Genomic DNA, 57,342 nt, shown 5'->3' on the forward strand with positions numbered 1-57,342 from the left:
CGACGACCCCACCCGCAAAACGGCCCGTTTTCGTCCCAACCCATCGGTCCCGTCGACGAACCGACCCACAGCGTCCCGACCCGTCGACGCCCTCGACGAACCCACCCGCGAAACAACCCATTTCCGTCCCAAACCGTCGGTGCAGTCGACGAACCCGCCCGCACAATATCTCCGCGCAGGTAAAAGGCGAGGGTGCACGGTTCCGGAGAACCGCACACCCTCGAGAAAAGTGAAATGTGGGGATTGGGATTACAGCACGCGACGGATGGAGTATCCGCCAACGAAGACGCTGAGGTTCGTGATCTGCGTGCCCTGCGCCGGATTGAGCGCGTTGACGACCAGACCACCGCCGATGTAGATCGCGGCGTGCATGCCGTTGGCGATGATGTCGCCCGGCTGCGCTTCCGCGAGGCTCGGCACCGCGGTGCCGACGCCGGCCTGCGCACCCGACGTGCGCGGCAGCGAGACGCCGAACTGGCCGAACACCCACTGCACGAAACCGGAGCAGTCCCAGCCCGCCGGCGTGTTGCCGCCCGGGACATACGGCGCTCCGACGTACTTCGTCGCGAAGTCGGCGAGGGCCTTGCCGTTCTTGCTTGCCGGCACGGCCACGCTCGGAGCCTCGGTCTGAGGCGCGGCCGGCGTCTCCTCGACGACCGGTTCACGTTCCTGGCTGCGGCTTGCGGCAGCAGCGGCCTCGGCCTGTTCACGCGCAGCGGCTTCGGCCTGCTGGCGTGCAGCCTCCTCCTCGGCCTTCTTGCGTGCTTCTTCCTCTTCCTTGGCCTTCTGTTCGGCCTCCTTCTCCGCAGTCGACTTGGTCTGAGGAACATTCATGCTCTCCAGGCCACCCCAGTTGGAGTCTTCGTCGACGTTCGTGGAGGTGGCTTCGGCGAAGAAGTTGGTCTTCGCCGTATTCACTTTGGGAAATGAGCGTGTCGAGACGACGTAATTCGAACTCGACGCTGCATCATCTGCGACAGCCGCAGGCGCACCCACAACGAACAGGGATGCGGCGAGTGCTGCAGCGGTAGTAATCGAAATAGAACGTTTCATCTTTTTCATCATCCTCTACGCTAGCACATGCTCGACGCGGCGATTACGGCACGATTTATCGAAACTTATTGCCGTCGCTTGCGACACGCCGAATGCAATCGTTATCTCAATCTTTGGTGGTATAGCGTGTTTTTTTCATCCCGCACGCCACGTCCGGCGCACATGCAACCGATGTCATCCCCACTGCGACGTCGACGGTGAGGACGACATCGGCGAAAACGGACGTCGATGTCAGTAATGGATATAGGTGAAGGTCTTCGCCTGATCGGCCGTGAACTCGCGCTGCGAGATGACGCCAAGGCCCTCGACGTTCGATTCGGAGATGCGAATCGACCCGTCCGGGTTGACGGCTTCGACGATCGCGACGTGGCCGTAGTAGCCGTGCGCACCCTCCTGACCGGGGGCGAACACGAGCACGTCGCCGACGGCGCGCGCCTGATTGTCGACCCAGTAGCCGAGCGCCTGCGCCGAGGCGCCCCAGCTGCGCGCGTCGCCGAAATGCGATCCGGTGCTCAGTCCGAGCTGATGGCGGCGTTCGTACGACCACCACGTGCACTGTCCCCACGGGTAGGCGTTGCCGACGTCGCCGGTCGCATGGTTCGCGTTGAAGCCTGCCGGAAGCTGTTCCTCGTCCTTGTCGACCAGCTTCGAGACCTTGTTGTTGTACGCCTTCGCGGTCGTCAGCGATGCCGCGTCCTTGACGGTGTTCGTCTCGCCGAGGTTCCAGCTGCCGGTGACGGCCGTCGATTCCTGACCGTCGATCACCTCGCGCACATCCGAACGGGATGCGCCGGCGTCGGTGACGCGCGAGATGTCCAGCGTCTGCGTCGTCTCCGCGCCGTCGGCGAGCGGCGGCAGCATCTCGTCGTCCGCCTTCATGAAGGCCATCGACGTGGCGGCGGTGCCGACGAGCGCCGCGAGCGACGCCGATGCGAGAATCGTGTTGCGTCGCTGCGCGGCGCGTGCGGATTCACGGATCGAGCGGCGAGTCAGAGGCGCCACCTCGTTCAGTTTGCGGGCAAGCGCCGGATCGAGACCGGCCACTTCGCCGCCAGCGGCTTTGCTGGCGTAGACCGATTCGGCGGAATGCGCACCGTGCTTCGTGGTAAACAGGGACTTCGTCAGGGCTATAGCGCCTACACCCTTGCGGGTCGCGTGGGCAGCATGCCTCATACGCAAATCACTCCTTATTCAACGTTGCTCGACTGCGTGCACTGGCGTGCGTGCGTTCGACTCACAAAAAATCAGGGTACATCATCGAAACGCCAAACCGTACCGCATCCGCGTTTTCCCGAATATCCCCGAGCCTGGGTCCACTTCGTCGAAACCTTGTCCGCAGTAGCGTTTTCACCTCGTCCCGCAGTGAACGACGACCCGTCAAATCTTCACATTTCGAAGCCCGTCCGCCACATGTCCTCCACATCCATATGTCATATATAGGCGTCTATCCATCCCCCAATACCATCCCAGCCCATCACCGTCCCATCCCATCGGCCAAGTCGACGAAACCACCCGCACAACAGCCCCTCCGCGTCCCGTTCCGTCGACCCGACCGACGAAACCACCCGCGGCGTCCCAATCCATCGGCCACACCGACAACCCCATCCGCACAACAGCCCCTCCGCGTCCCATTCCGTCGAACCGACCGACGAAACCACCCGCAGCAAAGCCCGGCCGGCGCATGCCGGCACCATCCGTCCCGACCGCCGGCGCTCATTCGCGCCGATGTCCGCGCCGCGGCCCGCACGCCGCCTTTTTCCCTTGCTGTGGCTACGCTGGAGGCATGGACACAATCACGATTCCGCAGTCAATGCTTCCCGAGGACACCCGTTTCGGTTCCGGCCCGAGCAAGATCCGCCCCGAGCAGATCGAAGCACTCGACCGTGCCGCGCTCACCGTGCTCGGCACCTCCCACCGTCAGGCCCCCGTCAAGGACATCGTCGGTTCGATCCGTGAAGGCCTCGCGTCCTTCTTCTCGATTCCCGACGGCTATGAGGTCGTGCTCGGCAACGGCGGCGCGAGCGCGTTCTGGGACGTCATCTGCGCATCGTTGATCACACGTCAGGCCGCGTGCGGCGTCTACGGCTCCTTCAGCGCGAAAATAGCCGCCTCGGTCGAGTCGGCGCCGTTCCTCGAACCGCCGATCCTGTTCGAAAGCGAACCGGGCACCTACTGCATCCCCGAACGCACCGAATACGTGGACACCTACTGCTGGGCGCAGAGCGAGACATCGACCGGTGTGCAGGCGCCCGTCTACCGCATCGAAGGCTCGCGCGAGCAGGGCGCACTCATCTGCATCGACGCGACGAGCGCCGCCGGCGCGATCCCGGTGGACATCGCGCAGACCGACGCCTACTACTTCTCCCCGCAGAAGGCCTTCGGCTCCGAAGGCGGCCTATGGATCTCCATCCTCTCCCCCGCCGCGATCGAGCGCGCCGAGGGCGTGCGCCGCGGCGCGAGCCTCGAGGGCGCGCGCCGCTGGATTCCGCCGTTCCTGTCGCTGACGTCGGCGATCGACAATTCGCGCAAGAACCAGACGCTCAACACGCCGGCGCTCGTGACGCTCGTGCTGCTCGACGAGCAGGTGCGCTGGCTCAACGAGAATGGCGGTCTGCCGTGGGCGTCGGCGCGCTGCCGTCGTTCGTCGGACATCGTCTACCACTGGGCCGAGCATTCCTCCTACGCGCGTCCCTTCGTCACCGATCCGGCCGCGCGCTCGCAGGCGGTCGTCACCGTCGATCTCGACGAGTCGGTGCCGGCGGCGAACGTCATCGCCGCGCTGCGCGACAACGGCATCGTCGACGTCTCCGGATACCGCAAGCTCGGGCGCAACCAGCTGCGCATCGGCGTCTTCCCGTCGGTCGAGCCCTCCGACGTCGAGGCGCTCACGCACTGCATCGACTACGTCGTCGAACGCCTCTAGTCCCGCCCCACAATCGCAGATGCCCCGCGAAACGCCGATGTTTCGCGGGGCATCTGCGATTGTGGGGTGCCTCAGAACGGCGTCGACGCCATCAGATACGACCCCGATTCGCCGCCGACGCGTGCCCAGCCGTCGGAGGCCGGGATGAACACGGCCTCCCCCTGCCGCAGCGTGCGCGAACCGGTTTCGGTCGTGCAGACGATCTCGCCCTGCGTGCACAGCAGCACGCGCGGGCCGGCGTGCGGCACGACGCCGCGACCGCGCATCTGCTGCACGAGCGCGTCGTAGCGCACGGCGAGACGGTCGACGATTGGCCACGGTTCGGCGGCGTCGACATGCCCGTAGGCGAGCACGTATTCGCTGACGCCGGGCTTGTAGAAGACGACGTCGCGCATGAGCAGCGTGCCGAGCCGGGAATCGGAGGGGTTGACGGGGCTCGACGGCCTGCAGTCGACGCATTGCAGCAGGTTGGCGATGTCCTTGTGCTTGACCGTCATGCCGGCGCGCAGCACGTTGTCCGAATTCGTCATGATCTCGGCGCCGGTACCATATATATAGGCGTGCGGCACGCCGGTCGGCAGGAACACCGACTCGCCCTCCTCGAGCCGCACCGGGTTCATCATCAGCAGCGCGAGCACGCTCGTGTCGCCGGGGAACGCGCGGGCGGCGCGCGTCGCGAAGTCGAAGGCCATCACGTTGCGCGCATGCGTCGCCTGCGCGGCTGCCTGACGCAGGTCGTCGAGCAGCTCCTGCGGGTCGCTCGCGGCGGCCGTGACCGCCGTATGGAACGCGCGGAAGACGCGTTTGCGCGATTCCGGCCAGACTGTCGCGGCGACCGGCATCATCATGTCGGCCTGCGCGAAGGAGTCGTCGCCGCGACGCCCGCCGGATGCGAAGGCCTGCACCATCCGCCGCGCGACCGGCGAGCGCAGCAGCTGCAGATTGCGCAGCGCGAACGCGTGCGGCGCGAAGCCGACCGACGCGAGGAACGGCTCGAGCGCGACGACCATCTCGCTTTTCGCGTTCATGTCCTTGAACGAACGTTCGGGCGCGTCGAGCGCGATGCCCTGCCGGTTCTCCATGTTGAAGCCCGCGCGCGCCTGGAAGTCGACCGGATGCACCTGCAGCGACAGCGGTTCGTCGGCGGCGATCGTCTTGAACAGGAACGGCAGCTCGGGGCCGAATTCGCTGACGCCGCGCGCGCCCACCATCGCGTCCGGATCGCGGGCGATCATCTCGGTGAGCGCGACCTGCCGCGTCGTGCCGTCGGCGTCCGGCACGTCGAGCATCGACGGCGACTGCGCATGTCCGCTGAACCACATCTCGGCGAGCGGTCCCTGCGCGTCGGCGCCGTCCAGATGGAACATCCGCTGCAGGCTGCCGCGCGACCCCCACGCGTAGCACTTGGGCACCGGATGGATCGTGTACACGCGCGCGTTCCTTTCTGCCGTCTGTCCGAACGCCCCCATTGTACGCGATGCGCCACGGAGCAGCCGTGCCAGCCGTCCCGGCCGAATCAGCCCAGAGGATGACGACGTCGTGTCCCCACCTGTATTAAGGTTGAGGGTTATGAAGTTTGCCCCGATCATCGATCCGCACGCCCGGCGTCCTATGCCGAAACCGGTGCAGGTGGACCTTCGCAAGGCATTCATCTTCGGCACCATCCTGTGGACGGTCGCACTCGTCGTATGCGGCTGCTGCTGGTATTTCGGCCATATCCGCTGGTTCCAGATGGCCACGTTCATCTGCGCGTTCGGCATGCTCATCGGCTTCGCGCTGCTCATCTGGGAGCACTTCGACCGTTCCGACTACCGCCGTCTCGGCCAGTGACGCGCCGAGAGCCGCGTCCCGTTCCCGTTTCGCCTACTCGCGTTCCGTCCGTTCCTGTTTCGCCATCGGCAGCACGAGGCTGAACGTGCTGCCCTGCCCCGGGCGGCTCCACACCTGCACGCTGCCGTGGTGCGTGAGCGCGACGTGCTTGACGATCGCCAATCCGAGGCCCGCGCCGTCGCCGGTGCGCCCGTTCTGGTTGTGCCCGCGGTAGAAGCGTTCGAAGATCCGCTGCTGTTCGTCCTCGGCGATGCCGCATCCCCTGTCGATGACGCGGATGACGACGTCGCGTCCGTCGCGGCTCGCGCGCACGTCGACGCTGACGGTCGCCCCACCGGGCGAGTATCGCAGCGCATTGTCGAGCAGTTTGCCGATCGCGGCGCGGATCTGCGCGCTTTCGCCGTGCACGACGAGCGTGTCGTCGCCGCGCACGGCGATACGCTGCCCATGTTCGGCGGCGAGCGGACGCGCGACGTCGACGGCCGCCTGCACTTCGGCGAGCACATGCAGCGTGTTGTCGGCGGTCGGCTCGATCTGCTCCTGCGCCTTGATGAGCAGCATCAGGTCGCCGATCATATGGTCGATGTAGCCGATCGTGCGGCGCACATTGCGCGCGTCGCGCGCGATCTGCCGTTCGTCGAGCCTTCCTCGCTCGAGCGTCGCCGCCAGATGCTTGAGTTCGTCGCTCGGCTGCACGAGGCGTTCCGAGACGTTCGTGATGAAGTCGTCGCGCACCTGCGCGAAGCGCACCGATTCGCTGACGTCGTCGAGCAGCACGACGACGAGTCCCTCCGAGATCCTGCCGACGGTGACGTTGAGCCAGTTCGGTCTGCTCACCGTCCTGATATGCGGACGTTCGGCGGCGGTGCCCGCGTCGTCGCCATCGTCGCCGTGGCCGTCGTCGCCGACGTCGGCGAAGCGGCGCGGCGTGCGCGTCATCAGTTCGAGCGTGCGGCGGCCGCCGTGTTCGCGCACGTCGCGGACCGCCTCGGCGATCGGCACCGACACGATCGCATCGTCGTCGACGACGCCGAGACGGTAGGCGTCCGGGTTCGCGCGCACGACCTCGTCCGTCTCGTCGACGACGACGGCCGCGGCCGGGATCATCGTCAGCAGCGCGGCCGTCGAATCCTGCAGGTCGTCGTCATCGTCGTCGTCATCGTCGTCGTCCCTGTTCTTCCTGTGCCTGCAGCGCAGGCGGGACAGCAGGTCGTCGACGCGCTCCGACAGCGGCACGCCGTCGCTCGCACGTGTGAACAGCGGCGTGAGCAGGTCGACGAGCAGGATCCCCAGTCCGATGAGCGCGCCGACCGCGAACAGCGCGAAGGCCGCGGCGATGATGGCGGACGTTTCGATATGCATACCGCCATTGTGGCACATCGCCGCGCCGTCTTCGGCGTCCGCCGCCGAAGACGGCGCCGTTCGCCGACGCGGGCATATGGTTGGTTTCTCCGGGCGTGTCCTCTACACTGGTGAACGGCGGGCCGCCGCAGCAAGGGCGGCCGATGAACGAAAGGCGGGAAGATGCGCGTTATCTTCAACGAGGGGCTCAAGGCCGTCGCGGACGACCTCGATCATATGGTGCGCAACGTGCGCGACGCGATCCACGGCGCCGGGGCGGCGCTGCTCAGCCAGGATCTCGACGCCGCGCAGAAGGTCATCGACGACGACGCCGAGACCGACGCGCTGTCCACGTCGATCGTCGACCAGTGCGTCGAGCTGCTCGCCCGGCAGAACCCTGTCGCCACCGATCTGCGCGTCGTCGTCTCGACGATGCGCCTGGCGATCACCTTCGAACGCATGGGCGACCTGGCCCGGCACATCGCCGAGGCCGCGCGCCGCACCTATCCGGATTCGCCGCTGCCGGCGAACGCCGTCGACCTGTTCCGGCAGATGCAGGACTTCCTCGACGTGACCGCCGACCGTCTCGTGACGATGCTCGCCGACCGCGACACGCACACGGCCGACGAGATCATCCGCGACGACGACCGGCTCGACGACCTGCACCGCAGGACGCTGCAGCTCGCGCAGTCGGACGATTTCCCGGGCACGAACCAGCAGCTCATCAACGTCGTGCTCATCGGACGCTTCATGGAGCGCCTCGGCGACCATTCGGTCTCGGCGGCGCGCCGCGTCGTGTTCATCGTCTCCGGCTTCGATCCGTCGAAGGAGCCGGCGCGCGACGAAGGCACCGACATCGACTGACCGCGCGGTCACGTGCTTGCCTTCCGCCCGTTGTGGACGGACGGCACAGATTATCCCCAGCATCCATGTGGATACTGGGGATAATCTGTGGATGGCGTCCCGCTTAGCCGTCAACGCGGACGGCGTTCAGCGGCGCGCTCACTTGCCTCACTTATCGGATTCCGAAGCCGTGAACCGTTCCTCCGCCTCGGGCTTGTCGGAGCCGGACGGCTGCGGGTCGGCGCTTTCCTGCGCCGGCGTGATCGCGGCCGTAGCCTCCACTGCCGCCTTGTCCGGGAACGCGGCCGCTTCGGCCTCCTTCGCATGCTTCATCAGGCGCTCCTCGTCGGCCTCGCTGAACGAGGCGTCGAAGCGCATGCCCGGCTTCATGTCGACCGGATGCTGCGGGTCAGCGATCGCGCCGAAGGTCTTGAGCATCTCGTAGATGTAGGTACCCTTCGTGCGGTTGAGCGCGACCTCGATCGCCTTGCGCTCGATGCCGTTGCGGCCGAAGGTCGTCAGCGGCTCGCCGTCGCGCAGCTTGACGGCCGCGTTGAGCATGTCGCGCACGTCGTATTCGCTGTTCCACACCTCCGGCACGCCACGGTCGACGTCGCACAGCGTGTAGACGGCCTCCATGCCGGTGCGCATCGAATATTCGGTCGTGAAGATCGTGTCGCGCGGCTCCTCGGCGAACTGGCCGATGAACGCGAAGTTGACGGCGCCGTCGGGCACGACGTCCGGGCGGTCGCCGAGTTCGCGCGGCATGAAGAACGCGTCGACGTACGGCATCATGACCGGGATCGTGTTGCAGTGCTTCGAGGCGAGCTCGTGGATGCGGTCGGTCGGCACGCCCAGATGGTAGAGCCATTCCTCGCAGATCTCCTCGCCCGTGCAGTCCTGCATCTTCTTACGGATGTAGTTGCCCGGGTTGTCCGGCAGCAGCGCGTCGATCCAGACGCTGATCTGGTCAGCCGGCTGGTCGCGGAACTGCTGCTGGCGGTTAATCGTCCAGCTCATCAGCCAGTTGGAGTCCTCGACACTGACGATGCCGCCGGTCACCGTGTGGCCGCCGAAGGGCGAACGGCCGGTGATCTTCTCGATGTACGGGATGATCTCATCGTCGAGCGTCGTCGCGGTCGCGCTCATCCACTTCGTCAGGTTCGGGTCGTAGATGAACTTCTCCGGATGTCCGAAGCTCGGGTCGACGGCGGCGATGCGGTTCCACGTGTCCCAGCCGTTGCCCGGCTTGAGCGCCGGGTCGAAGCCGGCCGGCGTGTTCTGGTTGCCGATCGTCGTCGATTCGACGAGGCCGCCGTTCGTGATGAAGACGAGGTCGTTCTCGGTCAGCTCGATCGTCTTGTGCTCGTCGTTCTTCAGGTCGGTGATGACGAGCGTCTTCGCGACCTTCTTGTTCGGCGTCGAATACGGGTTGCGCGGAAAGGCGCCGTTCTCGGCCTGCGCGCGGGCGATCTCGTCCATCGCGACGTTCGTGAACTCGCGCTTCGGCCCCATCTCGGTCTCGCTGACCTCGAAGGTCACGTCGTCGACCGACGTCTGCATATGGAACTGCACGCCGTGCGCCTTGAGGTAGTTCATCAGCGGCAGCACCATCGACTCGTACTGGTTGTAGCGGGTGAAACGCAGCGCCGAGAAGTCAGGCAGGCCGCCGATGTGGTGGATGAAACGGTGGATGTAGCGGTGCATCTCGAGCGCCGACTGCCAGTTCTCGAACGCGAACATCGTGCGCCAGTACAGCCAGAAGTTCGAGTTGAGCACCTCGTCATCGAAATAGTCGGTGATCTTCTTGTTCGCGAGCTCGTCCTCGGTGGCCAGATACAGCTTGAGGATCTCCATGACGGCCTTGTCGGACAGGCCGAACTTCCTGTCGGTGTGCGCGTCCTGGCCACGGCCCTTCGTCGCGCGGCACTTCGAGAAGTTCGGATCCTCCTTGTTGAGCCAGTAGTAGTAGTCGAGCACGGAGGCGTCCTTGTCCTCGATGCTCGGCACGTCGCGGTAGACGTCCCACATGACCTCGAAGTGGTTGTCCATCTCGCGGCCGCCGCGCATGACGTAGCCCTCGCCCTTGACGAAGGCGCCGTCGAGCGCGCCGCCGGGCACCGCGTCCTTCTCGAAGACGTGGATGTTCCTGCCGGGCATCTGCGCATCGCGCACAAGGTAGAACGCCGCCGTCAGCGCCGCCAGACCGGTGCCGATGATGTAGGCGCTCTTCTTCTCGATGCCCTCCGGCTTCCTCGGATGGGCGAACGCTTCGTAATTGCCTGCGGAGTAGTACATCATGCCTCCTCTCCACGGGCTCATTCCCGCGAAGATGTGTTCCGCGCCGACTTTCGGCGCGCTACCGGCCATTGTCCATCCGTTGGCGTTCAGGCATGCCGGGACTTCACTGACAGCGTCCAACTCAGCCGCCGTGACGATTCATGGAGTAAGGCGATGCTCGACCGCAAACGCGCCGCGGTGGTCGCACGGATCCGCAAACTCGAGGACAGCGTGGACTATATCGATTTCAAGCAAAGCCTCTACGACGCCGTCCTGTCCGGCGAGCTGCCCTATAGGAGCAACCTGATCGCCCGCTGACGCCCCATTGGGCGCCCGCGCGGCGAAGACCATGCCGACCCGCGTCAGCACCGCCGCACAATTCGATAGTTCGGACGCGGAACACAGTGATGCGTGCGCGTTCCCGACAAACGGATGCGCGCGCGTCCCCACCCGTGCACGATTCGCACACAATCGCTCAATCCGCGCCGCAATCCCCACACAAGCAACCACAATGTCCCATCAAAGCGACACCACGCGCCGTCCGCCGCAGTGGGCGTGCGCATAACCCGGTTTCACCATCGAACTGTCGAGCTGTGCGGCGGCGCGGTCTGGCATATACGCCGAAAAACCCCGATGTGGCCGCCCCATCCTGTGGATGGGGCGGCCACATCGGGGTCAAAGGAAACCTCAGGCGCGCATCACTTCTGACCCTGCGCCGCAACAGCGGCGGCGCCGGCGGCGGCGGCCTCGGGATCGAGGTACTCGCCACCCTTCTTGATCGGCTTGAAGTTCTCGTCGAGCTCATAGACGAGCGGGATCGCGGTCGGGATGTTGACCTTCGCGATCTCCTCTTCGGTCAGGCCGTCGAGCATCTTGACGATCGCGCGCAGCGAGTTGCCGTGGGCGGCGATCAGGACGGTCTTGCCGGTCTTGAGCTCCGGGATGATCTCGGCATCCCAGTACGGCTGGACGCGAGCGACGACGTCAGCGAGGCACTCGGCTTCCGGAACCGGGTCTCCCGCGTAGCGCGGATCGTGGTTCTGCGCGTACTTGTCGTTCGGATCGATCTCGGGCGGCGGGGTGCCGTAGGAGCGGCGCCACAGCATGAACTTCTCGTCGCCGTACTCCTCGCGGATCTCGGTCTTGTTCTTGCCCTGCAGCGCGCCGTAGTGACGCTCGTTGAGACGCCAGTCACGCTTGACCGGGATCCACAGGCGGTCGGCCTCGTCGAGCGCGATGTTCGCCGTGTTGATCGCGCGGCGCAGCAGCGACGTGAAGACGATGTCCGGAAGGACACCCTTCTCCTTCATGAGCTTGCCGCCGTTCTTGGCTTCCTCGCGGCCCTTTTCGGTCAGCGGGACGTCAACCCAGCCGGTGAACTGATTTGTCTTGTTCCATTCGCTCTGACCATGTCGGAGCAGTACCAGTTTGTATGTCATACGCTTCAGTCTAGCGTTGCGTGCTGCCAAAATCGGCGCGCCGCGCACATCTGCGTTTCACACAACGTTTCACGCATATGTCGACGGTCAGACCATCAATGCGAATCCGTTGAACGCGAGCGCCGTCGCGAGCGCGAGCAGTCCAAGCGAGCGCATCGCGCGCATGTATTTGCGTTTGGCGATGTCGAGCGACGCGAACCATCCGGTCAGCAGCGCGCACAGCGCGCCGAGGATGCCGAGGAACGCGTTCAGCACGGACAGATGCGCCAGCCGCTCCCCCAGCACGCTCGTCGTCGTCCACGCCGCGGCCGCGCCGAGCATGACGATCGCGACGAGCGCGATCGTGCACACGGTGCCCCAGGTGCGTCCCATGCGCACGGCCCATGTGCGCTTGCCGACCTCGCGGTCCGTCTCCAGGTCGCGCAGGTTGTTGACGCACAGCACGCTCACGGCGACGAGGCCGATGGCGGTCGCGCCGACCCATGCGGCGGCGTCGAGCGCTCCGGCGATCGCGTGGGTCGTGCCAAGCGTGGCCACGAGTCCGAAGAAGACGAACACGGACGGCTCGCCGAGTCCGATGTAGCCGTACGGGTGGCGGCCGCCGACGTATCCCCAGCCGGCAGCGAGGCACAGCGCGCCGACGAGGACGAACCACCAGTATCCGGTGATGATGACGACGGCGACGCCGCACGCGCAGGCGAGCGCCGCGTTGGCGATGGCCGCGGCGAGCACATGCTTCGGCGGCACGCCGGAGGCGACGAGGCGCACCGGCGGCACCTCCATGCGGTCGGCGGGCGTGTCGAGGTCGTCGTCGAGCGTCGCGGCGATCGCGCGGGCGGAGCGGTGCGCGTCGGTGCCGCGGATGCCGTCGGCGTAGTCGTTGACGAAGTTCGCGGCGACCTGCAGCAGCACCGCGACGAGCAGACACAGCACGGCGACGGCGACGACGCGCGCGGTGTCCGGCACGCACGACGCGCCGCCGTGGAGGACCGCGCAGCGCGGCGCCGACGACGTGGCCGCGCGGTCGCGCACGATGCCGACACCGGCGACCGTGCCGATCCACACGGGGGCGACGCTCAGCGCGAGCGTGCGCATGCGCATGCCGCTGATGTACTGGTCGATGGTCACGGGTTCCTCCGTTGTTCGCATTCGTCTTGTCGTTCGGGCGGCGCGTTGTTCGACGGCGGCCGTCGGCGTTCCACACTACGCGCGCCGCGGTGTTTCGGGAACGGCGGCGCGCCGACATCACGAAGACCTCCACATTCGGTGGAGGTCTTCGCTGGGCGTGGCGGCGATGCGCCGCCGTCACGTCATCGTTCGGTCAGGCGTGTCCGCCCGGCATCGTCGGAGGCACGGTCGGAGCGCCCGGCGCACCCGAAGCGGCAGGAGCGGACGGGGCCGCGGGCGCGACGGAGCGGCGAACTGGCCGGTCGGCGCGCCCGGAGCCATCGGGGCGGCCGGAGCCGGCGTCTGCGGCTGGTTCGGCACGCCGAACTGCCAGTTGCTGTTGTCGGTCGTGCCGACCGGCTGCGTCGGCGGCACGCCGGACTGCCAGCCGTTGTTCACGTAGGCGCTCGTCGGCGCCGGATAGGCGGTCGGGATCGGCGCGGCCGGCTGGGCGGTGCCGTTGCGCAGCTTCGTCTGCTGGGATTCGAGCCACATCGCGATGATCGTGCCGGCGAGCATGAAGATGACGGCGAAGAGCATCAGATAGAAGCCGACGTGGTAGTTCGCATATCCATGCGTGTTGAACGTGCCCCAAGCGATCTGGTCGATGAAAAGCATGGCATAGACAACCGCGAGCGTCAACGGGACGGCTTTGTTGTCGATGAACGCAAGCCCGGCGATGGCGACGGTGAGCACGAGGAACTGCCATCCGAAGAAGACATAGGGCGAATCCGACGCAATGAGCGCCAGAGTCTCACTCGAGTACCCCTTCGAGGAGAAGAACGGCACGAACACGGCGATGACGCCGAGCAGCGCGCCGAAGAACGTGATGAAGTCCGCATAAATGATGTGCAGCTTGCCGAGCTGGATGCGCGTGGACAGTGTGGCTGCGATGTTGGCGTTGTTCTGCTGACGCGGCGCGCCCTGCGGCGGCATGTACGGGGCACCCGCCTGCGGCTGTGCGTACTGCGGCTGCTGCGGCTGTGGTGCGGCGAAGGGGGCCTGCGGCGCGGGCTGCGTCATCGGCGCGCCCTGCGGGGGCATCGGTGCGCCCGGCTGCTGCTGATTCGGATCCATATTCCTCTTCTTCCTCTGATGGATACGACGGTTACGTTGCCTACTCTACATGCCTTGCCTCATTTTTCGCTGACCGCACCATCATGTGGCCGCAGGCCGCCGGCAACGGAAAACCGGCCCCCGAAGGAGCCGGCTGCGCATCATCGTCGCATCGACGTCACTGCTGCTGCGGCACCTGCGGGGCCGGCACGTCGCCGTAGGCCGTCTGCTGTCCGACGACGAGGTTGTCGGCACCGGTCGGCGACGCGGGATCGGGCACCTGATAGACGTCGGTCTGCGACACCTCGGTGAGGGACGGCGCGGACGGCGCCGGAGGAGTCGGCATGGCGGCGGCAGGAGCCTGCGGCGATGGCGGGACCGATGCCGCAGGGGCCGCCGGAGCCGACTGCGCATACGGAGGAATCGGCGCGCCGGGCTGCGTCGCCGGGGCGGCCGGCGCCGCACCCATCGGCGCCATCGGAGGAACGGACGGCGGAGCCATGGCGGTGTTCGGACGCTGCGGGCCCTGCGCCTTCTTGAGCTGCATCACGTTGTAGAACTCGACGCCCGTCGCGATGAGGATGAGGAACACGGTGACGGCCCACAGCCAGTATCCCGCGCCATAGCTCACCTTGACCTGCACGAGGCCGGAGTACGACGCCGCCTCACCGGCGGCATGGCCGGCGTTGATCGTCTCGAACAGCCACAGCAGGAACTGCAGGACGGCCACGACGAACGCCGCGAGCGCCTGGCGGACGACGGCGAGCACGGCGACGGCGACGGCGAGCACGATGACGATCCAGCCGTCGCCCTTGATGAGGCTGACCGTCTGCGAGAAGAAACCGGGGATCGATACGGTCGCGTACGGCAGGAACGTCGCGATGATGGCGATGACGGCGGCGACCACCGTCGTGACGGCGGCGACCGAGACGCCAAGATTGCCGATTTTGACCTTCGGGTCGGTGAATGCATGCAGCGTATGCTGCAGGTCGGATGCAGGCTGTGGCGCCGACGGCATCGGCGGCACCTGCGGCTGTTCGTTGAAACTCATGTCCTTTCCTCTCTTCTCTCGTTGTCGTCGAAGACACATGTCCCGCCAACGGCGAGCGCCGCGGGCGGAAGTCCGACCACCGTATCAGGAAACGCGCGCGATGCACAAAAGGACACCGTCGATTATGGACGTCCGAGAATCGGCCGGCCGTACATACGACGGCGCGGCCGCGCTGCCGGATGCAAAGGCAACCGGCAGGGCGGCCGCGCCGAGGGGGGGGGAAAAAAAATCGATGCTCAGCTGTTGAGCGGCTTGACGAGCGGGAACGTGATCGTCTCGCGGATCGTGGCTCCGGTGAGCGCGATGAGCAGACGGTCGATGCCCATGCCCATGCCGCCCGCCGGCGGCATGCCGACGCCGAGCGCCTCGAGGAAGTCCTCGTCGATGTCGCAGGCCTCCTCGTCGCCGGCGAGCGCGTCCTTCGCCTGTGCGACGAAGCGTTCGCGCTGCACGATCGGGTCGTTGAGCTCGGAGTATCCGGTCGCCAGTTCGAAGCCGCGCACGTAGAGGTCCCATTTTTCGACGACGCCCGGCTTGGAACGGTGCGCCTTGACGAGCGGCGACGTCTCGACCGGGAAGTCGCGCACGAAGGTCGGCTCGTAGAGCTTGTCCTCGTAGAAGTGCTCCCACAGGTGTTCGACGAGCTTGCCGTGGTTCTCGACCTCGTCGCGTTCGACGCCGAGCTTGTCGGCGATCGCGCCGAGTTCGGCGACGCTCGTGGCGGGCGTGATCTGCTGGCCGAGCGCCTCGGACAGCGAGTCGTACATGCTCATCTGCTTCCATTCGCCGCCGAAGTCGTATTCGGCGCCGTCGAGCAACGTGACCTTCGTCGAGCCGAAGACGTCGATCGCCGTCTTCTGGATGAGCTCCTTGACGAGCTTGGCGATCGTGTCGTAGTTGCCGTAGGCCTCGTACGCCTCGACCATCGTGAACTCCGGCGCGTGCGTCGCGTCGACGCCCTCGTTGCGGAAGTCGCGGTTGATCTCGAAGACGCGGTCGATGCCGCCGACGAGGCAGCGCTTGAGGAACAGTTCCGGCGCGATGCGCAGATAGAGGTCGAGGTCGAAGGCGTTCATATGCGTCGTGAACGGGCGCGCGGCGGCGCCGCCGTGAATCGTCTGGAGCATCGGCGTCTCGACTTCGAGGAAGTCGTGCTCCTCGAAGGTGTGGCGCAGCGACGAGACGGCCTTCGAGCGGTTGCGCACCATATTGCGGATCCTCTCGTCGGCGATCATACCGATGTACGGCTTGCGCGTGCGCGTGTCCTCGTTGAGTTCCTTGTGCAGCGTCGGCAGCGGCTGCAGCGCCTTCGACGCGATCGCCCATTCGTCGGCGAAGACCGACAGCTCGCCGGTCTTCGATGCGATGACGCGGCCCTTGACGAACAGATGGTCGCCGAGGTCGACGAGCTGCTTGAAGAGCTTGAGCGAGTCGGCGCCGATCTGCTTCTTCGACAGCATCGCCTGGATCGTCGTGCCGTCGCCGGCCGCGAGCTGCACGAAGCACAGGCCGCCGGCGTTGCGGATGAACAGGACGCGGCCGGCGATGCCGACGACGTCATCGGTCTCGGCGCCCGGCTCGAGCTTGCCGTCCCACTTCGCGCGCACCGCGTCGATCGTGCTCGTCACGTCGAGCGAGACCGGATATGGGTTGAGTCTGTCCTTGAGCATCATCGCGCGCTTGGCGACGCGCATCTGCACCTGCTCGGGATGCGCGAGCGGGCCGAATTCCTTGTTCGACGGGTCGATGGCCTCGTCGAGCGTCGCGCCCTCGTCGATGCGGCGCGCGATCGTCTCGTCCTGCCTGAGCAGCAGCTCGGCGCGCTCGACGGTGCTCATCGACGGCGCCGTGACCTCCTCGTCCTCGACGACGACGGTCTCGTCGGCCGGCGTCTCGGGAAGCGCTTCATGTTCGTTGTTCGTGTTCTGTTCGGTCATGTCCTCGTTCTCGTCCTTCTTGTCCTTGCACCACACGCGTGCGCGCACCGTGCGCTCGGATATCGGCGCGGCATCCGCCGACGCACACCGTGCGTTTGGATGCCGGGGATTCGAATCCCTCATCGCCCATGGCACACAGATACCCGCGGCACGCATATATGCGCCGGCGCGGGCTCGGTATAGCGCACCAGTGTAACCGCCCGCCACTACACGCGCGCCGCCCGCTTTTCCCACCGCGCAACCGGCGCGACACGCCGAAGTTGCAATTCCTTCACGATTGCGTAAACTGTCACCTGTTGCCGGAAAGCAACATCGGGCTGTGGCGCAGCTTGGTAGCGCGCTTCGTTCGGGACGAAGAGGCCGCGAGTTCAAATCTCGCCAGCCCGACCACTTCAAAGCCTCACCTTCGGGTGAGGCTTTTCGCATATCCGCGCACCGGTGGCGTCAGTCCATCCTCCGCGTCCCATCCCATCGACCGCCTCGACGAACCCACCCGCAACCAGGCCGGTTTCCGTCCCGATCCATCGACCAAGCCGATGAGTCCACCCTCCGACAGGTCCATTGGCGTCCCGATCCGTCGACACGGCCGACGAACCCACCCGCTGCGTCCCGATCCATCGACCAGGTCGACGAACCCACCCGCGAACCAGCCCGTTTCCGTCCCGACCCATCGACACCGTTGACGGAACCACCCACAGCGAAACAATCCATCGGCGATCCCGACGACCCCACCCGCAAAACCAACCGGTTTCCGTCCCAAACCGTCGATGGGGCCGACAACCCCACCCGTTGCGTCCCGACCCATCGGCGACCACGACGACCCCACCCGCGAACCGGCCCATTTCCGTCCCGGAACGTCGATGGGGCCGACGAACCCACCCGCCGGCCCCATCTATCCGCCGTGCTTCGGCAGCGCAGCGACGACGTCCGCCGCCACGCGGCCCTACCGCATCTGCGCGTGCTGCTCCTTGGCGGCGGCGCGCTTCGCGTCCTCGGGCTTCTCGCCCGGATGCACGGACTTGTGCAGCTGCACGAGATCCTTGAAGCTGAGTTTCTTCGCCGGCTCCGGCACGAAGTAGCGGTCGTAGGAGATGAAGCAGCGCTTGTAGATCAGCGCGATGATGATCGAGTCGGCGACGAGCGTCAGCGCCGCGACCGCCGCGAGGATGACGAACTGGTACTTCGCCGCGCTCACCGGGCTCTTGCCGGCGATGATCTGGCCGGACATCATGCCCGGAATCGTCACGATGCCGCTCGATGCGAGCATCGCGATCGACGGCAGCAGGCCGAGGCGGATCGACGAGATCATCGACGGCTTCGCCGCCTCCCATTTCGTGGCGCCGAGCGCGAGCATCGTGTTCACCTCCGCGTACCGTTCGCGCATCGATTCGAAGAAGCGGCTCAGGCCGAGCGCGAGCGCGCTGACGGTGTTGCCGAGCAGCATGCCGGTGAGCGGTATGACGAGCTGCGGCGCATACCACGGCTTCGGCCGCACGATGAGTTCGGCGACGATCGCGAGCATCAGCAGCATCGTCACGACGAGCGACAGCAGCACGATGCCGACGAGTCCCTTCGGCGCGCCGGTCGCACGTCCCATCGTGATCTGCACGGCCGCGAGCAGCATCAACGCGATGAGTCCGATGACGAGCCACACGTTGTTCTGCCGGATCACGTATTCGAGGATGAAGCCCATCGCGAGCAGCTGCACGAGCGAACGCGCCGTCGCCCAGATCAGCGACTTGGCGACGCCCGTCTTCATCAGCGCCGAGATGGCGGCCGCGACGAGCACCATGACGACGGCCGCGACGAGTCCCCATATGTCGATGTCGAAATACGATTCCATCAGCTCACTCCTTCTCGTCCGCCGTGCCGTCCGCAGTATCGTCCGCCGATCCGTCGACGACGTCGGCGCGCTGCGCCGCGGCGACCTGCGCGGCCGTCGGCAGCGGCACCTCGCGCAATGCGCCGTCCTTGAGCACCATCATGCGCGTCGCGCGTCCGTCCGGCGCGCGGTGGCGGATGCGCACGACCGCCGTGCCCTCGTGCGCGGCGAGCTTGAGCAGGTCGGCTACCTTGTCCGCGTTCTCCTCGTCGAGTCCGGCGTCGACCTCGTCGGCGAGCAATACGCGCGGCTTCGTCAGCAACGTGCGCGCGAGGCTGACGCGCGCCGCCTGTCCTCCGGACAGGTCGCGCGGCGCACGGCCGAGGTCGATGTCCCGGCAGCCCATGCGGTCGAGCGTCGCGCGGATGTGCGCGTCGGAGAGCATGTCCTTCGGCTCGTGCGCGCGTTCGCCCTGCCGTACCTTGAGCGTCCACGGCAGCCGGATCGCGTCGGCGACCGTCTCGCCGATGAGCGTCGACGTCTGCGGCAGATAGGCGACGTTGACGCGCCACTGCTGCGGCGTGAACGTGTCGGAATCCTTGCCGTCGAGCGCGAACGAACCGGTCGTGTACACGTTGAGGCGCGCGAACGCGGTGAGCAGCGTCGACTTGCCCGAGCCGGACGGTCCGGTCAGGTCGACGACCTCGCCGCCGTCGACATGGAACTCGAGTCCTTGGAACACCGTCGTCTCGCCGCCGCCGCGCCTGGGCATGACCGCCGTCACGTCGCGCGCCGTGAACAGATGCCGCGCGCCGCCTGATGCTCCCGTCGCCGTTGCTGTGGATGTCTTCGTCGTCTGTGCCACGACCTCACCTTCCGTCATCTGCAGTCCGCCGCGCGACGTCGGCCTCGCGCGGCCTTGTTCTGCTGCCACTGTAGCGCGCGGAACGCCGCCCCCCCTGCCGTTTTCCGCGCTTGGCGCGCGGGACGGGCGGGGGCGGCGTTCGTGTGAGTCGGCCGCGGCCACGGGTAATGGGGTAACTGGAAAAGCGAAGTGCCGCGGCGCCGTGCGTCGAGTGATGGGTCCCTGTCGTCTCCTTTCGTCGAATGGTGTCGTGATTACGGATATCGTCGTCTCAGCGTCCGTCGCGGCCGGCCGCGTCGTGGCGGCGGCTTCGCATGTGGGAAACGATGCCCCAGACGATCGCGATGACGCTGAGCAGCACGCCGAGTCCCATCAATGTCCAGTTGACGAGCTCGCGCCAGTCGATGGAGTCGAGCAGGCCGCTGTTCATCGTCGAGCCGACGAGGATCGTCAATGCGCCGATGATCGTGACGACGACGCCGAACACGATCGTGCCGACGCTGGCGCCGCTCGGCCGCACGGCCTTCGGCGCTTCGGGCGGCTGCGGCGCGCTGTACATCGGCGCGGCGCCGGACGGCGGCGTGCCGGTACCGTCCGACGTCGCGTCGGCAGCGCCCTGCGTCGCGTCGTCGTCGGCGATGACGGTCGCGTCGAGCGTCGTCGTGTCGTCCGTCGTTTCCGTGTCGTCCGTCGTCGGGGCGCCCGTGTCGTCCGTCGTCACATCGGCGACGTCGTCCGCCGTTTGCGACGACCACGACCAGCCGGTCGGCAGCGGCCGCGTCATGTCGGCGGCGCCCTGCCGCGGCATGACGGCCGTCGGCGCCGTTTCGTCGACGGCCGCCCGTTCGATGACGACGGTCGTCTCGTCGGCCGCCGTCTGCATCGGCATCTCCCGCGTGTCGCCGTCGTTGGGCGCCGGAGCGTCGTCAGCGTCGAATTCGGCGAAACGTTCGCTCAGCGGCACGTCCATCTCGGTCGTCGCGTCGTCCGGCGACGGCGTGTCCTGCCGTGCGATGACCTCGGTGTCGTCATCGTGCATGTTGTGATCTGCGTTGTTCATGTCGTTTTCCGTTTCCTGATTCGCTCAACGCTGCGAGGCGTAGCGTACGGAGACGCCGCCCGAGATGAGCACGTTCGGTTCGATGACGAGTTCGGCTTCCTTCGGCGCCTTGTCGGCGCTCGCCGCGCACGGCCAGTAGCTGTCGGACTCGATGAGCTGCTTCATCTGCGCGTTCGCGTCCGACGCGAGGTCGACCTTGCCCTTCGTCACGCTGACGCCGGTGCACAGATCGGCCATCCTGCGCGATGTGAAGTACATGTCGTCGGTGTCGACCCAGGTCGACTCGTCATCGGCGTCGTCTTCGTCGTCGGCGTCCTCGTCGACGACATCGGTCCTGTCGTCGGGATCGCCGACCTCGACTTCGATGCCGGGCATCCTCACATGCGTGTAGCCGACGATGTTCCCGTTGTCCCAACCGACGACGTCGACGTCGGCGAGGCCGCTGCCGCGCGACATGAAGGTGTACGGGCCGCCGACCATGTCGGTCGGATAGGTCGCGTCGCCGCTTGCGAACTTCCACGAGCAGCCGTCGGGGATCGTCACGATGACGCGCGCGTTTGTCACCGTCATCGGGATATGGCCGGTCGGGCAGGTGCTCGTTCCCGGATGCCCGTCGTTGAGCCACACCGTGTGCTTCTTCGTGCCGGATAGGTTGACGCTCAGCTGGTCGTGGCGGTAGTCGTCGCCGGTGACGGCGATGCCGCGTTCGAGCTTCCTCCAATCATCGGCTGACGACGTCAGCTCGACGTTGCCGCCGGCGACGCTGATCGGCGTGTAGTCGCCGTCGATGCCGTTCTTGTAGACGTTGACGGCCGTCCATGCGCCGCCGACCGCCATCGCGCAGACGGCGACGAACATCGCGATCCAGGCGAAGGGATGCAGGCCGCCGGTGCGGCGTCCGGCGCAGCCGAGCACGATGATGACGACGCCGAGCACGACGCAGACGGCGCCCGCATAGAGCACGCCCGGCTGCATCGCGCTGACGAGCGACGTGTTGTTCACGGCGAAGGAGCAGACGCCCATCGAGACGATGAGCAGGCCGAGCACGAGCAGGACGAGCGTCGGCCCCGCCGGCTTGCGGCGCATGCTCTTCACCGGCGCCGGACGCGACGGCGGCGCGACGTAGGTCGGCGGCACGTTCGGCTGCGGCGCCGACGGCTGCGGCGCGGCAGCGTACGCCGGCGCCGCGGACGGCATCTTAGGCGCCATGTCGACGGGTGCGCCACCGCTCATATACATGTCGGGGCGAAAGGGATGGTCGGGCTGCGGCGGCRYCGCGCCGCCGTACGGCATGTTCGCCGGAGGCGTGGTCGGCGGATTGCCCGGCTGGGCGGCGCCGCGCACGGCGAAGCGGCGGCGACCGTTGTCCACGAGCAGGAAGAACGCGAGCGCGGCGAACAGGCAGGCTCCCATGTTGACGCTCCACGACCCCCACCACAGGAAGCCGAAGCCGCTGAACCCGCCGATGAGGATGCACAGGATGACGCCGACGAAGGACCAGTCCCAGTGGCCGTCGATCACCTCCTCGAGCAGGATCCGGTGGTCGAGCTCGTCCGGCAGCAGCAGCCAGCAGATGCCGTAGAGCACGGCGCCGAAGCCGCCGAGGAAGAACGCGACGACCATCAGGACGCGCACGAGCGTCACGTTCCAGCCGAGTTCGCGGGCGATCGCGCCGCACACGCCGGCGATGACGCGGTCGTTCGTGCGTTCGACGCGGCTTTCGCGGATCCAACGGAAGAAGCTCGCCTCCGGCTTCTGCGCGGCCGGCTGGGGTTGGGCAGTGTATTGCGGTTGACCCTGCTGACCGGGCTGCCCTTGCGGCCTCGGGTTGTACTGTGTGTTGCTCATGGTTCCATTACAGCAGCCCGAAGGCGTCAAAACCCTCAGGGGACACCCTGATTTCCCCCTGATTCCTCGCCCGGACCCTCGGTTTTCTCCCCGAACGGCGGCACAATGGAGGCATGTATGACACCTCTTCGACGTCAAGCGCCGCCGTGCGTCCGGCGGCGGCCGGCACGGCGGACGACTTCCGTCCGCTGCATCCGGCGCGGCTGCCGCTGATGCGGCCGCGCAGGGGACGCTGGATCGCCGGCGTCGCGCGCGGCGTCAGCATGCATCTGGGCGTGCATGTGTTCTGGGTGCGGCTCGCCTTCGTTGCGCTGTGCGCGCTGTACGGCGTGGGCCTCGCCGCCTATGTGGCGCTGTGGCTGCTGATCCCGGCCGGCGATCCCGAAGCCGAGGCGCGGCGCATCGCCGCGGCCGCGCATGCCGGCGATGCGCCGCTCGCGAAAGGCAACGCGAGTCCCGGAGCGCCTGCCGCGCGCGGCAGTGTCGACGGCGTCGCCGACTACACCGGAATGGGTTCGGCGCCGCCGGCGATCAGCGGCGAAAACCTCAAACAGCTGTTCGACGAGGCGTCGAAGCCGGCGCTGTTCGCGTCGCTCGGCGTCCTGCTCATCGCCTGCGCGGTCGTCGTTAACATGGCCGCGTCGCGCGCCGGCGCCTTCCTGCCGGCCGTGCTCGCCGTCGTCGGCCTCGGCGTCGCCTGGATGCGCTACAACGCGCCGCGCGGGCAGATCACGACGACGGCGATCGGCGTCGCGCTCGAATTCGTCGCCTACGTCGTCTTCCTTGTGCAGCCGCTGTTCGCGCACCACGAGGTCACGCTCGCGCGCAGCCTCGTCAGCGGCCTGCTGCTCGTGTTCGCCGTCATCGGCACGCTCACGCCGTGGATCATGGCGCTGATGCGCGGGTTCACGAACGAACGCGCGCTCAAGGAACGCGAGGAGGAACGCGCCGACATGACGGCGCATCTGCACGACGGCGTCCTGCAGACGCTCGCCTTGATCCAGCTGCATGCGAACGAACCGCAGACTGTGTTCACGCTCGCACGCTCGCAGGAGCGCGAGCTGCGCAGCTGGCTCTATCAGGAGCGCAAGACCTCGGACCGCTCGGTCAACGCCGGGCTCACGCAGATCGCCGCGCAGATCGAGGACAGCCACGGCAGGCCGATCGACGTCGTCACCGTCGGCGACGCGCGGCCAAGCGCGCAGACGGACGCGCTGCTCGATGCCGCCGCGCAGGCGATGGTCAACGCGGTGACGCACGGCGGCGAACCGGTCTCCGTGTACTGCGAGGTGTCGGACACGCTCGTCGAGGTGTTCGTGCGCGACCACGGCGACGGCTTTAGCATGGAGGACGTGCCGCCCGAACGGCTCGGCATCCGCGAGTCGATCATCGGACGGATCAGAAGGCGCGGCGGCAGCGTGGAGATCGTCTCGAGGCCCGGATGGGGCACCGAGGTGCGCATGCACATGCCGATCGCCGCGCCGGACGGCGCGCATGCGGCGCCGGATGAGGGAAAGGAACGGGCATGAGCGAACAGGACGGGTCGTCGCGGCCGCGGGCGCGCATCGCCGTCGTCGACGACCATGAGATGTTCAGGGCGGGCGTCATCGCGACGCTCGCGCCGACCTTCGACGTCGTCGGGCAGGCGGCGGACGTCGAATCGTCGGTGATGATGATCGCGGACACGCAGCCGGACGTCGTGCTGCTCGACGTGCATGTGCCAGGAGGTGCGGGCGGAGGCGGCGCCGAGATCCTGACGAAGTCGCGGCCATTGTCCCCCGATTCGGCGTTCCTCGCGCTGTCGGTCTCCGATTCGGCGCAGGACGTCGGCGCCGTCATCCGCGCCGGCGCGCGCGGCTATGTGACGAAGACGATCACCGGCAACGAGCTGATCCATTCGATCGAGCAGGTCGCCGACGGCTACGCGGTCTTCTCCCCCAAGCTCGCCGGATTCGTGCTCTCGGCCTTCCAGGGCGCGCCGCCGACCGCCGACGACGGCGCGGACCGGCAGGTGCACGACAGCGAGCTCGACCGCCTGTCGACGCGCGAACAGGAGGTCATGCGCCTCATCGCGCGCGGCTACACGTACAAGGAGGTCGCCGCCGAACTGTTCATCTCGGTGAAGACCGTCGAGACGCACGTCAGCTCGGTGCTGCGCAAGCTGCAGCTGTCGAACCGCAACGAACTGACGTTGTGGGCCGCCGACCGCCACATCGTCTGAGCGATTGCGTAGGCGCGCGACACGGCATACGATTCGAACATCCGTTCGCACAAGGCGATCGCGACGACGGCGTGTGCCACGGCCGATGCCCTACGATGGTGCTCAGCGAGACGGCGGCGCAGCGGGCGCCGCCCGGACGGAAAGGCGGCTGCGATGGCGCACGACGAGGACGACCTGCTGGCGAAGCTGACGCGGTTCAGCGAAGGCGTCGCGCCGCCCTTCGCGCAAGCCGACACGACGGACGCGACAACGGACGGCACAGGCGATGCGAACGGCACAGGCGACATGAACGATACGAATGTCGCCGATGACGGCGCCGGATTCGACGTCGACGAGTTCCTGCACGGCCTCGACGCGATCTTCGCCCGCCACGAAGCGGCCACGAAGGCCGAACCCTATCTGCTCGACGCGATGGACCTGGCCGAGAACGCCGGCGACCTTCCCGGCCTGCTCACCGTGCTCAACGAGACGATGGGCTTCTACCGCTCGCAGTCGCGCCACAAGGACAACCAGTGGATCATCCAGCGGGCGATCGAGCTCGCGCTGCGCCTCGGACTCGAAGGCACCGAAGCATGGGCGACGACGCTCATCAACGCGGCCACGTCGCAGCGCGCCGCCGGCAACTACGAGCAGGCCGAGGAACTCTACCGTCAGGCGCTCGACTGCGCCGACCATGTCTACGACGCCGACGACCGACGGCTCGCGGCGCTGCACAACAACCTGTCGATGCTCTACGGCGAAACCGACCGTCCCGCCCAGGCCGTGGCCGAACTACGCGAGGCGCTCGCGATCCTCGAACACGGCAGCCCCGACCCGGACACCGACGTCGACGTCGCCTCCACCTGCGCGAACCTCGCGCTCGCGCTGCTCGCCGAGGCGACGGCGGGCGACAACGACGCCGACACGACATCCGCGGCGCTTGACGAGGCGCGCGCATGCGCCTCACGGGCGCTGGCGATTTACCGCGCCGCCGACGCCGAGGGCAGCGCGCACTACGCATCGGCGCTCGCGACGGCCGCACAGGTGGCGTTCGCATGCGGCGATTTCACGGGCGCCGTCGCACGCTACGAACGCGCGCTCGCCATCATCGGCGCATGCTACGGCGAGCACACCGACTACTACCGCGTCACCGAAGCCAATCTCGGCAAGGCGCGCGAGGCACTGCGCGCGGCCGGCGCGTCGGCTGGCGAAGCCGCGGCGAACGCGCGGGACGAGAACCCGCAGTCCGCCGGCATGGCAGGCAGCGGTACAACGAACGACGCGACGGGCAGCGGCGCGGCAGGCACCATGACCCAGGCATCCGAGGCATCATCCAGCACGGCGCCGTCCGACGCGGCCGCTTCTCCGCGTCGCAGCGGCCTGCAGCTCGCTCGCGATTTCTGGCTCGCTTACGGCAGGCCGATGCTCGAGGAACGCTATCCGGACTACGTGGGCCGCATCGCGGCGGGTCTCGTCGGCCCGGGTTCGGAATGCTTCGGCTTCGACGACGCGCTCTCCGAGGACCATGACTTCGGCGCGCGCTTCTGCCTGTGGCTCACCGACGACGACTATGCGAGGATCGGCGAGCAGCTGCAGCGCGACTACGAGGCGCTGCCGCGCGAGTTCGACGGCGTCACGCGTTCCGCCACGACGCCGCGCGCGTCCGGCGGCGGCCGGCGCGACGGCGTGTTCCCGATCGGCGGCTTCTTCACGGCGCTCACCGGATACGCGAGCGCGCCGGGCGCCGACGAGCCGCATCGCTGGATGATGCTCGACGAGGCCACGTTGGCGAACGCGACGAACGGGCGCGTCTTCGCAGACCCGTTCGGCGCGTTCTCGAAGGCGCGCCAGTCGTTCAGGATGATGCCGGACGACGTGCGGCTCGCATGGATCTCGCGGCGTCTGGGGATGATCGCGCAGGCCGGCCAGTACAACGTGCCGCGCATGCTCGCGCGCGGCGACGGCGCGGCAGCGTGGCTGTGCATCGACGAGTTCACGATGGCCGTCTCCTCGCTTGTGTTCCTGCTCAACAATCCGGTGACGGTCGGCTATGCGCCGTACTACAAGTGGCGTTTCGCCGCGCTGCGCGCATTGAGCCGGCGCGCCGGCATGCGATTGGCCGGCGTGTGCGACGAGCTCGAGGCGCTGCTGCGCCGCTCGTCGGCCGCCTGCTTCGGCGGTGCGGGCTTCGGCGAAGGCGGCTCCGGCGCCGCGCCGCATATCGAGGCCGTCGAGCGCACGATCGAGGCGATCTGCGCGCAGATCGTCGAGGAGCTGCAACGGCAGGGCCTGACCGATTCGGACGCCGACTTCCTCGAATGGCAGCGCCCGTATGTGGAGGCGCACATCCACGACCCCTCGCCATGCCTGCACAGCCTGTGACGGCCGCATGGCACGACCACATCGGATATGACCACATCAGAAACGGAGCCATGATGACGCAAGCACATGATGCGACGCAGGACGACGGCTCGCTGCCGGACGACGAACGCACGGCGCTCGTCGAGCAGATCGTGCGGCATGAATGGAACATGTTCCAGCGCACGACGAACGAAGGCGGCCGTGCCGCCTGCCAGGGCAACTGGCCGATGTTCGCGCTGATGCGCACAAGCCAGTTCATGCCGTGGCCGATCGAGCTCATCAGGTCGTATCTGCAGGATCTGGTCGACGCCAAACATCGGGGCCGCAACCTCGTCGAGGAGAAATACGCACGCATGATGGCATCGACCGACCCGGAACGCTACCGGCGCGACATCGCCCCGTATATCCCGGCGCTCGACGACGCGCGCGTCGCTCGGCAGGAGCGGATCGTGGCATGTCAGCTCGACTGGGCGCGCGACTTCACCACGCGTTTCCCCCACATCGGCGCGAACATGCGTGTGCTGACGAGCGATCAGGACACCGGCGAACAGACTTCGTACGAGACGTATCTGCGCGGGGAATTGGGCACCTACTCGCCACGCACATTGGGGTTGTACGAGGATTTCGTCATGCGGCTGCAGGCGCAGGGCGGCAATCTCACGCAGCTGACGGTGGCATGGACGATGCGGCTGGCGGGCAGCGGCTCCCTTGACGAAGCGGAACAGGTGCAAGGCGGTTCGCCACGCGATCGACAGGGAGGCAGGCACGCCGATGCGGACGCGATTTGAGCTTTGCGCCGAAGAATCGGCAAGCCTGACGATACAGTGAGGAACCGTGCAGCATTTCTGGAAGCAATTCGCATGGACGCTTGTCGCATCGACGGTCACACTCGCGTTTTTCCTCGGCGTGAGCGCGTTGATGATGCCGCCATGGCGCATCGAACCGCTCAGCGCGCATATCACCGTCTCGACGTCCGACACCGCGATCGCCGCCGATGGCATCACGACGCCCCAGGAAGGCACCTACAAAGTCAAGGAATCGAAGATTCGGCTCAGGATCAGCGGCGGCAGGACCGTCGATGCGATCGTGCGCGAGCCGATCGGCGCGCCGAAGGGGCGCCCCGCATGCTCCTTCGTGCACGGCGCCGGCACCGGCAAGGCCTCCGAGGTCTACGGCGACATCGCCGGCGCGATGGCGTCGGCCGGCATCACGACGCTCGTGCAGGACAAGCGCCTCGACAACTACACACCGCTGTCGCGCGACTACCTGTCGAACGCCGAGGACTATCTCGCCGGCCTCGACGCGCTGCGCGCATGGCCGGGCGTCGACGCCGCGAAGGCCGGCATCTACGCGGAATCGGAAGGCACCTGGATCGCGACGCTGATGGCGGATCGGGACAAGGACATCGCGTTCGCGATCCTGACCTCCGCCCCGGTGTTCTCCCCCCGCCAGCAGATGGCGATGGCGGCGACGCAATACCTCAACATCATCGGCGCGCCGAGCGGCGTCATCGGCATCATCCCGAAGCTCATCAGCCTCGACTTCGCCCCCTTCGGCCTCAACTACGCCGACTTCGACGCGGCCGCCTACCGGCACAACCTGACGATGCCACTGCTCGTCAACTACGGCACACGCGACCCGTCGATGCCGTGCGAGCAGGGCGCGCAGCAGCTCATCCGCGACGCCCATGACGTCGGCAACGAGAACGTGACGGTGCGCTACTACCCGACGAACCACCAGATGCGCACCGGTTCGTCGCTGTCATTGCCTGGCCTGCAGCTCGAGAAGCACTACACGCACAACCTTGAGGACTGGGTGAACGCGGTGGCCGCCGGCGCGACGGCGACGGACTGGACGACACCGCCGATCGCCGGCGCGCAGCCGTTCCAGGAGTTTGCGGTCCCGGCCAGCGTCAGGCCCGGCTGCATCCATTCGCTGCTCGAGGTGCTCGTCGTCGCCCTGCTCGTCGTCCTGCTGTGGCTCATCGTCGTCATCTGCTGCCTGATCACGTTCCTGCGCCGCCACCACTGCGACGCCGAATCACCGGGGCGCAAGGGGCATACGCTCGTGCACCGGTATACGGCGCAGTCGAGGGCGCTCATCATCGGCAACATCATCCTCACGCCGACGCTCACCTGCGGCTTCCTCGCCTACTTCGCGTTCGTCGCGCGCGCCGCGCTCAAACTCGAGGACGATGCGGCGACGCTCGAAGCCGGATGGGTCGCGCTGCGCATCGGCGCGTTCATCGCGATCGCGATGCTGTGCTGGCTGTGGATCCGCCTGTATTTCTTCTACGGCCCCGGCGAACTCGACCCGCGCGACGCCGACCACGACCTCCCGCGCAAGGAATACCGCATGGCACGCGGTCACAGCTGGATCATCGGCATGCTGTCCGTCTGCGTGCTGCTCGCGCTGGCGCTCGCCGACTTCTTCGGCCTCATCGGCTCATGAGACCTTGCATGTGCAAACGGCGGGCCGTCCGCGGAAAATGGACTCCGCGGACGGCCCGCCGTTTGCACAGGGCTACGTGAGGCTCAGGCCTTCGTGCCGACGACATCCCTGACCGCCTTGTCGAAGGCGTCGATGAACCAGTCGAAATCCGCCTCGGTCGTCGTAATGTTCGGATAGACGCGCAGGATCGTGTCGTCGTTCGTCGACGTCATCGTATGCACGTGGTACTTCTGCGCCATGACGGCGGCCACGCGGTTCGCATAGCCGACGCCGTCGGCGTCCACGCCGAACTTGAGGCCGATCATGAAGCCGCGGCCGCGGATCTCCGCGATGACGTCCGGATACTTCTGGTGGATCTCCTCGAGCTTGGCGAAGATGTACTTGCTCTTCTCGCGGACCTGGCCCGCCACGTCGTGCTCGATCATGTACTGCAACGCACTGAGCGCGACGGCCGCCGAGATGTTGTTGTCCTGGTAGGTGGCCGTATGCATCATCGCGCTGTCGTAGGATCCGTAGGCCTCCCGATACAGGCTGTCCTTGACCTGGATGCCCGAGACCGGCAGCACGCCGTCGCTCATGCCCTTCGCGAAGGTGAACGCATCCGGGACGAGTCCCTCGTAGTACTGATGCGCCCAGACGTAGCCGGTGCGGCACGAGCCGGCCTGCACCTCGTCCATGATCATGTAGACGCCGTACTCGTCGCACAGGCGGCGGATCGTCGGGAAGTAGTCGTCCGGAGGCACGACGACGCCGCCCTCGCCTTGGATCGTCTCGGCGATGAACGCGATGACGTCGCCCTTCTTGAACTCCTCCTCGACGGCCTCGAGGTCGCCGTACGGCACATAGGTGTGGTCGGAGATGACCGGCTGCCAACGGCGCCACACGTCCTTGCCGCCGGCGCTGACGGCGCCGAGCGTCTTGCCGTGGAAGGAGTTGAGCGTCGAGACGATGCGCTTGCGCTCCGGATGATTGCGCCCCGCGGCGATGCGCACAAGCTTGAGCACGGCCTCGACGGCCTCCGCGCCGCCTCCGCCGTTGACGATCGTACGGGTCAGTTCCGGCGTGACGAGCGCCATGTCATGTGCGAAGGCCGCCGTGATCGGCTTGAGCGCAAGCGGATCCATCGTCAGCGGCTTCGTGGCGAGGTACTTGCGCACGTTCTCGACGATGAACGGATTGTTGTGCCCAAGCAGATAGACGCCGACGCAGCCGATGAAGTCGAGTCGCTTGTTTCCTTCCGCGTCCCAGATATAGCAACCCTCGGCGCGTTTGATGTCGAAGGTCAGTCCACCGGCGAGGCCGAGTTTCGTGCGGTACTCGTTCATATGCTTGAGCTGCATGTCCTTGACCTGGTCCTCGGTCAGGTCGAAGGCCTCGTCGAGGCTGATGAATCCCGGATACAGTTCGGATGCGGCAGTCATGGTCAAATCCTTCCGTTTCTTGTTTGTGAGCGTGTGCTCACTTTAAAACATCGAGATTTTCCGGACGATTTCACTTATGTTTCCAGCAACGATCATAGATGTCGATTCTGTTACTTGAGCGCACGCTCACTTATATATCGCATGCGACGACTGCAACTCAGTGCAGCCGCACGATGGCGCGCGCGAGGTCGCGCGCCTCGAGCGCCAGACGGTCGTCACCGGCCATGACATACTCGACCTGCGCGTTGTCGACGATGTCGACGACGGCATCGGCGAGGACCCGCGCCGGGCAGTCGTCGGCGACCTGCCCCATCCCGCGCGCCTCCTCGAGGAAGGCGACGAGCTTCGTGCGCCAGCAGTCGTGCGGTTCGACATACGAGTGTCCGTCGCGCGTCTTCGCCGCCCAATACGCGACGACGACGCACGCCTCCGCCTTCGACGCATCCGTCACCGGCATGAGCTCGTCGATGAGCGCATGGACGGCATCCAGACCGTGCCTGCCGGCGATGCCCCGTTCGATTCGCGCGTTGGTGTGCGCGACGACCTCGCGGTAGGCGCGTTCGACGATCGCATCCATGTCCTTGAAATACCGCCACAGCAGACTGTTCGAGACGCCGAGCTCGGCGGCAAGCGCGCGCGAGGACGCGGCTTCGAGCCCGCGGCCGCGTTCGACGAGCGTCAGGAACGTGTCCACGATCTGCTGTCGGCGTTGTTCGTGGTCGACGACCTTCGGCATCGCTGTCCTCCCTTTTGGCCCTTCCGTCGGCATGCGGCCGCGTCCACCATCGTACGCGAACATGCGGTCGGGGCCGCCTTCCAGAACATCATGGAAGACGGCCCCGACCGCGCGGCGGATGGGAGGCTCAGCCGACGACCGCCGCCTCGAGCACACGGTAGGCGTCATGCCGGCGCGCCCGCATGACGAGCGCCTCGACGACGCCGACGACGAGCGAGATGCATGTGCAGACGACGAGCGTGCCGCAGGTGACGCCGAAGGTCGCCTCGCCGACGAGTCCGGGGAAATACATGACGGCGCATACGAGGATCGCGACGAGCAGCAGCACGCCGGCCGCCGGCGCGACGACCGATTTGAGGACGCCCTCCCTGGCGCGCAGATCGGCGCGACGCACGAACATCACGACGACGGCAAGGCATGCGAGCACGAGCAGCAGGACGAAACCGAGGACGGCGGCGCCGGAGAACCACGAGAACGCCTGCGTGAACGGATCGAGACCGGCGACGCCGACGCAGGCGAGGATCACCGTCGACATCGCGGATACGACGAGCGACGCGACGGTCGGCGAATGGTGCCGCGCATGCAGGCGTCCCAGCGCGGCCGGCAACGCGTGGATGTCGGCCATCGAGCGCAGGTAGCGCGCGAGCACGTTGTGGAAGGAGACGACGGCGGCGAACAGGCTCGTGATGATGAGCGCGCTGATCACGTTCGCGAACCAGCCGCCCACGTATTTCGCGCCGGTCATCTGCAGCATGTCGCCGGCGGCGAGCGCGACCGCGTCCACATCGCCGTCCGAGCACCAAGCGACGACGATTGCGAACGACGAGACGAGGCAGAGCAACGTGACGAAGACGACGGCGACATAGGTGGCGCGCGGCACCGTCACGTCCGGGTTCTTCGCTTCGGCGCGATAGATCGACGTCGATTCGAATCCGACGAAGCTCGCGATCGCGAAGATGATCGCGACGCCGGGCGCGCCCTCGAGCGAGACGGACGGGGAGAACGTGGCCGCGAAATCGATACCGAGCGGCAGATGTCGGGCGAAGATCGCGACGCACAGCACGACGGCGACGGCGATCTCGCCGGCGATGAGCACGTTGACGACCTTCGCACTCATCGCGATGTTGCGGTAGCCGAGCACGCCGACGACGCCCGCGGCGACGAGCGAGCAGACCCACCACGGCAACGACAGCCCGGTCATCGACGCCATGCATGTGGCGATCTGCATGCCGAGGAAGCAGTAGATGGCCGATTGGATCATCGCATAGGTGAACAGCGCAAGCGTCGATGCGCCGAGACCGAGCACCGGATGGATGCCGCGGCCGATCGCGTCGAAGAACCCGCCCGATCCGGTCACATGACGACCCATCGCCGCAAAGCCGATCGAGAACAGCAGCAACGCGACGCCGACGACGACGAAACTCACCGGGAACGCGGCGCCGTTGCCGTTGAGGATGCCGAGCGGCGTGCCGCCACTGAGCACGGTGAGCGGCGCCGCCGCGGCGACGACCATCATCGTGATGGCAGGCGTGCCGGGGCCGCCGTGCTTCGTCCCCGCGGATGCAGACGGAGCGGCGGAGCTGATTGGGGATTGGACCGGACGCACACTGGCGTCCGCGCATGGTGCGGATATGGATGATGCGGTCATCGTCGCCTTCTTTCGGTCGGGAACGGAGCGGATATGCTCACGAATCGTCGATATGCATTGCCTCCATCGTGGGTGTCGGATGCGGTGTTCTGCTTCGGCATCGAATCGTGCCGGATATCCGGGAAGATAAATGAGCAGCCGCTCACTTACGTAATCGCGATGTTTTCGGTTGGTTACGGAACCGGCCCGCGACCCCGTCCGCGGACACACGGCCGTAACACGGCATACGGGAGCAAACGAAAAAAGGGTTCCGGGATGAACTCCCGGAACCCTTGGAATCAGGCGGATAGGGCGAGATTCGAACTCGCGGACGCTTGCGCGTCAACGGTTTTCAAGACCGTCTCCTTAGACCGCTCGGACACCTATCCAATGTGCTTGGCGCACGGACGACCAGTATACCATGCGTCGTTCCCGACGCGGGGCCGCCGTCCATGCGCCTCGCCGCATCATCACGTCGCCGACGCGAAGGTCACGCCTCCCACGTCGTCGGCTCGATGACCTCCTTGCCGCCCATGTAGGGACGCATCGCCTTCGGCACGACGATCGAGCCGTCCTTCTGCTGGTGGTTCTCCATGATCGCGACGAGCCAGCGCGTCGTCGCGAGCGTGCCGTTGAGCGTGGCGACCGGCTCGGTGCCGTTCTCGACGCGTTCGCGGATGTTGAGGCGGCGCGCCTGGTACTGCGTGCAGTTCGACGTCGATGTGAGCTCACGGTAGCGGCCCTGCGTCGGCACCCACGCCTCGCAGTCGAACTTGCGCGCGGCCGACGAGCCGAGGTCGCCGGCGGCCGTGTCGATGACGCGGTACGGCACCTCGACCTTGCCGAGCATCTCCTCCTCCATCGCGAGCAGGTGCTTGTGCTGCTCGTAGGAGTCCTCGGGCTTGCAGTAGACGAACATCTCGACCTTGTCGAACTGGTGGACGCGGATGATGCCGGTCGTGTCCTTGCCGGCGGCGCCCGCCTCGCGGCGGTAGCAGGAGCTCCAGCCGCAGTAGCGCAGCGGGCCGTGGCTCAGGTCGAGGATCTCGTCCTCGTGCATGCCCGCAAGCGCGACCTCGGAGGTGCCGACGAGGTAGTCCTCGTCGGGTTCGCGCAGACGGTAGATCTCGTCGGCGTGCGAGTTGAGGAAGCCGGTGCCGCGCATCACCTCGGGGCGCACGAGCGTCGGCGTGATCGCGAGCACGAAGTCGTGCTCGTGCGCCTGGTCGACGGCCATCGTCAGCATCGCGATCTGCATGCGCGCGATGTCGCCGCGCAGGAAGTAGAAGCGCGAACCGGAGACCTTGACGCCGCGCTTCATGTCGATGCCGGCGACTCCCTCGCCGAGCGTGAGATGGTCCTTCGGCTCGAAGCCCTCGGCCGCGAAGTCGCGGATCTGGCCGACCTTCTTGACGACGACGTAGTCGTCCTCGCCGCCTTCCGGAGCCTCCGGCTCGACGATGTTCGACAGCTGCCACATCGCCGTGGTGTACTGTTCGTTCGCCGTGTCCGCGTCCGCCTTGTACGCGGAGACTTGCTCGGAGAGCTCCTTCGTCTGCGCGATCAGCGCGGCCTTCTCGTCGGCGGCCGCCTTCGCGACCTGCTTGCCGATCTCCTTCTGCTTGGCGCGCGCCTCCTCGTACTTCTTGAGCGAGGTGCGGCGCACCTCGTCGCTTCTGAGGACCTCGTCGACGAGTTCGACCGACTCGCCGCGCTTGCGCTGGGATTCCTTGACGACTTCAGGGTGTTCACGGATGAATTGAATATCGAGCATGGCTCAAGCGTAATGCGCGAAGCCGACAGCTGACCGTCGTTTTTCCGATGGTTTTCCACGGCGCGCGGACGGGTCCCGCGGCGCCGCGCGCACCGCTTGCTAAGATGGGAAACCGGTAGCTGGGCGCGGACGCCGCCACGGGTGCGGCGCCGGCGGCCGTGCGAGGAGAAGCGAGGGCGAGCCATGGACCAACAGACACTGATCATTCTCGCGACGATGGTCGCGCTCATCGCGCTCATCGTCGCGGTCATCGCCGCCATCCGCATCACGATGCACCGCCGGCGCGTGCAGCGGCTCGAGCAGCGCCGCGACGACCAGGTCCACTACGCATTCATCATCAACCCGTCCAAGCCGACCGCGGCGACGACGCGCGCCCGCATCAAGGAATACTGCGCGAACAAGGGGCTGACCGAGGTCATGTTCATCGACACGCAGCTCGACAAGGACGGCCGCGCCTGCGCGAAGGAGGCGCTCTCGCGCGGCGCCGACGTCGTCATCGCCGTCGGCGGCGACGGCACGGTGCGCACGGTCGCGTCCGCGCTCGGCGGCACCGGGCACGCGATGGGCATCATCCCGATCGGCACCGGCAACCTGTTCGCGCGCAACATGGGCATTCCGCTCGACGACGTCGAGGCCGCGCTGACGATCGCCGTCTCCCACGGCTCGCACCGCGTCGACGTCGGCCGCCTGCGGATCCTCGACGACCCGGACGAGGACCATGCGCACGCGTTCCTGATCATCGCCGGCGTCGGCTTCGACGCCGTGATGATCGACGACACCGACCCGAAGCTCAAGAGGAACATCAGCTGGCTCGCCTATTTCATCTCCGGCGCGAAGCATCTGTTCGCGCCGAAATACCACGCGTCGATCACGATCAAGGGCGCCGACGGCGAGGCATACACGCAGCGGGACACCGAATTCCGCACGTTCATGGCCGGCAACTGCGGCCAGATCCCGGTGTTCTCGCTGATGCCGGACGCGTCGTTCAACGACGGGCTGCTCGATTTCGAGATGATCGACACGAACGGCGGCCTCATCGGCTGGGCGAATCTCTTCGGCGACGTCGTGCACCAGACGATCACCGGCAAGGCCTCGCAGAGCCCGCTGTCGACGCATTCGCACATCGACCAGATGCAGGGCGTGCAGGCCGAGGTCATGCTCGACAAGCCGGTGCCGGCGCAGGTCGACGGCGACATGCTGCCCGAGACGCGCCACATCCTGTTCTCGGTCGACCGCGAGGCGCTGCTCGTGCGCGTGCCGCTCGACGACGGCATCAGCGCGACGACGCAGATCCCGCCGATCAAGGCGCCGCTCGCCAAGGACTGAACGCGCGCCGGCGCAGCCTCCTTCGCGCACGAATCCGCCGTTGGCGCCGCTGCAATCGATTTCATCTCTTTGCCACCGGCTAAACTGGCACAGCGTCTGCACGGCGGCCACGCCCTGCAGCATCGAGCAGTAACTGTTGTCCCCGTCAGAATGAAGGAAGTATGGTTGCACCTAACGCGGGCATGCCCGCCACTGAAGCAGATCTGATCAACGTCGACGAAGTCATCGGCAAGTACTACGACGTCGTCCCGGATCCGTCGGTCCCCGAGGAGCGCGTCATCTTCGGCACCTCCGGTCACCGCGGCTCGTCGCTGAAGACCTCGTTCAACGAGGCGCACATCGTCGCGATCACGCAGGCGATCGCCGAATACCGCAAGGCCGCCGGCGTCACCGGCCCGCTCTACATCGGCCGCGACACGCACGCGCTGAGCCTTCCGGCATGGAAGACCGCGATCGAGGTGCTCGTCGCGAACGGCGTGCGCGTGCGCGTCGACTCGCGCGACGACTTCACGCCGACGCCGGTCGTCTCCCAGGCGATCCTGACGCACAACCGCGCGGCCGACGGCACGCAGCGCTTCGAAGGCGCCGACCTCGCCGACGGCATCGTCGTGACGCCGTCGCACAACCCGCCGACCGACGGTGGCTTCAAGTACGATCCGGTCACCGGCGGCCCGGCGCCGTCCGAGGTGACGAACGCGATCGCGAACCGCGCGAACGAGCTGCTCGGCGACTTCAGGAACGTCAAGCGCGTGCCCTTCGAGCAGGCGATCAAATCGGACCTCATCGAGCGCTTCGACTTCCGCGAGCACTACGTCGACGACCTCAAGAACGTCATCGACTTCGACGTCATCCGCAACTCCGGCGTGCGCCTGGGCATCGACCCGCTCGGCGGCGCCTCGGTCAACTACTGGCCGCTCATCAACGAGAAGTACGGCCTCAACATCGGCGTCGTGCGCCCCGAGGTCGACCCGACGTGGCGCTTCATGACGATCGACCACGACGGCAAGATCCGCATGGACCCGTCGTCGCAGTATGCGATGAAGGGCCTCGTCGACGAGCTCAACGCCGGCGCCTGGGACAAGTACGACCTCGTCGGCGGCACCGATCCGGACGCCGACCGCCACGGCATCGTCTGCCCGAACTGGGGCGTCATGAACCCGAACCACTACATCGCCGTCTGCGTCGAATACCTGTTCGGCGGCAACCGTCCCGACTGGCCGGCGGGCACCGGCGTCGGCAAGACGCTCGTCTCCTCGTCGCTCATCGACCGCGTCGCCGCGTCGATCGACGCGCGCGTCGTCGAGGTCCCGGTCGGCTTCAAGTGGTTCGTCGACCCGCTGTTCACCGGCGAGATCGCGTTTGGCGGCGAGGAAAGCTCCGGCATGAGCTTCCTGCGCTTCAACGGCCGCGTCTGGACGACCGACAAGGACGGCCTGATCCCCGACCTGCTCGCGGCCGAGATCACCGGCAAGACCGGCAAGAACCCGGCGCAGCTCCATCAGGAGCAGGTCGAGCGCTTCGGCGAAAGCTGGTACAGCCGCATCGACACGCCGACGACGCTCGAGCAGAAGCAGAAGTTCGCCAAACTCGACGCGAAGGACGTCACGGCCACGACGCTCGGCGGCGAGGACATCACCGCGATCCTGACGAAGGCGCCGGGCAACGACGCGCCGATCGGCGGCATCAAGGTCGTCACCGAGAACAACTGGTTCGCGGCGCGCCCCTCCGGCACCGAGAACATCTACAAGGTGTACGCGGAGTCCTTCGTCTCCCCCGAGACGCTCGACGCCGTCCTCGACGAGGCCACGCAGGTCGTCGACAAGGCGCTCGGCGAGTGAGCGCCCGTGCGCCCGCGGCATGACCGCCGCGGGCGCACGTCATCGATTCCCGTGACGACGAAGGCCCGCAGCTGCAGCAGCTGCGGGCCTTCCGCTTACCGAGGGAGTCGCCTACCGGCGAGGCTCTCCCATCGACGAACGCGACGCGATGCTCACGCCTTGTTCGGGTTGACGAGCGTGCGCGGGCCGTTCGGGTCGCCGACGATGACCTCGTTGACCATGTCGAGGAACAGGCCGTCCTCGACGACGCCGACCATGTTGATGAGGTCCTCGTGCAGGCCCGCCGGGTCGTCGATGCGCTCGAGGTGCAGGTCGACGACGTAGTTGTTCTCGTCGGTGCGCACCGGCTTGCCGTCGGCGTCGAGGCGCAGCGTCGGCTTGTAGCCGCGCTCCTTCATGCGCTCGATGACGTGCATCGCGCCGAAGGGGATGACCTCGACCGGCAGCGGGAACTTGCCGATGACGTCGACGAGCTTCGAGGCGTCGACGATCCAGACGATGTGGTCCGAATTGATCGCGACGATCTTCTCCCACAGCAGCGCGGCGCCGCCGCCTTTGATGCCGTTGAAGTTCTTGTCCACTTCGTCGGCGCCGTCGATGCACAGGTCGATGTGGTCGACGTCGTCGATGTTGACGATCTTGATGCCGTAGCCTTCCGCCTGCTCCTGCGTGCGGCGCGATGTCGTCACGCCGGTGAACTCGAGGCCCTCCTCCTGCTTGCGGCGGCCGAGTTCGTCGACGAGGAAGCGGACCGTGGAACCCGTGCCGAGTCCGACGATCATGCCGCTCTTGACGAGCTTCGCCGCTTCGATGCCGGCTTCCTTCTTCATTGCATCCTGCTGTGCCTTATCCATGACGCTCCTTTTGTTTCGTCCATCCGGGAACCGCGCCCCGGCTGCCTTTCAGTGTAGTGGATGTAGTGGAATCGCACGGGCGCCGTCAGCGCGGACGGTGGACGAGGAACGACGCGCCGTCGAGCGTGATCGTGCCGTCGCCGTCGACGGTGCCCTCGACCTCGATGTAGCCGCGTATCGCGCGCGGGCGGCCGTCGTAGTGGGGGCTCGACGACGGCGGCGGCGTGAACGTGACCGTCCCGTGCACATGCAGTCCGCTGTGCCGCAGCAGCGGCTCCGGCGACGTCGTGTGCGCCGCGTCCGCCGGGGACGACGTGGACTGTGCGGACTGCGCAGTGTCATGCACCGTCGATTCCTCGTCCGGCGCAACGTCGTCGTGCACGGCCGGCGCTTCATGCGCGTTTTCAGCGTTCCGCGCATCGTCGACGGCGGCGCGCGCCGATGCCGCGTCCGCCTCGCGCACGGCGCGCTCGTCGGTGTCGACGACGCCGTCGGCGTCCGTCGTCTGTGGGCCGTCCGCGTCGCCGTCGACGCCGATGCAGCGCGTGCGCCGGTAGTCGTCCGCCGACAGTCCGCCGTCGAGCAGCATCCGCGCATCGAGCGGCACGTCGAGGCCACGCGCGTAGGACGACGCGAGCAGAGACTGCCATCCCTCCTTCGGCAGGTAGCCGTCGCGCACCGATGAACGGCAGTCGCCGGCGTAGGTGCGCGCGAGCTCGTCGACCTTCTCGTTGCCGGCGTTGCCGGCGTGTCCCTTGACCCAGACGAAGCGGACACGTCCCTTGCGGCGGTGGATCTCGTCGTCGATCGCGCGGATGAGCTCCGCGTTCTTCACCGGCTCCTTCTTCGAGTTCTTCCAGCCGTTCCTCTTCCAGCCGTGCACCCATTTCGTCGAGCAGTTGATCGCGTACTGCGAATCGGTCTCGATGACGAGCTCCTCGTCGCCGGGATGCGTGCGCAGCGCCTCGAGCACGGCGCACAGCTCGCCGATCTGGTTCGTGCCGTTCGTCGCGCCGCCGGCGTCGCAGTCGCCGCCGTGCGCGTGGCCGCGCGTCTCATGCGTCGGATGGTCCGCCCACGCCCAGCCCATCGGGCCGTTGGGATTGCCGAGTGCGGAACCGTCTGTGGAAACTGTGATCGTCATGCTTCCAATGTACCCGCACGGTGCGCCGTCGCACCGCAGGACATATCGTGGAACACGCCGTGAAAAACCGATCCCGCGGCCCGCACGAGGATCGTGCATGGCCGCGGGATCGCGGTAACGCTGTATAGCGCGGTAAGACTACTTGCGCTGGTGGCGAGTCTTACGCAGCAGTTTGCGGTGCTTCTTCTTGCTCATCCGCTTGCGGCGCTTCTTGATGACCGAGCCCATCGTCAGCCTCCGTTCCTTACTTGAAAGTTTGCAACTTGCCTAACACTACACCGTTCATCCGACTTTGGCGAGTCGGCGCGCGCTGCGCTCACAGCGGGAACAGCTTGAACACGGTATCGACGGAGCTCTTCGGTCCGCTGAGCCGCACGCACACGGTGTTGTTGCGCCACACGGCGACCTCCTTCGCGTCGTCGCCCTTGTCGGCGTTGACGACGTAGGCGCCGGTGTTCGCGCCGTTGACCTTGACGCTGCCGGCGGCGATCTCATCGCCTTCAAGCAGCTTGGTGAGCGCGTTGTACTGCGTGAGCGCCTCCTCCTCGCTCGCCCACTGCCCGACGACGACCTGCACGTCCTTGGCTTCGTCGCCGGTCGAATAGACGAGCCGGTACTCCTCGAGCGGCGACGAGGCGTCCCATTCGTCGGTGGCCTGCGCGTCGGTGCGCGCGAAGTTCGAGACGTGCTCGGGCATCGCCTTGAGCAGTTCCGACGCGTTCGCCGGCAGCGCCTTCGCGTCGATCGTCGGCTTCGCCGAGGCGACCGCCGTCGGCACGTCCATCGGCTCCGGCACATGGCGCACCGCCCAGCCGGGCCATGCGAATGCGCTGAGGATCGCGAGCACGACGATGGCGGCGGCCGCGAACACGACGATGCGCGCCTTGTGCGCCGTCGATGAGGTCTGCGTCTGCTGCTGCTTGCCGGAACTGACTGCCATGTGGCCCATCTTGGCACAGCCTTCTGACCGTGTGCGCGATGCGCAGACGCCGCCGTGCCCAGTCCCACCGAACCCCGCCGCCATACCCGCCGTGTCCAGTCCCACCGAACCCCGCCGCCATACCCGCCGTGTCCAGTCCCACCGAACCCTGCCGCATAACTCGGGAATTGGCCCGAACTGTCGAGTCATGCGACGGCACCCGTCGATTCCCTTCCCCATCATGCGGCACGGCTGTGCGATACCGTGCGATACCGTGCGATGACGATCGCTTCGACGGTCATGATGTGCATATGCGTGCACTTTCGTCGCGGGCGGCCGTTCGACCATCACCCGGCCGGCGCATCACTCTGCAATCGACCCGAAATATCGAGTTATGCGCATGCAGCACGGCACCGGGGCGATGCTCCTGATCGCGCAGCAGTCGACATAGATCGCGCAGCGGCGCAGACGGCGCGCCAGACGGCCTCTGCACGAGCGCCAATCAGGCGCGCCCGCACCCTTGCGCGCGCGCATGAAGGCAGCTAGGTTGCTGCATATGGCGAAAAGCAATGTGAGTTACGTATGCACCGAGTGTGGATGGACCGGCGCGAAATGGTTCGGCCGCTGCCCCGAATGCGGCCAGTGGGGCACGATCGAGGAGTTCCACGAGACGCGTCCCGCCGCGTCCACGTCGCGCACGGCCGCACCCGGCCGCACGTCGCGCACGACGCCGACGGCGGTCGCATTAAGCGCCGCCCAGCCGATCACCGACGTCGACACGGCGTCCGTCACCCGCGTGCCCACCGGCTTCGGCGAATTCGACCGCGTGCTCGGCGGCGGCATCGTCCCCGGCTCGGTCGTGCTCATCGCCGGCGAACCCGGCATCGGCAAATCCACGCTGCTGCTGGAGACAGCCGGCAACATCGCACGCAACACGCCGTCCGGCAACGTCCTGTACATCTCCGGCGAGGAGTCGCAGGCGCAGGTGCGGCTGCGCGCGTCGCGCATCAACGCCGTCGAGCCGAACCTGCTGCTCGCCTCGACGACCGACCTCGCGACCGCGCTCGGACTCATCGAACAGCACAGGCCGGCGCTCGCGATCGTCGACTCGGCGCAGACGATCGTCTCCCAGGACGTCGACGGCATCTCCGGCGGCTCCACGCAGGTGCGCGAGGTCGCGAGCGCGCTCATCGACACGGCGAAGTCGCTCGACGTGCCGGTGCTGCTCGTCGGCCATGTCACGAAGGACGGCTCGATCGCCGGCCCGCGCACGCTTGAGCATCTCGTCGACGTCGTCTGCCAGTTCGAGGGCGAGCCGCAGACGGCGTTGCGGCTGCTGCGCGCCGTGAAGAACCGTTTCGGCCCGACAGACGAGGTCGGCTGCTTCGACATGAGCGGCGTCGGCATCGAGGAGGTCGCCGACCCGGCCGGCCTGTTCCTGTCGTCGAACGAGACGCCCGTCGACGGCACCTGCGTCACGTTCACGCTCGACGGCCACCGTTCGCTGCCGGTGGAGGTGCAGGCGCTCGTCACGAACTCGGTGCTGCCGACACCCCGGCGCGCCGTCAACGGCGTCGACTCGAACCGCATCGCGATGCTCGTCGCCGTCCTCTACCGGCACGGCGGCCTGTCGTTGCTGAGCAACGATCTGTACATCTCGACGATCGCCGGCGGCGTCGCGAAGGAGCCGAGCTGCGACCTAGCGATCGTCGCGGCGCTCGCGAGCGCGGCGACGTCCACGCCGATCGCGCGCTCGACCTGCGCGGTCGGCGAGATCTCGTTGACCGGCCAGGTGCGTCCGGTGCCTCGTCTCGCACACCGGCTGCGCGAGGCGGCGCGCCTGGGGTTCACGACGGCGCTCGTGCCGCCGATGCGCACTTCGGTGTCGATTCCGGGGCTGCGCATCGTCGAGGTGCGCTCGCTGCGCGACGCGCTCGACGCGCTCAAACTGACGAAGCGCGGCAAATGACGCGGCGGGTGTCGGCTATGCGCCGACGACCTTCAGTGTCTCGTCGGCATTGCGCTTGAGTTCGTCGACGAGCGCCTGTGCGGAGTCGAACTTGATCTGCGGGCGCAGGAAACGCGCGAATTCGACGCGCACGCGGTGGCCGTAGAGTTCGAGCCAGTCGTCGGTGACGGCGTAGGCTTCGAGGACGCGTTCGTCGTGGCCGCTGTCCTCGTTGAAGGTCGGCTTGCGGCCGATCGAGATCGCCGCCGGCCAGCGGTACGGCGAATGCGGCGCGAGCCGGCTTTCGACGCCGCCGGATGTGTACGGCTGCGCGATCGACGCAACGCCGCCGCCGTCGAGGTCGCCGAAGGGGCGCTGCGACTGCGCGTACGCCTCCTCGCTGCCGAGGTCGATGAGCCATCCCGCGTACACGCCGTCAACGGGCAGGTAGCCGTCGATCGGCGCGACGAGGTTCGCCGTCGGGAACCCGATCGTGCGTCCGCGCTCCTCGCCGTGCGTCACCGTGCCTTCGACGCCGTGCAGATGACCGAGGATGCGGTTCGCGTCGGCGACCCGCCCCTGGCTGAGCAGCCAGCGCACGTTCGTCGAGCTCAGTTCGCGCACCTCGCGCGCGTTGACGCGCTTGCTCCAGGCGCGCCGCTCCGCTTTGCTCATCCCCTCGAGCGGGTCGGAGGGCTCCCCCGGCCGTTCGGGCGCCTGCGGCGTGAAGTCGGCGGGCACGCGCACATGGCCGCCGTTGTCGACGACGACGTCGAGTTCGAACACGCCGGTCGCCTGCGCAAGCGTCCCGATCTTCTTCACGTCGCCTTCGAGGCCGGCGCCCATGCGCGCGTCCTGTCCGAGCACGAGCGTGCGCATGCCGACCTTGCCGACGAGGCGGCCGAGGAAGAAACGGAACGACTTCGCGGCGAACGCGAGGTCGTAGTGGACGATGAGCACGTAGTCGACGCCGAGTTCGTCCATCATCCGCAGCCGTTCGTCGACGCCGCTGATCGCCTGCGCGTCGTGCACGCCGTCGGGCACGCCGATGCCGGCGTGCGTCTTCGCGTATGTGTGCACGAAGGCCGGCCGCGGGTCGAACATGACGACGACGGCGAAGCTGTTGTGCGCCTTCGCGAGTTCGACGGCGCGTCGGATGACGGCCTGGTGTCCGCGGTGCACGCCGTCGAAGACGCCGACGGTGACAACCGATTTCTTGGACGTGCTCAGCGTCGGCCATGCGACGTTGCCGCCCTCGTCCGGTTCGAGCCGAATGATGTTCATTGCTTTCCTCCTGTTGCCTGTTCGGTGCGCCGCGCCCTCACCGTGCCGCCGGGAACACGGCGGTCGGCCTGATGGTCTTCCCGTTCGCCTGTTCGACGATCGCGACGACGTCGCCGTCGTCCTCGACGACCGCCGCGCTCGTGCCGTCGACGTGCCCGGCGATCCACCGTCCGTAGCGCAGGTCGCGCGCCTCGTCGCGGCTGACGGCGATCGTCGGCATCGCCTCGCGCACCGCGTCGACCATCGGGATCAGATGCGCCGCCACGTCGTCGGCGGGCACGTCGAGCACGGCGCGTGCGCGCGTCACCCGTTCGCCGTCGCGGTTCGTGTACTCGCGGGTCTTGGTGTGCGCGGTCACGACGTGCGGGTCGTCGACGGTGAAGTCGCCGACGGCGAGCCTGCGCAGCTGCGTCAGATGCGCGCCGCAGCCGAAGTCCTCGCCGAGGTCGCGTGCGAGCGCGCGGATGTAGGTGCCGGCCGAGCAGGTCACCGTCACGTCGACGTCGAGCACGGCGTCGCCGTTCGCGGCCGCGGCCGGGCGCGCATCGCCCACGTCGAAGCGGCTGATCGTGACCGGCCGCGCCTCGAGTTCGACGTGTTCGCCGGCGCGCGCGAGATCGTAGGCGCGCCGTCCGTGCACCTTGATCGCCGAATAGGCGTTCGGCACCTGCTCGATCGTGCCGTGAAACTTCTGTGAAACAACGTCGCGGATCATGCCGACGTCCGGCAATGCGGCCGCGCGCGGCATGTCGACGAGCGCGCCGTCGGCGTCGTCGGTCGTCGTGCGCTGGCCGAATCGGATCGTCGCCGCGTAGGTCTTCGTATGGTCGACGATGACGTTGAGCAGCCGCGTCGCGTTGCCGACGCCGACGACGAGCACGCCGGTGGCCATCGGGTCAAGCGTGCCGGCGTGGCCGACGCGGCGCATGTGCACGGCCGCGCGCACGGCGCCGACGATGTCGTGGCTCGTCACGCCCTGCGGCTTGTCGACGACGAACAGACCGTTGAGCGTGCCGTCCTGCGCACCCACCGGCTCAGTCCTGCGTCTCGTCGATCGTCGAGTCCGGACGCGTCGACGCCGCGTCCTGCGCGGCCGTCGTCGGCACGTCGTCCTCGTCGTCGTCGAAGTCCTCGAGTTCCTCGACCTCGACGACGTCGCCGTCGTATTCGGTGTAGTCGTCCTTGTCGCGGTGCTCCTCGTCGTCGAGCGCGCGTTCGGTCGCGGCCTCGGAGACGCCGGCGAGGTCCTCCTGCTCGAAGTCGTCGTGGCGGTACGGGTCGGCGTCGCCGGCGTACTGCGCGTTCGCGCGCATCCTCGCGAGTTCCTCGTCGCGCTTGCGCGCGGTGACGAGGATGTCCTCGATCTCGTGCGCCTCGCCGGGCACCTCGTCGAAGACGAACTCGAGCTGCGGCGTGAGCCTCAGCCCCGCCTTCGCGCCGACGAGCGAACGCAGGCGTCCCTTCGCCTGGTTGAGCGCGGTGCGTGCGCGCTTGCGTTCGCCGTCGTCGTTGCCGGTGTGCGACAGCGTCGTCCAGTAGACCTTCGCGATCTGCAGGTCGTTGGTGACGTGGACGTCGGTGATCGTCACGTTCTTGAGGCGCTTGTCGTGCAGCGCCGACTCCATGTTCGATGCGATGACGCGCTGGATGAGCGCCGCGATGCGTGCGGCGCGCGGATTGGTTGACTGCATGGGTTCTTCTTTCCTTGACTGCCGTGCCTGATGCCGGCCTGCGCTAGAGTACAGCGTACCCGAATGTCACGCGCAACGGGAAACGCCCATAGCCGAAGGGCCATGGGCGTTTCCATCCGAGCGTGCCGTCGGGGCGGCGATGCCGTCCGGCTACTTGCGTTCGATCTCGCGCATCTCGAAGGTCTCGATGATGTCGCCGATCTCGATGTCGTTGAACGAGCCGAGGTTGATGCCGGCCTCGTAGCCTTCGGTGACCGACTTGACGTCGTCCTTGAAGCGGCGCAGCGACGAGATCTCGAGGTCGTTGACGGTCGCGACGCCGTCGCGCAGGATGCGAGCCTTCGTACCGCGCTTGACTTCGCCGTCAAGGACCATGACGCCGGCGATGTTGCCGAACTTCGACGAGCGGAAGATCTCGCGGATCTCTGAATGCGAGGTCGTGACCTCCTCGTACTCCGGCTTGAGCATGCCCTTGAGCGAGGCCTCGATGTCCTCGATCGCCTTGTAGATGACCGAGTAGTACTTGATCTCGACGCCTTCGCGCTCGGCGAGGTCCGCGACCTGACGGTTCGGGCGCACGTTGAAGCCGATGATGACGGCCTTGTCGACGCTCGCGAGGTTGACGTCGTTCTGCGTGATCGCGCCGACGCCGCGGTGGATCACCTGGATGCCGACCTCGTCGGAGACCTCGATCTTCATCAGCGAGTCCTCGAGCGCCTCGACCGAGCCGGACGAGTCGCCCTTGATGACGATGTTGAGCATGTCGATCTCGGACTCGGCGAGCTTCTTCTTGAAGTCCTCGAGCGAGACGACCTTGCGGCGCTTCGCGAGCTGCGCGGCGCGTTCGGTGGCCTGGCGCTTCTCGGCGATCTGGCGCGCGGCGCGGTCGTCGGGGGCGACGAGGAACAGGTCGCCCGCCGTCGGGACCGACGTCAGGCCGAGCACCTGGACCGGCGTCGACGGGCCCGCGGCCTCCATGTTCTTGCCGTTCTCGTCGAGCATCGCGCGGACGCGTCCGTAGGACGTGCCGGCCACGATCGAGTCGCCGATGTGCAGCGTGCCGGACTGCACGAGCACGGTCGCGACGGCGCCGCGGCCCTTGTCGAGCCTCGCCTCGACGGTCGCGCCGCGCGCATCCATGTCCGGGTTGGCGCGCAGGTCGAGCTCCGCGTCCGCGGTGAGCAGCACGGCCTCGAGCAGCTTGTCGACGTTCGTGCCCTGCTTCGCGGAGATGTCGACGAACATCGTGTTGCCGCCGTACTCCTCCGGGATCAGGCCGAACTCGGTGAGCTGGCCGCGCACCTTCTCCGGGTTGGCGCCTTCGACGTCGATCTTGTTGACGGCGACGACGATCGGCACATGCGCCGACTGCGCGTGGTTGATCGCCTCGACGGTCTGCGGCATGACGCCGTCATCGGCCGCGACGACGAGGATCGCCACGTCGGTGAGTTCGGCGCCGCGGGCGCGCATCGCCGTGAAGGCCTCGTGGCCAGGGGTGTCGAGGAACGTGATCTTGCGTTCCTCGCCCTCGAGGTCGACGGTCACCTGGTAGGCGCCGATGCGCTGCGTGATGCCGCCGGCCTCGCGGGAGACGACGTTCGTGCGGCGGATCGTGTCGAGCAGGCGCGTCTTGCCATGGTCGACGTGGCCCATGACGGTGACGACCGGCGGACGCGGCTTCAGATCCTCGTCCTCCTGCAGCTCCTCCGATTCGAGGTCGATGTCGAACTGCTGGAGCAGCTCCTTGTCCTCCTCCTCGGCGGAGACGATCTTGATGTTCCAGCCGATCTCCTCGCCGAGGATCTGGAACGTCGCCTCGTCGAGCGACTGCGTCGCCGTGGCCATCTCGCCGAGATGGAACAGCACGGTGACGAGCGCCGCCGGATTGACGTTGATCTTCTCCGCGAGGTCGGCGAGCGAGGCGCCCTGGCGCAGACGGATCGTCTGGCCGTTGCCCTTCGGGATGCGCACGCCGCCGATGACCGGTGCTTTCAGCTCCTCGTACTCATGACGCTTCGCGAGACGGTTCTTGCGAGCCTTCGACGACTTGCCGCCCTGACGGCCGAACGCGCCGGCCGCGCCGCCGCGACCGCGGCCGCCCCCACGCGACGGGCCGTTGCTCGGACCGCTGTGCTGGAAGCCGCCGCTGCCGCCGCCGAAGCGGTTACCGCCCGGACGGCCGCCGTTGCCGGCGCCCTGTCCCTGACGATGCTGGCCCCACTGGCCCGGACGCGCGCCGGTGCCCGGACCCGGACGTCCGCGGAATCCGCCGCGCGGGCCGGGACGGCCGCCGCGGCGGTTCTCGTTGTTGTTGACGGTCGGACGCGCCATCGGATGCGGGCGCGGGATGTCCGCAGGCGTCGGCGTATGCATGCCCTGCTTGCGGCTGAACGGATTGTTGCCCGGGCGCGGCGCATGCTGCTGCGCGCCGCCCTTGCCGGTGTTCTGCTGGCCCGGACGCGGGCTGCGCGGCCCCGGGGACGGCTTGGCGGCGTTCTGGCCCGGATGTGCGTTCGTGCGCGGCTGCGACGAACGCGGATTGCGCTGTTCGCGCTCCTCGTTCCTGCGGCCGCCGTTGCGTGAACCCGGCTTCGCGCCCGGACGCGGGCTGCGTGGCCCCGGCGTCGGTGCCGCAGGCTTCGCGGCTTCGGCGGCCTGCGGCTTCGGCGCGGCCGCCGATGGCTTCGGTGCGCCCGGCTTCGGGGCGTTGTGCTTCTTCGCGGCCGGCTTCTTCGAGTTGGATTCCTGGGACGCCTCTCCCGGCTTCGGGAATGCGGCCTTGAGGCGGCGCACGACCGGCGCCTCCACGGTCGACGAGGCGGATTTGACGAATTCGCCCATGTCCTTGAGCTTTTCAAGAACGGTCTTGCTGTCTACGCCAAGTTCCTTGGCGAGCTCATATACGCGTGCTTTCGGCACTCAATTTCTCCTATTTCCCAGCCGCGCGTATGCGAGCGCAGCTGCTATCTTCTCACGGCGAGCTTTCTGTTTCTCATCGTGCAACCATGGTTGTTCACCCTCGTTCTTGTCCTGAGCGTCGCGCATCACGCGCGCCGGTCAGTTTTCGTGCCCAGCTTACTCCCGCCGTTGGATACGCGCGGCGGGAATAAGCGGGCGACGAACGGCCCGGTTTAGGCCTTGCCGCCGTCCGTCTTGCCGTCCTTGCGCTCGCCGCGTGCGCGCACGAGCTGCGCGGCCTTCTTCTGCGCGTACGCCTCCTCGGATTCGATGCCGATCTTCCATCCGGTGAGCTTGGCGGCGAGGCGGGCGTTCTGGCCCTCCTTGCCGATCGCGAGCGACAGCTGGTCCTCGGAGATGAACGCGACGGCCGTCTGGTTCTTCTCGCTGACGACGCGCACGTCGGTGACGTTCGCCGGCGACAGCGCGGCGGCGATGAACTTCGCCGGGTTGCTCGACCAGTCGACGATGTCAATCTTCTCCTGGCCGAGGTTCTCCATAACGGCGCGTACGCGCGACCCGCCCGGTCCGATCAGCGCGCCCTTCGGGTTGACGCCCTGCGTGTTCGTGCGCACGGCGACCTTCGTGCGGGCGCCGGCCTCGCGCGCGATCGCCATGATGGACACGGTGCCGGAGACGAGCTCCGGGACCTCGCGTTCGAAGAGCCTGCGCACGAGCTCCGGATGGGAGCGCGACACGATGATCTCGGGTCCCTTGAGGCCGCGCGAGACGTTGACGACGTAGACGCGGATGCGCTCGCCGTGGCGGTAGTGCTCGCCCGGCACCTGCTCGCGGCGCGGCAGCAGCGCCTCGACGTCACCGACGGCCACATGCACGTTGGCGGTGTCCTTCGCGTCCTGCTGGACGACGCCGGTGATGAGCTTGCCCTTCTGTCCGGAGAAGGCGCCGAAGATCTTGTCGTCCTCGGCCTTGCGGAACAGCTGGGAGATGACCTGGCGCGCCGTGGCGGCGGCGAGGCGGCCGAAGTCCTTCGGCGTATCGTCGTATTCGTCGCCGAGCGCGGGCGCCGGGTGCGGGTTGTCTTCGGTGGGTTCCTGGGCGATTTCGTCACGCGCCCAGATCGTGAAGCTGCCGGCGCGCGGGTCGAGTTCGACGCGTGCGTGCTTGGCGGCGTGCGGAGTCTTGAGATAGGCAAGGCGCAGTGCCTCGGAGAGCGCCTCGTCCACGGTTTCGGCATCGATGTCCTGCTCGCGTGCGAGCTGGTGAATTCCGTTCAGGTCCAGTTCCATATGCAGACCTCCTCTGAAGCTATGTACGAGCGCTATGCCCTATGGTCACAGTCCATCATTACTCTAGTGTCTCATGCAGACACCTTCCGCCCCGCCGATCGTCCGACACTCCGCGCACCTTCGCCCGTGGCGCAGGCCGCTTGCACGGCTCATCGCCGCCGCCGTCGCATGCGCCTTCGTCGGCTCGGCGGCGGCCTGCTCGACGCCGCGCGTCGAAGGCCGCGCCGAAGGCGAGCGGAGCGTCGACGTCTGCGAGACGCTGCTCGGCGAGGCGACGGACGCATCGACGCGCGGCGCCGAGCCGGGCGCGCCGAAGATCGCACGCTACATGGCCTTCGAGGACGCATCGCACCGCTGGCTCGACGTCGCCATCCAATGTCCCGCGCGTTTCGCCGAGGGCACATTGCGCAGCGCGCAGGCACAGGCCGCGGCATACACGCTCGCCGGCACGATCGGCGTCGACTACGAGCCGCTCACCGTCACGAGACTCGACGACGTCGACGCGCTCGGCATCGGCGGCGACGCGCTTGCGAAGCTTGCGCTCGCCGAGGATCGCGCCGGCTTCGCGACCGAAGTGATCGCCGGCCGTTTCGCCGACGGCGTGGCCGACGACGCACGGACCGCGGCGCTCGCCGAGGACGGCGCCCTGCTCGCGATGAGCAACGACCACAAGGAGATGGCGTCGCGGCTCATGCATCTGTCCGACGGCGCGAAGGACCTGCGCCGCAAAGTGTATGCGACGCAAGCGCTCACGAAGCACAGCGCGGACGTCGTCGACCCGGCGACCGGACTGCGCGCGAACACCGTCGCCGTCCTCGAGATCGACTGCGCGCGCGACGAGCTCACCGCCTTCGATGCCTCCGCGCACGTCGACTACGGAACGATGCCCGAGGGGCGGCGCATGCAGATGCGCACCGCATTGGCACAGCTGTCGATGCTCATCGCGACGCACGCGTACACGGCCTTCACGCTTGGCTATCCGTCCACCGACGCCGCGTTGTTCGGCTGACCGAATCCGCGGACGGCATGCCGTAGCTGTGCCCAAGCCTTCCCTAAGCTGAAGCCCGACTGTGTTCCTTGGGCCCCGGAATCGGCCGTGGCGGGCGCGACATGCCGAGGATTTGACGTGGGCGCAAGCTGTGCCATAATGAACAAGTTGCTTGATTGCAACGAATGGATGAGTGTCCGAGCGGTCTAAGGAGCACGCCTCGAAAGCGTGTGAGGGCAACCCCCTCCGCGAGTTCGAATCTCGCCTCATCCGCCATCAGGGTTTCCGGCTTCGCTCGGAAGCCCTTTTTTCATGCCGTCCCAGTTCCACAGACGTCCCACACTGCGCACACATACGCCACGCAGGACGCCAGACCACCCCGCAATGTCCCACACTGCGCACGCATACGCCGCACAGGACGCCAAGCGCGCGTCAGGCTTCCGGCAGCGTGCGGCGGGCGCGGATCGCCTCGGCGCGCGACGCGAGCTCATCGTCGGCCGGGTATTCGATGTACTCGAGCGTCAGTCCCTGCGGCGCGATCGGACCGGTCGATCCTTCACGCAGCGGCGCGGCCATCTTGCCGGCGAACCAGTCGACGCCGCGCTTGCCCAGCCCCACCTGCACGCAGGCGCCCACGAGCGAACGCACCATGTTGCGCGCGAAGGCGTCGGCGACGATCGTGAAGCACAGCAGCCCCGACTCGGCGGTCGGTGTGCGGTAGCGCTCCCCCATGCCGGTGTCGAGCAGCGGCCGCGCCGGCACCCGCGCCCAATACGCGGTCTTCACGTCGCGGATCGTCGTCCCCCCGGGATTCGCGATGGCGAAGGAGCCGAAGTCGTGCAGACCGAGCGTCAGCGCGGCGGCCGCGTTCATCCGCCCGACGTCAAGTTCGCGGTCGGTGCGCCATACGAAGTCCTTGAGCCGTGGATCCCACGGCGTGCGCGCATCGGCGATGCGGTACACGTAGGTGCGTTCGAGCGCGGAGAAGCGTGCGTCGAATCCGTCGGGCGCAACGGCGACGTCGTGGATGGCGACGTCGCCGGGCATCATGCGCGACAGCCTCGTCGCCAGCGCCTGCACCGGCGTGAGCCGCATATGGCCGACGCAGCGTGCGAGCGCGGCGTCGTCGACGTCGAGATGGCAGACCTGATGCGAGGCATGCACACCGGCGTCGGTGCGTCCGGCGACGGTCAGCCGCGGCGTGCCGGAGGCGCCGTTCCCGCCGCGTTGTCCGAGGATCCTGCCGAGGGCCTCCTCAATCGTCCCCTGCACGGTCCTGCCCTGCGGTTGCACCGCCCATCCGTGGAAGGCGGCGCCGTTGTATGCCAGATCGATTCGTAAGCGTGTCACAGGGCGAGCTTAGCAAACGCGCCGTCCGCGTCTTCAGCGTCCGTGGCGCCGGCGCACGCCGGAGAAGGCGTAGCAGCCCGGGATGAGCGTCATGCCGGCGAGCAGCGCGGACAACGTGAACACGTTCCAGAATCCGTTCACGCCGATAACCGGCATGATCGGGTCCGATCCGCCCGTCGTCAGCTCATAGCGCACGACGCTGCCGTTGTAGTTGTATCTGGCCATCATGTCCCACTGCGCGGCGCCGGCCGGATATCCGCCCGGATAGTGCGCGTCCGTGTCCCCGACGATCCGTATGGCCCCAGCTTGTAGCCTGCGGGCACCAGACCGCCTTCCTTGGCCTTGAGCGCGTCCATCGTCTGCGGATAGTCGCTCTTCGCGAACAGGTCCTCGTTGTTCTTCAGATGCCTGATCAGGTTCGGCAACGGCACGACATGCTCGGTGCCCGAGGCGTCGGCGTACGCCAACTGCGCGGTGATCGTCGATCTGCCGGAGACGGTGATCGTCGGCGTGCGTTCGTCGCCTTCACGGTAGATGAGCGGCGTCATCTTCAGACCTGCGATGTACAGTCCGGATTCCACCGATTCGGTTTTGCCGGCATCCACGGCGAGCGTGGGATCGATGCCGTTGAGGATGAAGATGAAATGGCCGGCCATCGTGCTGCTGTCCACTTCGGGTATCGTGATGAGCACCGAGCGGATCGAGCCCCAGTCGGTGACATGCGCCGCGTCCACATAGGATGACGTGTCCGGGACCGCCGTCGAGCTCAGTACGGCGGCTTTCGTCGAATAGGTGACCGTCGTGCCGTCGGCCAAGGTGAGCTCGTGGCGGTACGAGGTCAGTCCCTTGAGCTTGGTGGCGTCGGACGGCGTGACGACCGCCGTGGCGTCGAAGCCGTCGGGCACATTGAGCGTGATCACGGCGTTGTCGAGGTCTTCGGTGCTGTTGTTCGCAAAGCCGGCGAAGGCGAGCGTCGTCAGATGGCTCGGGTCGGTGAGCAGGATGTTGCTGCTGCGGTTGTTGCCCGCGATCGTCACTTTGAGGCATTGCCCCCTGCGAGGACGGACACAGTCCCTGCAGGTCGGTCGAACGCAGCTGTTCGCTCTAGGTGTCGGGAATCTGTTTGATCAGGTGCTGCGTCTTGCCGTCGACGTCCACATAGGTCTGATTGACGACGATGTTGCCCGACGCGGTGAAGGTCTGCTTCGTGGTGGTGTTGTCGGCGTTGATCTGCCCGACCAGATAGTACCCCGGCGCATTCTGGCAGTTTTGCGAACCGCTGCCCTTCGGCACGGTGATGACGATGTCGTGTCCTTCGCCTCCCGGCTGGCTGATCGTCGTCTTGTCACCAAACTTGTTCGCGTCCATCGTGCCCTGTTCGTTGAGGATGAAGTGCGGCGGCGTCGGAATCGTGATCGTCGTGCCGTAGTTGGCGGCCGAATTCACGCGCGCGGACGCGTATGACGTATCGTCCTGTCGTCCTGCACGCCGTCCGCCTCGTTCACGTTGAACAGATATGTGTAATCGGTCTTGCCGTTGACCGCCGGCGCCGAATCCGGATCCGGCGACGTGCGTTCGGGCACCGTCGGCGCCATCGCCGGCTGCACGCGCTGCGTGATCGTCAACGACGGCAGCTGCGTCGGTTTCGTCTCGCCTGCGCGCTGCCTCGTCCATGTGATCGTGCGCGTCGATTCGCTGATGATCGTCATCGGCGCATTCTGCTGATGGTAGTTGTTGCAGGCCGACAGTTCCACCGCCAACTCGACCGACGCCGCCGACGCACCGGAGGCGAAGCCGATCGTGAACGTGACCGCGTCGTCGGTTTCCGTTCTGACGACGTTGCCCATGTCCTCCGGCAGCTTGGTACCGGGGCCTATCGTTTAGGTGCCGTTGAAGCCGTTGTTCTTCGTGGATTTCGGGATGGTGACCTTATAGGTCGTCCCGGTTTCGACGACGGCGGTGAAGGTCACGGTGATGCCTGCCGGCGGATCGGGGAAGTTGCCGATCTTGTTCGTGCTGATATACAGCTTCGCCTTGTTGTCGGAGGTCGTCGCCGTCAGTGCGGGGTCTTCGCCCTCGTCCGAAGCGGCGGCCGGTTCCGCCGAGGACGCCGCGCCGTCGCGCTCGGGCAGCGACTGCGGCGATTCATCCGGCGTTTCGGACTGTGTCCCTTGCTGCGACTGCATCGGCGCGGCCTGTTCCGCCTCCTGCGTGTCCATGGCATACGCCGAGGACGGCAGGCCCATCCCCGCGGCCATCGCGAGGGCCGCGACCACCGCCACGAAACGACGACCCCGCAACGGGGTCGTCCGAGCATGCCGCCTACTATCGTTCATACCTGTTTTTCCAATCTGCACCAGTACGGCCCATTGTCCCGCACGGGAGGCGATCCGGACGGTGTTTTGTCCATGAGGGTAAGCGCGCGGAACCGTTCGGCGCCGTCGCACCGGAACGGCTGCGGGCGAAGGCGATGCAGGCAAAGAAAAAGGGTCAGCACCTGCAGGTGCTGACCCTGTGCGGTCATCGACCGGACTCACTCGGCGTTCTCGGCTTCGTTCGTCGCGGTCTCGGCCGGAGCCTCAACCGGGGCCTCTTCCTTGGCGGCGACCTTCGTCGCGGCTTCGGCTTCCTTGACGACGGCTTTCTTCGGGCTCACCGGCTCGGTGACGAGCGCGATGATCGCGGCCGGAGCGGAGTCGCCCTTGCGCGGAGCGATCTTGACGATGCGGGTGTAACCGCCCTCACGCTGTTCCATCTGCTCGGCGATCTCGGTGAAGAGCTTGTGCACGACGGACTTGTTGCGGATGACGCGCATCACGCGACGGCGGGAGTGCAGATCGCCTCGCTTCGCGAAGGTGATCAGGCGCTCGGCGAGCGGACGGAGGCGCTTGGCCTTCGGCAGCGTCGTCGTGATACGGCCGTGCTCGAACAGGCTGGTGGCCATGTTCGCGAGCATCAGGCGCTCGTGTGCCGGGCTGGAAGCCAGACGTGGGCCTTTCTTAGGTGTAGGCATTGTTTCTCCTTGAATGCCCCGCCGGACTCAGGTGGGCAACTGCCCGAACATCCGAAACCGGCGAAGCGGTGGTTGTGTCGAAAGGGCTCGGTCTCACTCGTCCTCAGGCGAGAAGAAGGTGCCACCCTCGAGGTTGCTGGTATCGAAGCCGAGCGGCGAGGCCTTGAGCGACAGTCCCAGGGACTGGAGCTTCTCCTTGACCTCATCGATGGACTTCATACCGAAATTACGGATGTCGAGCAGATCCTGCTCCGTGTGGTTGACCAGTTCGCCGACTGTGTGGATGCCCTCGCGCTTGAGGCAGTTGTAGCTGCGCTGCGTGAGGTTGAGATCCTCGATCGGGACGGCCATCTCCGGATCGGCCTCCTCCACGACGGGGGCGGGGCCGACCTCGACGCCCTCGGCCTGGGTATTGAGCTCACGGCACAGGCCGAAGAGCTCCACCAGCGTCGAGCCCGCGGACGCGACGGCGTCGCGCGGGGAGATGGCGGGCTTGGTCTCCACATCCAGAATGAGCCGATCGAAGTCGGTGCGCTGTTCGACGCGCGTCGCCTCAACCTTGTAGCTCACCTTGAGCACCGGCGAGTAGATGGAATCGACCGGGATGCGGCCGATCTCATCACCATCCTGCTTGTTCATCTGCGCCGGGACGTAGCCGCGGCCGCGCTCGACCGTGAACTCGATCTCGAGTTCGCCGTCGTCGGCGAGGGTCGCGATGTGCATCTCCGGGTTGGCGATGGTGACGCCGGCCGGCGGGGTGATGTCCCCGGCGGTGGCTTCGCCCTTGCCGCTCTTGCGCAGATACATGACAACGGGCTCGTCATATTCGCTCGTGAGCACGATGCCTTTGATGTTGAGCAGGATCTCAGTGACGTCTTCCTCAACTCCCGGCAGAGTGGTGAACTCGTGCAGGGCACCGGAAATACGCACCGACGTGACTGCCGCTCCCGGAATCGAGCTCAAGAGGGTACGGCGAAGCGAGTTGCCAAGCGTGTAGCCGAAGCCCGGCTCGAGTGGCTCGATGATGAAACGGGAACGCTGAGGGTTGAGCGATTCCTCGGTAAGTGTCGGACGCTGTGCGATAAGCACTGTGTTATCCTTTCAGCTTCGGCCGATGGTGCACTCATCGGCCTCAAGCGGCTCTATGGATGGTATGGTCTAGTGCTCAGACGTGGCGACGCTTCGGAGGACGCACGCCATTGAAAGCCACCGGCGTCGCGTCGGTGATCGAACCGACTTCGAGGCCTGCGGACTGCAGGGAGCGGATCGCGGTCTCACGACCGGAACCCGGGCCCTTGACGAAGACATCGACCTTCTTGACGCCGTGTTCCATGGCCTTGCGGGCCGCGGACTCGGCTGCCATGCCAGCGGCGTACGGCGTGGACTTGCGCGAGCCCTTGAAACCGACGTCGCCACCGGACGCCCAGGACACAACCGCGCCGGACGGATCGGTGATGGAGATGATGGTGTTGTTGAACGTTGACTTGATGTGCGCCTGACCGACCGGGATCGACTTGCGATCGCGGCGACGAGTCTTGCGCGCAGCCTGCTTTTGAGCTGCCATTGACCCTCGTTTCCTTGTAACGAACTCTTGGTTGATTTGGCGCGGCGATGGTGTGTGCCGTGGCCGCGGCCCGGGGCTCACCTATTACTTGGTGGCCTTCTTCTTTCCGGCGACCGTGCGCTTCGGTCCC

49 protein-coding genes, 3 tRNA genes and 2 pseudogenes (1 of these 54 only partly in view) are annotated in these 57,342 nt (G+C 66.9%); 15 read left to right on the forward strand and 39 right to left on the reverse strand.

All coding sequences use genetic code 11. From position 1 onward, the window contains the following. Nucleotides 1-249: 249 nt before the first annotated feature. Both BCHO_RS07295 and BCHO_RS07300 read right to left on the reverse strand, forming a co-directional pair. Nucleotides 250-1,053, reverse strand: a complete 804-nt coding sequence (locus BCHO_RS07295) for a C40 family peptidase (RefSeq protein ID WP_024540909.1) — start codon at nucleotides 1,051-1,053, stop codon at nucleotides 250-252. Between the two features lie 231 nt (nucleotides 1,054-1,284). Continuing rightward, complete coding sequence (locus BCHO_RS07300) at nucleotides 1,285-2,226, reverse strand: CHAP domain-containing protein (protein WP_024540910.1); 942 nt, start codon at nucleotides 2,224-2,226, stop codon at nucleotides 1,285-1,287. A gap of 610 nt (nucleotides 2,227-2,836) precedes the next feature. On the opposite strand from BCHO_RS07300, the gene serC reads away from it, so the two are divergent. Further along, nucleotides 2,837-3,976, forward strand: a complete 1,140-nt coding sequence (gene serC / locus BCHO_RS07305; protein WP_024540911.1) for a phosphoserine transaminase — start codon at nucleotides 2,837-2,839, stop codon at nucleotides 3,974-3,976. Nucleotides 3,977-4,047: 71 nt separating this feature from the next. Here the strand turns inward: serC and manA are convergent, their stop codons facing one another. Then, entirely contained in the window at nucleotides 4,048-5,406 is a 1,359-nt protein-coding gene (gene manA / locus BCHO_RS07310) for a mannose-6-phosphate isomerase, class I (RefSeq protein WP_024540912.1), read from the reverse strand. A 139-nt stretch (nucleotides 5,407-5,545) separates the two neighbouring features. Between manA and BCHO_RS07315 the strand changes: the two genes are divergently transcribed. Further along, a complete protein-coding gene (locus tag BCHO_RS07315; protein WP_024540913.1) occupies nucleotides 5,546-5,806 on the forward strand; it encodes a hypothetical protein in 261 nt (86 codons plus the stop codon). Between the two features lie 33 nt (nucleotides 5,807-5,839). Here the strand turns inward: BCHO_RS07315 and BCHO_RS07320 are convergent, their stop codons facing one another. Then, nucleotides 5,840-7,168: a sensor histidine kinase gene (locus BCHO_RS07320; protein WP_024540914.1), complete on the reverse strand. Its 1,329-nt coding sequence runs from the start codon at nucleotides 7,166-7,168 to the stop codon at nucleotides 5,840-5,842. A gap of 162 nt (nucleotides 7,169-7,330) precedes the next feature. Here BCHO_RS07320 and phoU point away from each other — a divergent pair, with 162 nt between their 5' ends. Continuing rightward, nucleotides 7,331-8,011, forward strand: coding sequence for a phosphate signaling complex protein PhoU (phoU, locus tag BCHO_RS07325; RefSeq protein WP_024540915.1), 681 nt, complete (start codon nucleotides 7,331-7,333; stop codon nucleotides 8,009-8,011). Nucleotides 8,012-8,158: 147 nt separating this feature from the next. Here the strand turns inward: phoU and BCHO_RS07330 are convergent, their stop codons facing one another. Next, a complete protein-coding gene (locus BCHO_RS07330) occupies nucleotides 8,159-10,288 on the reverse strand; it encodes an oleate hydratase (protein WP_024540916.1) in 2,130 nt (709 codons plus the stop codon). A 156-nt stretch (nucleotides 10,289-10,444) separates the two neighbouring features. Here BCHO_RS07330 and BCHO_RS09295 point away from each other — a divergent pair, with 156 nt between their 5' ends. Further along, on the forward strand, nucleotides 10,445-10,588 hold the full coding sequence (locus tag BCHO_RS09295) for a hypothetical protein (protein WP_155803919.1): 144 nt from the start codon (nucleotides 10,445-10,447) through the stop codon (nucleotides 10,586-10,588). A 380-nt stretch (nucleotides 10,589-10,968) separates the two neighbouring features. Here BCHO_RS09295 and BCHO_RS07340 read toward each other — a convergent pair whose 3' ends face one another. The 5 genes from BCHO_RS07340 to lysS all read right to left on the reverse strand — a co-directional run bounded on the left by BCHO_RS07340 (nucleotide 10,969) and on the right by lysS (nucleotide 16,968). Beyond that, nucleotides 10,969-11,709, reverse strand: coding sequence for a phosphoglyceromutase (locus BCHO_RS07340; RefSeq protein ID WP_024540917.1), 741 nt, complete (start codon nucleotides 11,707-11,709; stop codon nucleotides 10,969-10,971). A gap of 87 nt (nucleotides 11,710-11,796) precedes the next feature. Continuing rightward, nucleotides 11,797-12,837: a 1,4-dihydroxy-2-naphthoate octaprenyltransferase gene (gene menA / locus BCHO_RS07345; RefSeq protein ID WP_024540918.1), complete on the reverse strand. Its 1,041-nt coding sequence runs from the start codon at nucleotides 12,835-12,837 to the stop codon at nucleotides 11,797-11,799. Between the two features lie 177 nt (nucleotides 12,838-13,014). Beyond that, nucleotides 13,015-13,953: a hypothetical protein gene (locus BCHO_RS07350; protein WP_034256326.1), complete on the reverse strand. Its 939-nt coding sequence runs from the start codon at nucleotides 13,951-13,953 to the stop codon at nucleotides 13,015-13,017. Nucleotides 13,954-14,110: 157 nt separating this feature from the next. Then, nucleotides 14,111-14,983: a hypothetical protein gene (locus BCHO_RS07355; RefSeq protein ID WP_024540920.1), complete on the reverse strand. Its 873-nt coding sequence runs from the start codon at nucleotides 14,981-14,983 to the stop codon at nucleotides 14,111-14,113. 236 nt (nucleotides 14,984-15,219) lie between these two features. Further along, nucleotides 15,220-16,968: a lysine--tRNA ligase gene (lysS, locus tag BCHO_RS07360; RefSeq protein ID WP_024540921.1), complete on the reverse strand. Its 1,749-nt coding sequence runs from the start codon at nucleotides 16,966-16,968 to the stop codon at nucleotides 15,220-15,222. A 265-nt stretch (nucleotides 16,969-17,233) separates the two neighbouring features. On the opposite strand from lysS, the gene BCHO_RS07365 reads away from it, so the two are divergent. Then, nucleotides 17,234-17,310 (forward strand) — tRNA-Pro (locus BCHO_RS07365). Nucleotides 17,311-17,863: 553 nt separating this feature from the next. Here BCHO_RS07365 and BCHO_RS07370 read toward each other — a convergent pair. The 4 genes from BCHO_RS07370 to BCHO_RS07385 all read right to left on the reverse strand — a co-directional run bounded on the left by BCHO_RS07370 (nucleotide 17,864) and on the right by BCHO_RS07385 (nucleotide 22,515). Continuing rightward, entirely contained in the window at nucleotides 17,864-18,763 is a 900-nt protein-coding gene (locus BCHO_RS07370; RefSeq protein ID WP_024540922.1) for an ABC transporter permease, read from the reverse strand. 4 nt (nucleotides 18,764-18,767) lie between these two features. Continuing rightward, on the reverse strand, nucleotides 18,768-19,514 hold the full coding sequence (locus BCHO_RS07375) for an ABC transporter ATP-binding protein (RefSeq protein WP_051354879.1): 747 nt from the start codon (nucleotides 19,512-19,514) through the stop codon (nucleotides 18,768-18,770). Between the two features lie 364 nt (nucleotides 19,515-19,878). Then, entirely contained in the window at nucleotides 19,879-20,667 is a 789-nt protein-coding gene (locus BCHO_RS08875; protein WP_024540924.1) for a hypothetical protein, read from the reverse strand. A 24-nt stretch (nucleotides 20,668-20,691) separates the two neighbouring features. Next, nucleotides 20,692-22,515 (reverse strand): PspC domain-containing protein, encoded by a 1,824-nt coding sequence (locus BCHO_RS07385; protein ID WP_034256327.1) that lies wholly within the window; start codon nucleotides 22,513-22,515, stop codon nucleotides 20,692-20,694. A 113-nt stretch (nucleotides 22,516-22,628) separates the two neighbouring features. Between BCHO_RS07385 and BCHO_RS07390 the strand changes: the two genes are divergently transcribed. The 5 genes from BCHO_RS07390 to BCHO_RS07410 all read left to right on the forward strand — a co-directional run bounded on the left by BCHO_RS07390 (nucleotide 22,629) and on the right by BCHO_RS07410 (nucleotide 29,527). After that, the gene (locus BCHO_RS07390; protein WP_024540926.1) at nucleotides 22,629-24,044 is read left to right on the forward strand and encodes an ATP-binding protein; all 1,416 of its coding nucleotides are present in this window, start codon (nucleotides 22,629-22,631) and stop codon (nucleotides 24,042-24,044) included. Then, complete coding sequence (locus BCHO_RS07395) at nucleotides 24,041-24,736, forward strand: LuxR C-terminal-related transcriptional regulator (protein WP_024540927.1); 696 nt, start codon at nucleotides 24,041-24,043, stop codon at nucleotides 24,734-24,736. The genes BCHO_RS07390 and BCHO_RS07395 overlap by 4 nt, the downstream gene beginning before the upstream one ends. Nucleotides 24,737-24,889: 153 nt before the next feature. Continuing rightward, nucleotides 24,890-27,097 carry a DUF4037 domain-containing protein gene (locus BCHO_RS07400; protein ID WP_024540928.1) on the forward strand — a complete coding sequence of 736 codons (2,208 nt, stop codon included), beginning with the start codon at nucleotides 24,890-24,892 and terminating at the stop codon, nucleotides 27,095-27,097. Between the two features lie 53 nt (nucleotides 27,098-27,150). Next, nucleotides 27,151-27,864 (forward strand): DUF4125 family protein, encoded by a 714-nt coding sequence (locus BCHO_RS07405; RefSeq protein WP_081707965.1) that lies wholly within the window; start codon nucleotides 27,151-27,153, stop codon nucleotides 27,862-27,864. 46 nt (nucleotides 27,865-27,910) lie between these two features. Next, on the forward strand, nucleotides 27,911-29,527 hold the full coding sequence (locus BCHO_RS07410) for an alpha/beta hydrolase family protein (protein WP_024540930.1): 1,617 nt from the start codon (nucleotides 27,911-27,913) through the stop codon (nucleotides 29,525-29,527). Nucleotides 29,528-29,610: 83 nt separating this feature from the next. Here BCHO_RS07410 and BCHO_RS07415 read toward each other — a convergent pair whose 3' ends face one another. The 5 genes from BCHO_RS07415 to serS form a co-directional block, all read right to left on the reverse strand. Continuing rightward, on the reverse strand, nucleotides 29,611-30,948 hold the full coding sequence (locus BCHO_RS07415; protein ID WP_024540931.1) for an aspartate aminotransferase family protein: 1,338 nt from the start codon (nucleotides 30,946-30,948) through the stop codon (nucleotides 29,611-29,613). Nucleotides 30,949-31,105: 157 nt separating this feature from the next. Continuing rightward, entirely contained in the window at nucleotides 31,106-31,684 is a 579-nt protein-coding gene (locus BCHO_RS08880) for a TetR/AcrR family transcriptional regulator (protein WP_024540932.1), read from the reverse strand. 127 nt (nucleotides 31,685-31,811) lie between these two features. After that, nucleotides 31,812-33,200 (reverse strand): APC family permease, encoded by a 1,389-nt coding sequence (locus tag BCHO_RS07425; protein ID WP_051354871.1) that lies wholly within the window; start codon nucleotides 33,198-33,200, stop codon nucleotides 31,812-31,814. A gap of 415 nt (nucleotides 33,201-33,615) precedes the next feature. Then, a tRNA-Ser gene (locus BCHO_RS07430) sits at nucleotides 33,616-33,700 on the reverse strand. A gap of 101 nt (nucleotides 33,701-33,801) precedes the next feature. Next, nucleotides 33,802-35,085: a serine--tRNA ligase gene (gene serS / locus BCHO_RS07435; protein ID WP_024540934.1), complete on the reverse strand. Its 1,284-nt coding sequence runs from the start codon at nucleotides 35,083-35,085 to the stop codon at nucleotides 33,802-33,804. Nucleotides 35,086-35,268: 183 nt separating this feature from the next. On the opposite strand from serS, the gene BCHO_RS07440 reads away from it, so the two are divergent. Beyond that, on the forward strand, nucleotides 35,269-36,411 hold the full coding sequence (locus BCHO_RS07440) for a diacylglycerol/lipid kinase family protein (protein WP_029675468.1): 1,143 nt from the start codon (nucleotides 35,269-35,271) through the stop codon (nucleotides 36,409-36,411). A 161-nt stretch (nucleotides 36,412-36,572) separates the two neighbouring features. Next, nucleotides 36,573-38,249 carry a phosphoglucomutase (alpha-D-glucose-1,6-bisphosphate-dependent) gene (gene pgm, locus BCHO_RS07445; protein WP_024540935.1) on the forward strand — a complete coding sequence of 559 codons (1,677 nt, stop codon included), beginning with the start codon at nucleotides 36,573-36,575 and terminating at the stop codon, nucleotides 38,247-38,249. Between the two features lie 152 nt (nucleotides 38,250-38,401). On the opposite strand, the gene rpiA is transcribed toward pgm, so the two are convergent. From rpiA to BCHO_RS07460, 4 genes are all read right to left on the reverse strand, one after another. Further along, nucleotides 38,402-39,103 (reverse strand): ribose-5-phosphate isomerase RpiA, encoded by a 702-nt coding sequence (rpiA, locus tag BCHO_RS07450; RefSeq protein WP_024540936.1) that lies wholly within the window; start codon nucleotides 39,101-39,103, stop codon nucleotides 38,402-38,404. 85 nt (nucleotides 39,104-39,188) lie between these two features. After that, on the reverse strand, nucleotides 39,189-40,247 hold the full coding sequence (locus BCHO_RS07455) for a ribonuclease H family protein (RefSeq protein ID WP_024540937.1): 1,059 nt from the start codon (nucleotides 40,245-40,247) through the stop codon (nucleotides 39,189-39,191). A 138-nt stretch (nucleotides 40,248-40,385) separates the two neighbouring features. Then, nucleotides 40,386-40,475, reverse strand: a complete 90-nt coding sequence (locus BCHO_RS09090) for a 30S ribosomal protein bS22 (protein ID WP_004268639.1) — start codon at nucleotides 40,473-40,475, stop codon at nucleotides 40,386-40,388. A gap of 88 nt (nucleotides 40,476-40,563) precedes the next feature. Next, the gene (locus tag BCHO_RS07460; protein WP_029675469.1) at nucleotides 40,564-41,187 is read right to left on the reverse strand and encodes a hypothetical protein; all 624 of its coding nucleotides are present in this window, start codon (nucleotides 41,185-41,187) and stop codon (nucleotides 40,564-40,566) included. 535 nt (nucleotides 41,188-41,722) lie between these two features. Here BCHO_RS07460 and radA point away from each other — a divergent pair. Further along, the gene (radA, locus tag BCHO_RS07465) at nucleotides 41,723-43,135 is read left to right on the forward strand and encodes a DNA repair protein RadA (RefSeq protein WP_024540939.1); all 1,413 of its coding nucleotides are present in this window, start codon (nucleotides 41,723-41,725) and stop codon (nucleotides 43,133-43,135) included. Nucleotides 43,136-43,150: 15 nt separating this feature from the next. Here radA and BCHO_RS07470 read toward each other — a convergent pair whose 3' ends face one another. The 6 genes and pseudogenes from BCHO_RS07470 to nusA form a co-directional block, all read right to left on the reverse strand. Then, nucleotides 43,151-44,398, reverse strand: a complete 1,248-nt coding sequence (locus BCHO_RS07470) for a riboflavin kinase (RefSeq protein ID WP_024540940.1) — start codon at nucleotides 44,396-44,398, stop codon at nucleotides 43,151-43,153. 37 nt (nucleotides 44,399-44,435) lie between these two features. Then, nucleotides 44,436-45,428 carry a tRNA pseudouridine(55) synthase TruB gene (gene truB / locus BCHO_RS07475; protein ID WP_024540941.1) on the reverse strand — a complete coding sequence of 331 codons (993 nt, stop codon included), beginning with the start codon at nucleotides 45,426-45,428 and terminating at the stop codon, nucleotides 44,436-44,438. Nucleotides 45,429-45,432: 4 nt separating this feature from the next. Beyond that, nucleotides 45,433-46,089, reverse strand: coding sequence for a 30S ribosome-binding factor RbfA (gene rbfA / locus BCHO_RS07480; RefSeq protein ID WP_024540942.1), 657 nt, complete (start codon nucleotides 46,087-46,089; stop codon nucleotides 45,433-45,435). 150 nt (nucleotides 46,090-46,239) lie between these two features. Then, a pseudogene (gene infB, locus BCHO_RS07485) lies at nucleotides 46,240-48,507 on the reverse strand (translation initiation factor IF-2); the annotation flags it as partial. Nucleotides 48,508-48,858: 351 nt separating this feature from the next. Beyond that, nucleotides 48,859-49,008 (reverse strand): annotated as a pseudogene (locus BCHO_RS09750) (translation initiation factor IF-2 N-terminal domain-containing protein); the annotation flags it as partial. A 212-nt stretch (nucleotides 49,009-49,220) separates the two neighbouring features. Continuing rightward, entirely contained in the window at nucleotides 49,221-50,297 is a 1,077-nt protein-coding gene (gene nusA / locus BCHO_RS07490; RefSeq protein ID WP_024540944.1) for a transcription termination factor NusA, read from the reverse strand. 73 nt (nucleotides 50,298-50,370) lie between these two features. Here nusA and BCHO_RS07495 point away from each other — a divergent pair, with 73 nt between their 5' ends. Next, nucleotides 50,371-51,306, forward strand: coding sequence for a hypothetical protein (locus BCHO_RS07495; RefSeq protein ID WP_024540945.1), 936 nt, complete (start codon nucleotides 50,371-50,373; stop codon nucleotides 51,304-51,306). A 166-nt stretch (nucleotides 51,307-51,472) separates the two neighbouring features. Then, a tRNA-Ser gene (locus BCHO_RS07500) sits at nucleotides 51,473-51,561 on the forward strand. Between the two features lie 156 nt (nucleotides 51,562-51,717). Here BCHO_RS07500 and BCHO_RS07505 read toward each other — a convergent pair. The 10 genes from BCHO_RS07505 to rpsM form a co-directional block, all read right to left on the reverse strand. Next, nucleotides 51,718-52,635, reverse strand: a complete 918-nt coding sequence (locus BCHO_RS07505; RefSeq protein ID WP_024540946.1) for a tRNA pseudouridine synthase A — start codon at nucleotides 52,633-52,635, stop codon at nucleotides 51,718-51,720. A 33-nt stretch (nucleotides 52,636-52,668) separates the two neighbouring features. Then, on the reverse strand, nucleotides 52,669-52,860 hold the full coding sequence (locus BCHO_RS07510; protein ID WP_024540947.1) for a hypothetical protein: 192 nt from the start codon (nucleotides 52,858-52,860) through the stop codon (nucleotides 52,669-52,671). Further along, the gene (locus BCHO_RS07515) at nucleotides 52,860-53,672 is read right to left on the reverse strand and encodes a hypothetical protein (RefSeq protein WP_024540948.1); all 813 of its coding nucleotides are present in this window, start codon (nucleotides 53,670-53,672) and stop codon (nucleotides 52,860-52,862) included. Before BCHO_RS07515 ends, BCHO_RS07510 begins: the two co-directional genes overlap by 1 nt. A 67-nt stretch (nucleotides 53,673-53,739) precedes the next feature. After that, entirely contained in the window at nucleotides 53,740-54,081 is a 342-nt protein-coding gene (locus tag BCHO_RS07520; protein WP_024540949.1) for a hypothetical protein, read from the reverse strand. Then, a complete protein-coding gene (locus BCHO_RS07525) occupies nucleotides 54,078-54,482 on the reverse strand; it encodes a hypothetical protein (protein ID WP_024540950.1) in 405 nt (134 codons plus the stop codon). The genes BCHO_RS07520 and BCHO_RS07525 overlap by 4 nt, the downstream gene beginning before the upstream one ends. Nucleotides 54,483-54,515: 33 nt before the next feature. Then, on the reverse strand, nucleotides 54,516-54,992 hold the full coding sequence (locus BCHO_RS07530) for a carbohydrate-binding protein (protein ID WP_152595868.1): 477 nt from the start codon (nucleotides 54,990-54,992) through the stop codon (nucleotides 54,516-54,518). A 176-nt stretch (nucleotides 54,993-55,168) separates the two neighbouring features. Beyond that, nucleotides 55,169-55,648, reverse strand: coding sequence for a 50S ribosomal protein L17 (rplQ, locus tag BCHO_RS07535; protein WP_024540952.1), 480 nt, complete (start codon nucleotides 55,646-55,648; stop codon nucleotides 55,169-55,171). 93 nt (nucleotides 55,649-55,741) lie between these two features. Next, nucleotides 55,742-56,737 (reverse strand): DNA-directed RNA polymerase subunit alpha, encoded by a 996-nt coding sequence (locus BCHO_RS07540; RefSeq protein WP_024540953.1) that lies wholly within the window; start codon nucleotides 56,735-56,737, stop codon nucleotides 55,742-55,744. 76 nt (nucleotides 56,738-56,813) lie between these two features. Then, nucleotides 56,814-57,212 (reverse strand): 30S ribosomal protein S11, encoded by a 399-nt coding sequence (gene rpsK, locus BCHO_RS07545; RefSeq protein ID WP_024540954.1) that lies wholly within the window; start codon nucleotides 57,210-57,212, stop codon nucleotides 56,814-56,816. An 84-nt stretch (nucleotides 57,213-57,296) separates the two neighbouring features. Further along, nucleotides 57,297-57,342: the end of a 30S ribosomal protein S13 gene (gene rpsM, locus BCHO_RS07550; protein ID WP_024540955.1), read on the reverse strand. The gene runs 332 nt beyond the window's last position; 46 of the gene's 378 nt are visible here — the last part of the coding sequence; its start codon lies off the right edge, out of view; the stop codon is at nucleotides 57,297-57,299.

This window comes from Bifidobacterium choerinum (assembly GCF_000741135.1).
GTDB classification, from domain to species: domain Bacteria; phylum Actinomycetota; class Actinomycetes; order Actinomycetales; family Bifidobacteriaceae; genus Bifidobacterium; species Bifidobacterium choerinum.

What these genes read in the sequence shown, in the direction of transcription:
- rpsK (WP_024540954.1), bottom strand. Translation starts at nt 57,212, where the DNA reads ATGGCAGCTCAAAAGCAGGCTGCGCGCAAGACTCGTCGCCGCGATCGC.
- BCHO_RS07415 (WP_024540931.1), bottom strand. Translation starts at nt 30,948, where the DNA reads ATGACTGCCGCATCCGAACTGTATCCGGGATTCATCAGCCTCGACGAG.
- BCHO_RS07370 (WP_024540922.1), bottom strand. Translation starts at nt 18,763, where the DNA reads ATGGAATCGTATTTCGACATCGACATATGGGGACTCGTCGCGGCCGTC.
- BCHO_RS07495 (WP_024540945.1), top strand. Translation starts at nt 50,371, where the DNA reads ATGCAGACACCTTCCGCCCCGCCGATCGTCCGACACTCCGCGCACCTT.
- BCHO_RS09295 (WP_155803919.1), top strand. Translation starts at nt 10,445, where the DNA reads ATGCTCGACCGCAAACGCGCCGCGGTGGTCGCACGGATCCGCAAACTC.
- rplQ (WP_024540952.1), bottom strand. Translation starts at nt 55,648, where the DNA reads ATGCCTACACCTAAGAAAGGCCCACGTCTGGCTTCCAGCCCGGCACAC.
- BCHO_RS07315 (WP_024540913.1), top strand. Translation starts at nt 5,546, where the DNA reads ATGAAGTTTGCCCCGATCATCGATCCGCACGCCCGGCGTCCTATGCCG.
- BCHO_RS07395 (WP_024540927.1), top strand. Translation starts at nt 24,041, where the DNA reads ATGAGCGAACAGGACGGGTCGTCGCGGCCGCGGGCGCGCATCGCCGTC.
- BCHO_RS07300 (WP_024540910.1), bottom strand. Translation starts at nt 2,226, where the DNA reads ATGAGGCATGCTGCCCACGCGACCCGCAAGGGTGTAGGCGCTATAGCC.
- BCHO_RS07470 (WP_024540940.1), bottom strand. Translation starts at nt 44,398, where the DNA reads ATGAACATCATTCGGCTCGAACCGGACGAGGGCGGCAACGTCGCATGG.
- radA (WP_024540939.1), top strand. Translation starts at nt 41,723, where the DNA reads ATGGCGAAAAGCAATGTGAGTTACGTATGCACCGAGTGTGGATGGACC.
- BCHO_RS07375 (WP_051354879.1), bottom strand. Translation starts at nt 19,514, where the DNA reads ATGCCCAGGCGCGGCGGCGGCGAGACGACGGTGTTCCAAGGACTCGAG.
- nusA (WP_024540944.1), bottom strand. Translation starts at nt 50,297, where the DNA reads ATGGAACTGGACCTGAACGGAATTCACCAGCTCGCACGCGAGCAGGAC.
- BCHO_RS09090 (WP_004268639.1), bottom strand. Translation starts at nt 40,475, where the DNA reads ATGGGCTCGGTCATCAAGAAGCGCCGCAAGCGGATGAGCAAGAAGAAG.
- BCHO_RS07405 (WP_081707965.1), top strand. Translation starts at nt 27,151, where the DNA reads ATGACGCAAGCACATGATGCGACGCAGGACGACGGCTCGCTGCCGGAC.
- BCHO_RS07350 (WP_034256326.1), bottom strand. Translation starts at nt 13,953, where the DNA reads ATGGATCCGAATCAGCAGCAGCCGGGCGCACCGATGCCCCCGCAGGGC.
- rbfA (WP_024540942.1), bottom strand. Translation starts at nt 46,089, where the DNA reads ATGCAGTCAACCAATCCGCGCGCCGCACGCATCGCGGCGCTCATCCAG.
- BCHO_RS07340 (WP_024540917.1), bottom strand. Translation starts at nt 11,709, where the DNA reads ATGACATACAAACTGGTACTGCTCCGACATGGTCAGAGCGAATGGAAC.
- serS (WP_024540934.1), bottom strand. Translation starts at nt 35,085, where the DNA reads ATGCTCGATATTCAATTCATCCGTGAACACCCTGAAGTCGTCAAGGAA.
- BCHO_RS07440 (WP_029675468.1), top strand. Translation starts at nt 35,269, where the DNA reads ATGGACCAACAGACACTGATCATTCTCGCGACGATGGTCGCGCTCATC.
- BCHO_RS08880 (WP_024540932.1), bottom strand. Translation starts at nt 31,684, where the DNA reads ATGCCGAAGGTCGTCGACCACGAACAACGCCGACAGCAGATCGTGGAC.
- BCHO_RS07390 (WP_024540926.1), top strand. Translation starts at nt 22,629, where the DNA reads ATGTATGACACCTCTTCGACGTCAAGCGCCGCCGTGCGTCCGGCGGCG.
- BCHO_RS07320 (WP_024540914.1), bottom strand. Translation starts at nt 7,168, where the DNA reads ATGCATATCGAAACGTCCGCCATCATCGCCGCGGCCTTCGCGCTGTTC.
- BCHO_RS08875 (WP_024540924.1), bottom strand. Translation starts at nt 20,667, where the DNA reads ATGAACAACGCAGATCACAACATGCACGATGACGACACCGAGGTCATC.
- BCHO_RS07355 (WP_024540920.1), bottom strand. Translation starts at nt 14,983, where the DNA reads ATGAGTTTCAACGAACAGCCGCAGGTGCCGCCGATGCCGTCGGCGCCA.
- BCHO_RS07525 (WP_024540950.1), bottom strand. Translation starts at nt 54,482, where the DNA reads ATGGGCAACGTCGTCAGAACGGAAACCGACGACGCGGTCACGTTCACG.
- BCHO_RS07460 (WP_029675469.1), bottom strand. Translation starts at nt 41,187, where the DNA reads ATGGCAGTCAGTTCCGGCAAGCAGCAGCAGACGCAGACCTCATCGACG.
- pgm (WP_024540935.1), top strand. Translation starts at nt 36,573, where the DNA reads ATGGTTGCACCTAACGCGGGCATGCCCGCCACTGAAGCAGATCTGATC.
- BCHO_RS07455 (WP_024540937.1), bottom strand. Translation starts at nt 40,247, where the DNA reads ATGACGATCACAGTTTCCACAGACGGTTCCGCACTCGGCAATCCCAAC.
- BCHO_RS07295 (WP_024540909.1), bottom strand. Translation starts at nt 1,053, where the DNA reads ATGAAACGTTCTATTTCGATTACTACCGCTGCAGCACTCGCCGCATCC.
- BCHO_RS07425 (WP_051354871.1), bottom strand. Translation starts at nt 33,200, where the DNA reads ATGATGGTCGTCGCCGCGGCGGCGCCGCTCACCGTGCTCAGTGGCGGC.
- BCHO_RS07330 (WP_024540916.1), bottom strand. Translation starts at nt 10,288, where the DNA reads ATGTACTACTCCGCAGGCAATTACGAAGCGTTCGCCCATCCGAGGAAG.
- rpiA (WP_024540936.1), bottom strand. Translation starts at nt 39,103, where the DNA reads ATGGATAAGGCACAGCAGGATGCAATGAAGAAGGAAGCCGGCATCGAA.
- BCHO_RS07510 (WP_024540947.1), bottom strand. Translation starts at nt 52,860, where the DNA reads ATGGCCAGATACAACTACAACGGCAGCGTCGTGCGCTATGAGCTGACG.
- phoU (WP_024540915.1), top strand. Translation starts at nt 7,331, where the DNA reads ATGCGCGTTATCTTCAACGAGGGGCTCAAGGCCGTCGCGGACGACCTC.
- serC (WP_024540911.1), top strand. Translation starts at nt 2,837, where the DNA reads ATGGACACAATCACGATTCCGCAGTCAATGCTTCCCGAGGACACCCGT.
- BCHO_RS07400 (WP_024540928.1), top strand. Translation starts at nt 24,890, where the DNA reads ATGGCGCACGACGAGGACGACCTGCTGGCGAAGCTGACGCGGTTCAGC.